General features: G+C 63.0%; 41 protein-coding genes and 5 pseudogenes. 16 read left to right on the top strand and 30 right to left on the bottom strand.

The genetic code is table 11. The features are described 5' to 3' along the window. The 7 genes from G7016_RS22655 to G7016_RS22625 form a co-directional block, all read right to left on the bottom strand. Positions 1 to 584: SDR family NAD(P)-dependent oxidoreductase (locus G7016_RS22655; protein ID WP_181117967.1), on the bottom strand; the 584-nt coding region annotated here is incomplete at its 3' end. 175 nt (positions 585 to 759) lie between these two features. Further along, positions 760 to 1605, bottom strand: a complete 846-nt coding sequence (locus tag G7016_RS22650; protein WP_181117966.1) for a hypothetical protein — start codon at positions 1603 to 1605, stop codon at positions 760 to 762. A gap of 183 nt (positions 1606 to 1788) precedes the next feature. After that, a complete protein-coding gene (locus tag G7016_RS22645; protein WP_181117965.1) occupies positions 1789 to 2727 on the bottom strand; it encodes an alpha/beta hydrolase in 939 nt (312 codons plus the stop codon). A gap of 1 nt (position 2728) precedes the next feature. Beyond that, positions 2729 to 3736, bottom strand: coding sequence for a transketolase family protein (locus G7016_RS22640; RefSeq protein WP_181117964.1), 1008 nt, complete (start codon positions 3734 to 3736; stop codon positions 2729 to 2731). Then, positions 3733 to 4575 carry a transketolase gene (locus G7016_RS22635; RefSeq protein ID WP_181117963.1) on the bottom strand — a complete coding sequence of 281 codons (843 nt, stop codon included), beginning with the start codon at positions 4573 to 4575 and terminating at the stop codon, positions 3733 to 3735. The genes G7016_RS22640 and G7016_RS22635 overlap by 4 nt, the downstream gene beginning before the upstream one ends. A 17-nt stretch (positions 4576 to 4592) precedes the next feature. Continuing rightward, on the bottom strand, positions 4593 to 5900 hold the full coding sequence (locus tag G7016_RS22630; protein ID WP_181117962.1) for an MFS transporter: 1308 nt from the start codon (positions 5898 to 5900) through the stop codon (positions 4593 to 4595). Positions 5901 to 5974: 74 nt separating this feature from the next. Next, a complete protein-coding gene (locus tag G7016_RS22625; protein WP_181117961.1) occupies positions 5975 to 6724 on the bottom strand; it encodes an SDR family NAD(P)-dependent oxidoreductase in 750 nt (249 codons plus the stop codon). 195 nt (positions 6725 to 6919) lie between these two features. On the opposite strand from G7016_RS22625, the gene G7016_RS22620 reads away from it, so the two are divergent. After that, positions 6920 to 7834, top strand: coding sequence for a LysR substrate-binding domain-containing protein (locus G7016_RS22620; protein ID WP_181117960.1), 915 nt, complete (start codon positions 6920 to 6922; stop codon positions 7832 to 7834). 150 nt (positions 7835 to 7984) lie between these two features. Here G7016_RS22620 and G7016_RS22615 read toward each other — a convergent pair whose 3' ends face one another. Continuing rightward, a complete protein-coding gene (locus G7016_RS22615) occupies positions 7985 to 9244 on the bottom strand; it encodes an HAAAP family serine/threonine permease (RefSeq protein WP_181117959.1) in 1260 nt (419 codons plus the stop codon). Between the two features lie 211 nt (positions 9245 to 9455). On the opposite strand from G7016_RS22615, the gene G7016_RS22610 reads away from it, so the two are divergent. Together G7016_RS22610 and G7016_RS22605 are read left to right on the top strand one after the other, a co-directional pair. Beyond that, the gene (locus G7016_RS22610; RefSeq protein WP_181117958.1) at positions 9456 to 10085 is read left to right on the top strand and encodes a LysE family translocator; all 630 of its coding nucleotides are present in this window, start codon (positions 9456 to 9458) and stop codon (positions 10083 to 10085) included. A gap of 105 nt (positions 10086 to 10190) precedes the next feature. Next, entirely contained in the window at positions 10191 to 11573 is a 1383-nt protein-coding gene (locus tag G7016_RS22605; RefSeq protein WP_181117957.1) for an MFS transporter, read from the top strand. Here the strand turns inward: G7016_RS22605 and G7016_RS22600 are convergent. The 10 genes from G7016_RS22600 to G7016_RS22555 all read right to left on the bottom strand — a co-directional run bounded on the left by G7016_RS22600 (position 11543) and on the right by G7016_RS22555 (position 24717). Beyond that, positions 11543 to 12511: a 2-oxoglutarate and iron-dependent oxygenase domain-containing protein gene (locus tag G7016_RS22600; protein ID WP_181117956.1), complete on the bottom strand. Its 969-nt coding sequence runs from the start codon at positions 12509 to 12511 to the stop codon at positions 11543 to 11545. The genes G7016_RS22605 and G7016_RS22600 overlap by 31 nt on opposite strands. A gap of 64 nt (positions 12512 to 12575) precedes the next feature. Next, positions 12576 to 13607, bottom strand: coding sequence for a BMP family ABC transporter substrate-binding protein (locus G7016_RS22595; protein ID WP_219856349.1), 1032 nt, complete (start codon positions 13605 to 13607; stop codon positions 12576 to 12578). Between the two features lie 142 nt (positions 13608 to 13749). Then, positions 13750 to 15108 (bottom strand): 8-oxoguanine deaminase, encoded by a 1359-nt coding sequence (locus G7016_RS22590; RefSeq protein WP_181117954.1) that lies wholly within the window; start codon positions 15106 to 15108, stop codon positions 13750 to 13752. A 112-nt stretch (positions 15109 to 15220) separates the two neighbouring features. After that, the gene (locus G7016_RS22585) at positions 15221 to 16147 is read right to left on the bottom strand and encodes an ABC transporter permease (RefSeq protein WP_181117953.1); all 927 of its coding nucleotides are present in this window, start codon (positions 16145 to 16147) and stop codon (positions 15221 to 15223) included. After that, positions 16147 to 17250 carry an ABC transporter permease gene (locus tag G7016_RS22580; RefSeq protein ID WP_181117952.1) on the bottom strand — a complete coding sequence of 368 codons (1104 nt, stop codon included), beginning with the start codon at positions 17248 to 17250 and terminating at the stop codon, positions 16147 to 16149. The genes G7016_RS22585 and G7016_RS22580 overlap by 1 nt, the downstream gene beginning before the upstream one ends. 11 nt (positions 17251 to 17261) lie before the next feature. Then, positions 17262 to 18830 (bottom strand): ABC transporter ATP-binding protein, encoded by a 1569-nt coding sequence (locus tag G7016_RS22575; protein WP_181117951.1) that lies wholly within the window; start codon positions 18828 to 18830, stop codon positions 17262 to 17264. 233 nt (positions 18831 to 19063) lie between these two features. After that, complete coding sequence (locus tag G7016_RS22570; protein WP_181117950.1) at positions 19064 to 20212, bottom strand: acyl-CoA dehydrogenase family protein; 1149 nt, start codon at positions 20210 to 20212, stop codon at positions 19064 to 19066. Between the two features lie 9 nt (positions 20213 to 20221). Beyond that, the gene (locus G7016_RS22565) at positions 20222 to 21418 is read right to left on the bottom strand and encodes an acyl-CoA dehydrogenase family protein (RefSeq protein WP_181117949.1); all 1197 of its coding nucleotides are present in this window, start codon (positions 21416 to 21418) and stop codon (positions 20222 to 20224) included. A 15-nt stretch (positions 21419 to 21433) separates the two neighbouring features. Next, complete coding sequence (locus G7016_RS22560) at positions 21434 to 22615, bottom strand: acetyl-CoA C-acyltransferase (protein WP_181117948.1); 1182 nt, start codon at positions 22613 to 22615, stop codon at positions 21434 to 21436. Then, positions 22612 to 24717: a 3-hydroxyacyl-CoA dehydrogenase NAD-binding domain-containing protein gene (locus G7016_RS22555; RefSeq protein ID WP_181117947.1), complete on the bottom strand. Its 2106-nt coding sequence runs from the start codon at positions 24715 to 24717 to the stop codon at positions 22612 to 22614. Before G7016_RS22555 ends, G7016_RS22560 begins: the two co-directional genes overlap by 4 nt. Positions 24718 to 24918: 201 nt before the next feature. Between G7016_RS22555 and G7016_RS22550 the strand changes: the two are divergent. Then, positions 24919 to 25848 (top strand): annotated as a pseudogene (locus G7016_RS22550) (AEC family transporter). Positions 25849 to 25852: 4 nt separating this feature from the next. Here G7016_RS22550 and G7016_RS22545 read toward each other — a convergent pair. After that, positions 25853 to 26314: an RES family NAD+ phosphorylase gene (locus G7016_RS22545; RefSeq protein WP_181117946.1), complete on the bottom strand. Its 462-nt coding sequence runs from the start codon at positions 26312 to 26314 to the stop codon at positions 25853 to 25855. Continuing rightward, positions 26311 to 26760, bottom strand: a complete 450-nt coding sequence (gene parS, locus G7016_RS22540) for a type II RES/Xre toxin-antitoxin system antitoxin (protein ID WP_181117945.1) — start codon at positions 26758 to 26760, stop codon at positions 26311 to 26313. The genes G7016_RS22545 and parS overlap by 4 nt, the downstream gene beginning before the upstream one ends. A gap of 50 nt (positions 26761 to 26810) precedes the next feature. Here parS and G7016_RS25700 point away from each other — a divergent pair. Next, positions 26811 to 27854 (top strand): annotated as a pseudogene (locus tag G7016_RS25700) (cache domain-containing protein); the annotation flags it as partial. Beyond that, the gene (locus tag G7016_RS25695) at positions 27840 to 28970 is read left to right on the top strand and encodes a methyl-accepting chemotaxis protein (RefSeq protein ID WP_375139230.1); all 1131 of its coding nucleotides are present in this window, start codon (positions 27840 to 27842) and stop codon (positions 28968 to 28970) included. The pseudogene G7016_RS25700 and the gene G7016_RS25695, both read left to right, overlap by 15 nt. Position 28971: 1 nt before the next feature. Here the strand turns inward: G7016_RS25695 and G7016_RS22530 are convergent, their stop codons facing one another. Continuing rightward, positions 28972 to 30384 carry a YncE family protein gene (locus tag G7016_RS22530; RefSeq protein ID WP_219856346.1) on the bottom strand — a complete coding sequence of 471 codons (1413 nt, stop codon included), beginning with the start codon at positions 30382 to 30384 and terminating at the stop codon, positions 28972 to 28974. Between the two features lie 767 nt (positions 30385 to 31151). Here G7016_RS22530 and G7016_RS22525 point away from each other — a divergent pair. The 7 genes and pseudogenes from G7016_RS22525 to G7016_RS22495 all read left to right on the top strand — a co-directional run bounded on the left by G7016_RS22525 (position 31152) and on the right by G7016_RS22495 (position 41261). Beyond that, positions 31152 to 35240, top strand: coding sequence for a M10 family metallopeptidase C-terminal domain-containing protein (locus G7016_RS22525; protein WP_258195303.1), 4089 nt, complete (start codon positions 31152 to 31154; stop codon positions 35238 to 35240). A gap of 140 nt (positions 35241 to 35380) precedes the next feature. Beyond that, positions 35381 to 37426, top strand: a complete 2046-nt coding sequence (locus G7016_RS22520) for a M10 family metallopeptidase C-terminal domain-containing protein (RefSeq protein ID WP_181117942.1) — start codon at positions 35381 to 35383, stop codon at positions 37424 to 37426. A 317-nt stretch (positions 37427 to 37743) separates the two neighbouring features. After that, positions 37744 to 38430 (top strand): CsgG/HfaB family protein, encoded by a 687-nt coding sequence (locus G7016_RS22515; RefSeq protein WP_181117941.1) that lies wholly within the window; start codon positions 37744 to 37746, stop codon positions 38428 to 38430. Between the two features lie 15 nt (positions 38431 to 38445). Continuing rightward, positions 38446 to 38781 (top strand): annotated as a pseudogene (locus G7016_RS22510) (DUF4810 domain-containing protein); the annotation flags it as partial. A 77-nt stretch (positions 38782 to 38858) separates the two neighbouring features. Next, positions 38859 to 39515: a DUF799 domain-containing protein gene (locus G7016_RS22505; protein ID WP_181117939.1), complete on the top strand. Its 657-nt coding sequence runs from the start codon at positions 38859 to 38861 to the stop codon at positions 39513 to 39515. Between the two features lie 199 nt (positions 39516 to 39714). Further along, on the top strand, positions 39715 to 40074 hold the full coding sequence (locus G7016_RS22500; protein ID WP_181117938.1) for a hypothetical protein: 360 nt from the start codon (positions 39715 to 39717) through the stop codon (positions 40072 to 40074). 323 nt (positions 40075 to 40397) lie between these two features. Beyond that, positions 40398 to 41261, top strand: coding sequence for a CAP domain-containing protein (locus G7016_RS22495; protein ID WP_181117937.1), 864 nt, complete (start codon positions 40398 to 40400; stop codon positions 41259 to 41261). 21 nt (positions 41262 to 41282) lie between these two features. On the opposite strand, the gene G7016_RS22490 is transcribed toward G7016_RS22495, so the two are convergent. After that, complete coding sequence (locus G7016_RS22490) at positions 41283 to 41876, bottom strand: cell wall hydrolase (protein ID WP_181117936.1); 594 nt, start codon at positions 41874 to 41876, stop codon at positions 41283 to 41285. Between the two features lie 174 nt (positions 41877 to 42050). Here G7016_RS22490 and G7016_RS22485 point away from each other — a divergent pair, with 174 nt between their 5' ends. From G7016_RS22485 to G7016_RS22475, 3 genes are all read left to right on the top strand, one after another. Continuing rightward, a complete protein-coding gene (locus G7016_RS22485; RefSeq protein WP_181117968.1) occupies positions 42051 to 43466 on the top strand; it encodes an FAD/NAD(P)-binding protein in 1416 nt (471 codons plus the stop codon). Positions 43467 to 43806: 340 nt separating this feature from the next. Further along, positions 43807 to 44049, top strand: a complete 243-nt coding sequence (locus G7016_RS22480) for a hypothetical protein (RefSeq protein WP_181117935.1) — start codon at positions 43807 to 43809, stop codon at positions 44047 to 44049. 203 nt (positions 44050 to 44252) lie between these two features. Then, entirely contained in the window at positions 44253 to 46910 is a 2658-nt protein-coding gene (locus G7016_RS22475; protein ID WP_181117934.1) for an excinuclease ABC subunit UvrA, read from the top strand. Positions 46911 to 46915: 5 nt separating this feature from the next. On the opposite strand, the gene G7016_RS22470 is transcribed toward G7016_RS22475, so the two are convergent. The 8 genes and pseudogenes from G7016_RS22470 to G7016_RS22440 all read right to left on the bottom strand — a co-directional run bounded on the left by G7016_RS22470 (position 46916) and on the right by G7016_RS22440 (position 55367). Next, positions 46916 to 48727: an ABC transporter ATP-binding protein gene (locus G7016_RS22470; protein WP_181117933.1), complete on the bottom strand. Its 1812-nt coding sequence runs from the start codon at positions 48725 to 48727 to the stop codon at positions 46916 to 46918. Between the two features lie 258 nt (positions 48728 to 48985). Next, positions 48986 to 50128 (bottom strand): annotated as a pseudogene (locus G7016_RS22465) (MFS transporter); the annotation flags it as partial. Positions 50129 to 50143: 15 nt separating this feature from the next. Continuing rightward, positions 50144 to 50326, bottom strand: coding sequence for a hypothetical protein (locus G7016_RS25260; RefSeq protein ID WP_258195302.1), 183 nt, complete (start codon positions 50324 to 50326; stop codon positions 50144 to 50146). 218 nt (positions 50327 to 50544) lie between these two features. Continuing rightward, positions 50545 to 51321 carry a MetQ/NlpA family ABC transporter substrate-binding protein gene (locus G7016_RS22460; RefSeq protein ID WP_181117932.1) on the bottom strand — a complete coding sequence of 259 codons (777 nt, stop codon included), beginning with the start codon at positions 51319 to 51321 and terminating at the stop codon, positions 50545 to 50547. After that, positions 51318 to 52499 carry an N-methyl-L-tryptophan oxidase gene (solA, locus tag G7016_RS22455; protein WP_181117931.1) on the bottom strand — a complete coding sequence of 394 codons (1182 nt, stop codon included), beginning with the start codon at positions 52497 to 52499 and terminating at the stop codon, positions 51318 to 51320. The genes G7016_RS22460 and solA overlap by 4 nt, the downstream gene beginning before the upstream one ends. Before the next feature lie 149 nt (positions 52500 to 52648). Beyond that, complete coding sequence (locus G7016_RS22450) at positions 52649 to 53932, bottom strand: sugar MFS transporter (RefSeq protein ID WP_181117930.1); 1284 nt, start codon at positions 53930 to 53932, stop codon at positions 52649 to 52651. 386 nt (positions 53933 to 54318) lie between these two features. Further along, positions 54319 to 54477 (bottom strand): annotated as a pseudogene (locus G7016_RS22445) (general stress protein); the annotation flags it as partial. Between the two features lie 326 nt (positions 54478 to 54803). After that, entirely contained in the window at positions 54804 to 55367 is a 564-nt protein-coding gene (locus tag G7016_RS22440) for a type 1 glutamine amidotransferase domain-containing protein (RefSeq protein ID WP_181117928.1), read from the bottom strand. Between the last annotated feature and the right edge of the window lie 160 nt (positions 55368 to 55527).

The following is a 55527-nucleotide window of genomic DNA, read 5'->3' as shown; positions in this document are numbered from 1 at the left end:
GGGCGGGCCTGGGGGCGGAAGGGTTTGGACAGGTTTGAAGTGACCGTGCCTGGGTGCAGCGCCACCAAGTGCTTGCCCGGCCAGCGGCGGGCGGTTTCGATGGCGGCGGTCTTGATCAGCATGTTCAGCGCCGCCTTGGATGCCCGATAGCTGTACCAGCCCCCCAGGCGGTTATCCCCGATGCTGCCGACCTTGGCCGAGAGCACGGCGAATACGCCGTCGGCCGTCAGCAAGGGTAAGAACTGCTGCAGCACCAGCGCAGGGCCGAACGTATTGGCCTGGAAGGTGGCCAACAGTTGGTCGAGGTTGATGGCTTCGAGGGATTTTTCCGGCATGAAACCTTCGCCATGGAGGATGCCGCTCGCCAATATGATCAGGTCGAACGGGCCCCGCGGCCCAAGGGCGGCGGCGGCTTCGCTGATGCTCTGCGGCACGGTAAGGTCCATGCCCGGTTGCGTATTTCGGCCGAGGCGGATGACCTCTGCGTAGCGGCTGTCTTCCTCCAGTAACTGGGCAAAGGCGCCCCCAATGGCGCCGCTGGCACCGATAACCAAAGCCTTGAGATGGGTTGCCGAAGTGTTCACGCGCTGCCTCTTCGAAGACAGGCCCCATGCGCCCCGATGGCCGGGCCTACCGAGGCATCTGAACCGCGCCGGCGAGGAAGGTGCCCAGCAGCCAGCTGTTGACTGCCTTATCTGGTCAGAGACCCGGATAGAAAAAAGGCCCCGAGGGGCCTTTTCAGAAGCTTACTATTGCGAGTCAGTAGAAAATACCGAACAGGTCGCCGTGGTCTACGAATTGACGCGAGTCGCGTAGAACTTGCTCCAGAAGGAGGGGTCGCGCGCAGCTTTCTTGGCGTACCAAGGATCGGAGGAGTATGCCTCTTTTAAACGTAGTGATCCCAGCGCTCGCCGTTCTGCTTCCTGCAAGGTGATCACTCCAGCTTCCAAAAACTGTCTCCAATAGCTGTCCGCCTTCAGAATTGCAGAAGGTTTTTGCTTGGAAGTCGTAGTAGGCATGAGCTACCTCCGGCACAACGTATTCTAGGGATGCGATGACAGTGTCAATCATGCACTGGATGTTGTCCAGCGTCCGACCTTTGGCCCATGCCAGAGGAGGAACCCCAAGCCTTTCACAGCCGTCGAGCTGGTCTGGATGGGGCGCTAGGTGATTTGTGCTGCGGTACTTGACTGCAGAACATAGCATATTGTCAAGGCGCCTACGAAGCGCCAGATCGGACAGCCCGTCGGGGTCTCCAACGAAGGTACGCTTGGTGTTATAGGCAAATGTGGCTACGGCTGCATAGATGGCAGATCCACCGAGACCGGGACTGCTCTCGGAGACATCAAGCCAGGTCTCAATGGCATTGACGTACACGTTAAAAAAAATGTCTCTTTGAATGGTTTTGTATGCAAAATCCCAGCGAAGAGTATCAGGCCAGTCATCCAATTCATTCATGCTCTCGAGGGTTGACCCTGGCATGAATCGCTCCATGATTTCCTTGAGGTTGTTCTCACCGGATCTCGGGTTGAAGAATAGATCCTCTTCATTCGATAGTGCCAATAGCCACCTTGCCGCAAACGTACTGTTTTCCCTATCAACCATTTCCAATACGCTTATTCGCCCAAGGTGAATAGTTGGTGGATCTACAAGCGCCCGAACCGCGGGGCCGTTGCGTCAACATCCCATGGATTCTGTGCTGCATCCAGACCGAATATTTTTCGAAATGATAATAAGCAAGCAGCTAATAAGGGGAAGTTTCTGAACAATCGTTGTCGATGCTCAAGCCTACCGAGGCATCTGAACCGCGCCGCCGAGGAACGTCCCCAACGCGGTGCGGGTATCGGCCACGCACTGGTCCGTGACCGGGCCAGGGTACTGATCGAACAGGTGCGGCACCCCTGCGTACAGCCGCGCTTCCACCGACACTCCGGCATGGCTTAGCCGCAACGCAAAATGCATCGCTTCATCCACGAACAAATCCAACGCGCCCACGGCAATGAAGGTCGGCGGCAGGCCGGCCAGGCTTGGCGCCAGGGCAGGGGAAAATTCCCCCAGGCGGTCATCGTCGAGTGTGTAATCCCCCCGCAGGCATTCCCAGCAGAAGTGGTTGGGTTCGGCGCTCCATCCATAGGCACCCGCGTTGGGATTCAGCGGTTGGCCTGATGCTCCGGTGCGGTGATCCAGCATGGGGTAGATCAGCACCAGCCCGGCGAGTTGGCAGCACGGTTGCGATTGATGCCGCAGCGCCAATGCTGCCGCCAACCCGCCGCCTGCGCTATGGCCCATCAGCACCACCGCGTCCGTCCCTACCCCTAAGGTATCGGCATGGGCGACCACCCAGCGCAGCGCGGCCGCGCAGTCGTCCAACGGGGCAGGGAAGGGATGTTCCGGCGCCAGCCGATAGTCCACCGCCGCGATCGCCACGCCCATGGCGAGGGCGAGTTCGTTGAGGTAGTTGTCGGCCATTTCCGGGCAGCCCAGCACGAACCCACCGCCATGCAGGTACACCACCAGCGGCGGGTTGATCACCCCCGGCCGCGGACGGTACAGCCGCAACCGTGGCCCGTCCGGTATCCAGTGCTCTTCTCCCTGAGCATGGGCGCGCGGCGTAAAACCTTGGTGCAGCCGCGCCCGGATCGCCCCCAGCGTGGCGAATTTCCACGGCTCCGGCTGCTCCTCCAAAAACAACCGGTACGCCGGATGCAGCAAGTGCGCCGTGCTCATGTCACAGCCAGGCCTTGATGCGCGCGCACACGGCGGTTGTGGATATCCCGTAGCGGTCGTGCAGGGTGGGCAAGGCGCCGGCATCGAGGAAGGCGTCCGGCAGGGCGATCTGGCGGAAGGTGGGCGTTACGCCGTTGCGCAGCAGCACGCCCGCCACCGCCTCACCCAGGCCACCGATCTCCGAGTGGTTTTCAGCGGTCACCACCAGCCGCCCTGGTTTGCGCGCCTCGGCCAGGATGCTGGCGGTGTCCAGCGGCTTGATCGTGGGCACGTGCTGCACAGCCACGTCGATGCCGTCGGCCCGCAGCTGCTCGGCCGCTTCCAGCGCGCGCATGGTCATCAGCCCAGTGGAGATGATCAACACGTCATTGCCGGTGCGCAGGGTTTTCGCCTTGCCGATCTCTAACTGGTAGCCGTATTCGTCCAGCACCAGCGGCACGTTGCCGCGCAGCAGGCGCATGTACACCGGCCCCTGGTGGGCGGCGATGGCAGGCACGGCCTGCTCGATTTCCAGCGCGTCGCAGGGGTCCAGGATCATCAGGTTGGGCATGGCGCGGAAGATCGCCAGGTCGTCCGTGGCCTGGTGGCTGGGGCCGTAGCCGGTGGTGAGCCCGGGCAGGCCGCAGACGATCTTCACGTTGAGGTTTTCTTCGGCGATGGCCATGCAGATGAAGTCATAGGCGCGCCGCGATGCGAACACCGCGTAGGTGGTGGCGAACGGCACGCAGCCTTCGCGGGCCATGCCGGCGGCGGCGCTCATCAACAACTGCTCGGCCATGCCCATCTGATAGAAACGGCCGGGGTGAGCTTTGGCGAAGATGTGCAGGTCGGTGTATTTGGACAGGTCCGCCGACAACCCGACAATATCGCTGCGTTCGTCCGCCAGTGCGGCGAGGGCGTGGCCGAACGGGGCGGAGCGAGTGGCCTGGCCCTCGGCAGCGATCGAGGCAATCATCGCACTGGTGGTGAGGCGTTTGCCGGTGGAAGCAGGGGCTTTGAAGGTGCTCATACGGTTTTCTCCTGGTCCAGCAGCGCCAGCGCCTGGTCCCATTCATGTTCGTCCACGCGAATGAAGTGTGTCTTTTCCCGGGCTTCCAGGAAGGGCACGCCTTTGCCCATGCGGGTATCGCAGATAATTACTCGGGGCTGAGCACCGTTGTGGGCACGCGCGGCATCGAAGGCGCCGACCAACGCATCCAGGTCATTGCCATCCACCCGTTGGGTGAACCAGCCGAAGGCCTGCCAGCGGTCGACGATGGGCTCGAAGGCGAGGACTTCGCTGGAATGGCCGTCGGCCTGCTGATTGTTCACGTCCACGATCGCAATGAGGTTGTTCAGCCGCCAGTGAGACGCCGACATCACCGCTTCCCAAGTGGAGCCTTCGTTCAGTTCACCGTCGGACAGCAGGTTGTACACGAAGCTGTCCGAACCCTTGCGTTTGAGGCCCAGGCACGCCCCCACCGCGATGCCCAGCCCATGGCCCAGCGAGCCACCGGTGATCTCCATGCCAGGGGTGTAGGCGGCCATGCCTGACATCGGCAGGCGGCTGTCGTCGGCGCCGTAGGTTTCCAGCTCCTCCAGAGGGATGATTTCGGCCTCGATCAGCGCTGCATACAAAGCGATAGCGTAGTGGCCGATGGACAGGTAAAAGCGGTCACGGCCTTCCCACTCAGGGTCATGGGGCTGGTAGCGCATGGCGTGGAAGTACGCCACGGCCAGCAGGTCGGCGGCGCCGAGGGCCTGGCCGACGTACCCCTGGCCTTGCACCTGGCCCATGCGCAGGGCGTGGCGGCGAATGTTGTAGGCGCGGTCACGCAGCGTGGGCGAGAGGTTAGGTAAAGCGCTCATAAGGTGTCTCCAGTGGCTTAACGGTTGACCAGCGAGGCGGGTACGCGCAGCACCAGGCTGGCGCCGAAGCACAGCACGCCGGTGATCAGGTACATGCCGATCGCGCTGGAGCCGGTGCTGGTGGTGATCCAGCCGATCAGGTAGGGCGAGCAGAAGCCGGCCAGGTTGGCGAAGCTGTTCACGGCGGCGATGCCGGCGGCGGCGGACACGCCCCCCAGCAAGGTGGTAGGTAGCATCCAGAACATCGACGAGGCAGACAGCACGCCCGCAGCGGCCAGGCACAGGCTGAGGATCGACAGCACCACACTGCTGCCCATGAGCGCAGCCAGGGTCAGGCCCAGGGCGCCGGCCAGCATGGGCACGATCAGGTGCCAGCGCCGCTCGCGGTGTTTGTCGCCGCTACGCCCAGCCAGCAGCATCGCGGCAATGGCGCACAAGTAGGGCAGGCTGGTGAGCAGGCCGATGTGCAGCGGGTCGGACACCCCGGCATTGCGCACCAGGGTAGGCAGCCAGAAGGTGATCGCGTACTGGCCCATCACCACGCAGAAATAGATCCCGGCGAGCAACCACAGGCGGCGGTCTCGGATGAAGGCGGCGGGGGAGGCGTGGGTAACTTTTTTCTGCTCGTCTTCGGCCAGCTCACGGCTGATCAGGGCTTTTTCGTCGTCATCGAGCCATGTGGCTTGATGCACGCCGTCCTTGAGGTAGCTGAGCACCAATATTCCCACTAGCACCGTAGGCACCGCTTCAAGCGCAAACATCCATTGCCAGCCCGCCCATCCGTGCACGCCGGCAAAGTGGTTCATGATCCAGCCCGACAACGGCCCGCCGATCATCCCCGACAACGGAATGGCCACGAACCACAGCACGGTCATGCGCGCCCGGCGAGCCCGGCGATAGGAAGGGAACCAATAGGTGAGGTACAGCAGCAGGCCGGGTGCGAGCCCCGCTTCGGCGACACCAAGGAAGAACCGCAGCGTATAGAACTGCCAGGCGGTGTCGACGAAGGCGAACAGCGCCGAAATGAGCCCCCAGCTGATCATGATGCGGGCGATCCAGCGGCGCGCACCCACTTTGTGCAGGATGATGTTGCTGGGCACTTCGCAGAAAAAGTAGCCGATGAAGAACATGCCAGCACCCAGGCCGTACACCGTCTCGCTCAGGGCCAGGTCGTTCATCATCTGCAGCTTGGCGAAGCCCACATTTACCCGGTCCAGGTAGGCGCACAGGTAGCACAGCATCAGGAAGGGCATCAGCCGCCAGGCGGTTTTGCGGTACGCGGACGAGCGAACGCTCGTGGCCGCTTCGAGGGTGAGGGTGGTCATGGGTCTGATCTCTTGTTGTTATCGCAGGCCAGGTGAATCACCTGGCGCATCGCTGATACAGAACCGCGGCGACTTCAGTGAATCAACATGCCACCGTTCACGTCCAGGGTAATACCGGTGAGGTAAGCCGAGAGGTCGCTGGCCAGGAACAGCGCCGCGTTGGCCACGTCGTCCGCCGCGCCCAGGCGGCCCAACGGGATGCCTTCGATAATGGCGTGGCGCCGTTCATCCTGCATCAGGCCACCGGTGATGTCGGTGTGGATCAACCCCGGCGCGATCGAGTTGACGCGGATCTGGGCCGGGCCGAACTCCCTCGCCATCGCCTTGGCAAGCCCCAGTACGCCGGCCTTGGCTGCGCTGTAGTGGGGGCCGCCGAAGATGCCCCCGCCGCGCTGGGCAGACACCGAAGACATGCACACGATGCTGCCACCGCCTTGCTCGCGCATGGCGGGGATCACTGCCTGAGACATGAGCAACGTGCCGCGCAGGCTCACGTCCAGCACCTTGTCGTAGTCGCTGCCGCGGATGTCCAGGGTTTTCAGTGGCTGGGTGATGCCGGCGTTGTTGATCAGCACGTCGATGCGCCCGAAGTGCTCCAATGCCTGGGCCACAGCGCCTTGGGCAGCGGCTTCATCGGCCACGTTGGCGCCCAGGCCCAGGTGGCCCTCGCCCAAGGAGGCAGCGGCATCGCGGGCGGCTGCGGCATCCAGGTCGAGAATGGCGACGCGTGCGCCGTGGCGGGCGAAGACGATAGCGGTAGCGCGGCCGATGCCGCGAGCGGAGGCAGCGCCAGTGATGATTGCAACCTTGCCTTGGAGAAGCATGAGAGCACCCTCTGATTGTTTTTGTAGGGTCGATCCGTTCGAATCGATGGGCTCAGCTTCCGCCTGCCGTCCAAGGCCAGCAAGGTAGCCCCGCTCACTCGGCGCTGAAAAAAATTCAGCACTCGCCATGCGTACGCATCAATGCTTGAATGCGGGAGCCACGCGATACGCCGTGTCCACTACAAGAACATGACCATGCCTCTGCCAGACAACAGCTCCCTGACGCTGCCACCGCTGAAAGCCCTTCAAGCCTTCGAGCAGATTGCCCGCTTCGGCAACGTTGCCCGCGCGGCCGAAGTGCTCAACCTCACGCCTTCGGCCGTGAGCCATCAATTGGCGAACCTGGAAGCTTTGATCGGGCGACCGCTGTTCCTGCGTACCGCCCGGGGCGTAACGCTTACGCCGGTAGGTGAGCAGTACTTGCTGGATGTGTCCGGGCTGCTGCACAGCCTGACCGTTGCCACGGAACGGGCCACCAGCGACCAGAGCCTGGATTGCCTGCGCCTGCATTCCTCGCCCAGCTTCGGCCTGCTGTGGCTGATGCCGCGGCTGGAAGCGTTTCGCCTGAGCCACCCGGACATCCAGCTCAACCTGTCGTGTTCGTATGAGTCGCTGCACTTCAGCCGCGACAAGATCGACCTGGACATCCGCCATGGGCTGCCCAATTGGCCCAGCTTCGAAGTGCGCACTGTGCCCCAGGAGCGGATCGCCGTGCTGGCGTCGCCCGGGCTGCTGGAAAAGTGGCCGGTGCGGCGGATGGGCGACCTGCTGAGCGCCCCGCTGATTCTCTCCGAGGCGACTTTGGTGAAATGGCCGCAGATGTTCGCCCAGCACGGCCTGGCCCGGCCTGAGCAACCCTACTCGTTGAGCTTCGACCGCTCCTACATGACGCTCGAAGCCGCCAGCCATGGGCTGGGTTTTGCGTTGGAAAGCACTTTGCTCGCCCAGGCCTACCTTGCGCGCGGCAGCCTGGTGGAGGTGGGCGAGGGGCTAAGCGCGGCCATCACCGCCCACCACCTGGTATTCCCTCGGGCCCACGCCAACTTTCCGAGGGTGCGGCGCTTTCTGGACTGGATGCAGGCCGAGCTGGGGCAGGGGTTTGTGTATTAACCCTATGGGGCAGCTCAACCCGACATTCGCGAGCTAGCGCCCGCTTCCCACGGTGTCCGGCGTGCAATTGTGGGAGCCGCAGGCGGAGCTCGCGAATAAGGTCTTTCGAAAACAGCCCAAGACAGTTGCTTCCCGCAAGGGTTAGAGGCCTCAAACCAGCGAATACACCAGCGCCGAAATGGACACCAGGCCGATCACCACCACAAATACGTTGGACCACTGGCCGGCGTATTGGCGCAGGGCGGGTACACGGCGCACGGCGTACATCGGCATCAGGAACAGGATGGCCGCGATCACCGGGCCGCCGAGGGTTTCAATCATGCCCAAGATGCTTGGGTTCAGGGTTGCCACCGCCCAGCACACCACCGCCATGGCTACCGCCACCATGCGATCCCGGCCCTTGCTGGCGCCGCGCCCACGCTTGGCCAGCAGCCCGTGCAGGCCTTCGCTGGCGCCGATGTAATGGCCGAGGAAGGATTTGGCGATCGCTACCACGGCGATGATGGGCGCGGCGAAGGCGATAGTCGGGTTGCTGAAATGGTTGGCCAGGTACGAGAGGATCGACAGGTTCTGCGCCTTGGCTTCCGCCAGTTGCTCGGGCGACAGCACCAGCACGCAACTGAACACGAAGAACATCACCGTCACTACCATCAACCCGTGCGCGCGGGCCAGCACTCGGCTGCAGCGCGGTTCAGCGGCATCACCCCAGGCCCGTTTGCGGTCCACGGCGAAGGCCGAAATGATCGGCGAGTGGTTGAACGAAAACACCATCACAGGAATGGCCAGCCACAGGGTATGCACCAGGGAGGCGGCAGGCGGGACGTTGCCGGCGGTGGCCGGGATGCCCCCGGTCCAGTGGGGCACAAGGAACAGCCCCAGCAACACCAGCGCGGCAATGAAGGGGTACACCAGCAGGCTCATCACCTTCACGATGACCGCCTCGCCGCAGCGCACCACGATCATCAGCCCAACGATCAGCAAGGCAGCCAGCACCGAGCGAGGGGGTGGCGTGACGTGCAGCTGGTGCTCGAGAAAGCTGCCCACGGTGTTGGTCAGGGCCACGCTGTAGATCAGCAGGATGGGGAAGATCGCGAAGAAATACAGCAGCGTGATCAGCGTTCCGGCTTTCTTGCCGAAGTGCTCTTCCACCACGCCGGTGATGTCGGCGCCATCACGCCCCGACAGCACGAAACGGGTAAGCCCGCGGTGCGCGTAGTACGTCATCGGGAAGGCCAGCAGCGCCAGGATCAGCAGCGGCCAGAACCCGCCGACGCCGGCGTTGATAGGCAGAAACAGCGTACCGGCGCCGATGGCGGTGCCGAACAGGCCGAGCATCCAGGTGGTTTCGTCTCGGCCCCAGCGCGCTAGAGCGACGGGGGTGGCTTGGGTGGCAGTGGCCTGCTGAGTCATTCGGGGTCTCCGTTAGCAAGGCTTCAAGCACGGCCGCAAACCGCTGCGAGAGCAGGGCGGCCCATAAAAAAAGCCGCGATTGTGTAACGTTTGGTTAATCTTGCAAAGCCTGAATGCGCCAGGCGGGCGTCAAGCGCCGTGGTTGCAGGCCTTGTGGGGAGCCTTTGCGAAGGCCTACTCTTGGCAACCCGACCCCTGCAAAGGCACCGACATGGACCTGTCTACCTGGGCGCTGTTCGTGCCCGCCTGCTTCGCCCTGAACCTGGCCCCGGGCCCCAATAACCTGTTGTCGGTACATAACGCGACCCACTATGGCTTTAGCCGTGCCTGCTGGGCGGGCGTCGGCCGGCTGGCAGCATTCGCTGGGATGATCGGGCTGGCCTCGGTGGGCCTGGCGGCAGTGATTCAGGCGTCCGCCACGCTGTTCATGCTGGTGAAAATGGTGGGCGCGGCGTATCTGCTTTACCTCGCCTGGCAACTTTGGAACAGCGGGGCCGGGGTCGAGACCGGAGGCGCCACCGTAGGCACTCCTACCGCCTGGCAAATGGCACGGCAGGAGTTTCTGGTCGCCGCAGGCAACCCAAAAGCCATACTAATTTTTACCGCCTTCCTGCCTCAGTTCGTAAGTGCAGGGCAACCCTTCGCCGCGCAGTTCGTGCAGCTGGGCGCAGCGTTCCTATTCTTGGAATGGGTAGCCATCGCGCTCTATGCCTGTGCTGGGGTGCACCTGCGCCAATTGCTGAAGCGGCCTTCGGCCCAAGCGATATTCAGCCGCTGTTGCGCTTCGCTGCTGGCATTGGCGGGTGCGATGTTGCTGCTGGGCCGTAAAGCCCCAGCCTGACGACTGGCGCCGCGAGGAACTGGCGAAGGCAGCAATTAGTATTACTATATGGTCATTCCGGGCCGTGCCCGGTACGTCGGCACCCACAATAACAAGAGGTGTTCCATGGCCATACCTGCTGCCGCGTCGCCCGCGGTTGATGCCCGTTCCCTGGAAGATGCGCTGTACCGCAAGGTGAACTGGCGCATCGTTCCGCTCTTTATCCTTTGTTTCCTCTTCGCCTACCTGGACCGTGTGAACATCAGCTTCGCCAAGCTGGAAATGCAAAGCGACCTGGGCTTCAGCGACACCGTGTACGGCTTGGGCGCCAGTTTGTTCTTTGTGGGTTACTTCCTGTTCGAGGTGCCGAGCAACGTGCTGCTGCACAAGATCGGCGCAAGGGTGTGGATTGCCCGCATCATGGTCACCTGGGGCATCACCTCGGCCTGCATGATGTTTGTGCAGAGCGAGTTCTGGTTCTACACCTTGCGCTTTCTCATCGGGGTGATGGAGGCGGGCTTCGTACCAGGGGTGCTGTACTACTTCACCCAGTGGTACCCCAGCAGCCGTCGTGGGCGGGTGAATGGTTATTTCAAAAGCTCGATCTGCCTGTGCGGGATCGTCGGCGGGCCGTTGGCAGGGTTGATCCTGGGCCATATGGACGGCGCCATGGGCATGGCAGGCTGGAAGTGGCTGTTCCTGCTAGAGGGCGTGCCCTCGATGTTGCTGGGTGGCGTGGTGTTCTGGCTGCTGAGCGATCGCATTGAGGACGCACCCTGGCTTACTGCGCAAGAAAAACGCCTGCTGGCCCAGCGCATGGCCGAAGACGTGAAACCGGCCGGCAAACCCTCCATGGCCAGCCTGCTGCGCTTGCCCACTACCTATGTGATGAGCGCGATCTACCTTTGCCTGGTCATGGCCCTTACCGGGTTGCTGTTCTGGATGCCCCAGCTGATCCGTAGCGCTGGCGTAACCGACACCTTGCATATCGGCTGGCTGACCATGGTGCCGTACCTGGTGGCGGTGGTGGTGAACCTGCTGATGGGCTACAGCTCGGACCGCAGCGGCGAGCGGCGCTGGCACATGGCGACCTGCGCCTTGCTGTGCGCCGGTGGCTACCTGTTGTGCGCAATCACCGCGGGGCAACTGTTACCGCTGATGGTGGGGTTGAGCCTGATCATGGCGGGCATCATTGCCTGGATGCCCATTTTCTGGACGATACCGCCTCGCTTCCTCAGCGGTGTGGCCGCAGCGGCGGGTATCGCCCTGATCAATTCCCTGGGCCAGCTGGGTGGGATCATCGCGCCGTTCATGATCGGCCGTGTGCGTGACCTCACCGGCGCGGCAACCCCGGCGCTATACCTGCTCAGTGTTATCAGCCTGGTGGCCGTGGCGTTGATTCTGTGGGGCGTGCCCAAGGTTTACTACAGCGCCGAGCCCCAGCCTGAGGCGGAACCCGACACTGCAGCCTCGCTGCCTCAAGGCGTGGTTTCGATCTCGCGGCGGTAAGCGTAGGTGTCAGCGAAGCGCGACAGCAGGAACTCGGCGCAGGTCGTGGTCGGGTACCGTGGCGGGTTGCTTGCGCTCTGGCAGCCGGGCAGGCACTCGATGCGGGTGTCGGGGTGCGGCTCGGCGAAGAACGGCATGGCGTAGCGGTCCACCCCCAGCGGGCTTATCACCCGGTGGGGCGTGGACAGGTACAGCGCGTTGCTCCAGCGCGCCATCATGTCGCCCAGGTTCACCACGAACGTGCCTTCGATCGGAGGCGCGTCGATCCATTCACCATTCACATTGCGCACCTGCAGGCCGCCGGCATTGTCCTGATAAAGCAGGGTGATGCAGCCGTAGTCGGTATGCGCGCCGGCCCCTTGCTGCTCAGCCGAGGTGGCGGTATGGCGCGGTGGATAGTGGATCATCCGGAACACGCTCACCGGCTGGGTGAAGCGCTGGTCGAAGAAGTCCTCGGGCACCCCCAGTGCTGGCGTCATCGCCCGCAGCAGCGTTTGCGCCAGCGCCTGCATATCGAGGTAATGCGCCTCCATCAACGCTTCCCAGCCTGGCAAAGCAGGGTGGCGGTTTGGCCCGCGCAAGGGTTTCTCGGCCAGCACCTCGGGATGGTCGGCCGGCAGGTGCAGGCCCATGTCGAAGGTTTCCTTCAAGTCGCTGGGCAAGGCAGGGTCCAGCTGCTCGGTCGCGATGGCGCCGTAGCCGCGGTGGTGGCGGGTCTGGGTGATGTCGATGCGCAGTTTGTCTTCCAGTGGCAGAGCGAAGAAGGTCTTCGCGGCCTGGGTCAGCGCTTCGATACGGGCGGTACTGATGGGGTGGCCTTTGATGTAGAAGAAACCCCACTCGCGGCAGGCGCGGTCGATGGCGGCCGATACCTGGGCAATAGCGTGCGGATCATTCTCGTACAGCGGGGCGATGTCGATGATCGGAAGGGTGTTCATGCGGGTTGTCCTGAAAGCACCAATGGGCGGCCGCCCTGGTTGCGGGCGGCCGCGCGGGGCAGCGTTATTTCGGCAGTTGCGCGGTCAGGCCTTCAACGTAGTAGTTCATCGAGGCGAGGTCAGCAATGCTGGCGCTGCTGCCCGCCGGGATTTTCTCTGCCCCGGCCTGGTCCTTGATCGGCCCGGTGAACGGCTTGAATTCACCACTCTTGATGCTGGCAATCAGCTGCTCGGCCTCGGCTTTCACTTCGGCGGGCACCACGTCGCTGATCGGCAGCTCCACGGTGCCGTCGGCCAGGCCACCCCAGAAGTCCTGGGATTTCCAGGTGCCGTCGATCACCGCCTGAGTCGTCTGAATATAGTGCGGCGCCCAGTTGTTGACGATAGAGGTAAGCACGGCCTTGGGCCCGAAGTGCGCCATGTCCGAGGCATAACCCACCGCGTACACGCCACGGCGTTCGGCGGTCTGGATAGGGGCGGGGCTGTCGGTGTGCTGGAAGATCACGTCCGCGCCCTGGTCGATCAGCGCGTTGGCCGCGTCGGATTCCTTGCCCGGATCGAACCAGGAGTTCACCCACACCACTTTCAGTTCGGTACCAGGGTTGTACTTGTTCAGGGCCAGCTGAATGGCATTGATGTCGCGGATCACCTCGGGGATCGGGAACGAGGCCACGTAGCCGATCTTCTTGGTTTTGGTCATCTTCGCCGCCAGGAAGCCGCCCACGTAGCGGCCCTCGTAGGTGCGGGCCAGGTACGTGCCCAGGTTCTTGTCCTGCTTGTAGCCGGTGGCGTGCTCGAAGATCACCTTGGGGAATTGCTTGGCCACTTTCACGGTAGGGTTCATGTAGCCGAACGAGGTGGTGAACACCAGGTCGTACTTGTCCTTGGCCATGTCACGGATTACCCGCTCGGCGTCGGCCCCCTCGGCCACGTTTTCCACGAAATTGGTGGTGATCTTGTCGCCCATCTGCGCTTGCAGCGCCTTGCGCCCCTGTTCGTGCTGGTAGGTCCAGCCATGGTCCCCGATGGGGCCCACGTACACAAAGCCCACCTTCAACGGCGCCGCGCTGGCGGCCAGGGTCAGCGTGGCGGCCATGGCAGCGGCCACGGCGGTGAACAACTTCTTCAAAGGGCGTTTTTGCACAGTTACAAGCTCCGTCTCGGGTGGTGTTGTTATCAGGTGTCAGCTGCGAGGGAGAATGCAAAAAGCTGACCAAGGGGACAGGTGAGGCTGCGTATCACGCGCCATTGACCAATGCGTGTGCGGCCTGGCGGTGGTCGGCCATCAGGCCTGACACGTCCAGGCCTTCGATCTGGCCCTCGATAACCCGCCACTGGCCGCCCACCATTACCCGGTCGGCACGGTCGGCGCCGCACAGCAGCAGCGCGGCGACCGGGTCATGGCTGCCGGAAAAGCGCAGGTCATCCAGCTTGAACAAAGCAAGGTCCGCCTGCTTGCCCGGCGCCAGTTCGCCGATGTCCGTGCGCCCCAACAGTGCCGCCGAACCTTTCGTGGCCCAACCGAGTGCGAGCTCGGGGGTGATGCGTTCGGCCCCATAGCGCAAGCGTTGCAAGTACAACGCCTGCCGGGCTTCGAGCATCAGGTTGGAACCGTCGTTGGAGGCCGAGCCGTCTACGCCCAGGCCGATGGTGGCGCCAGCGGCCAGCAGCTCCAGCGTTGGGCAAATGCCCGAAGCCAGGCGCATGTTGGAGGTCGGGCAATGGCAAATGCCAACGCCCGCGCCGCCCAGGCGAGCAATTTCCTCGGGGTTGAAATGGATGCCGTGCGCCAGCCAGGTGCGTGGGCCCAGCCAGCCCACGCTGTCGAGGTAATCCACGGTGCGCAGGCCGAACCGCTGTATGCAGAAGGCTTCTTCGTCCAAGGTTTCGGCCAAGTGCGTATGCAGGCGCACATCGAGGTGATGAGCCATGTCTGCGCTGGCGCGCATGATTTCGGGGGTCACCGAAAAGGGTGAACAAGGTGCCAGAGCGATCTGCACCTGGGCACCGTCCCCACGTTCATGGTAGCGCTCGATCAGCCGCCGGCTGTCCGCCAAAATCGCCTCGCCCTGCTGCACCGTCTGCTGCGGCGGCAGCCCGCCGTCCGCCTGGCCAAGGCTCATGGAGCCGCGGGTGAGCATGGCGCGCATTCCAAGCTCGCGCACCGCCTCTACCTGCACGTCGATCGCTTCTTCAAGGCCATTGGGGAACAGGTAGTGGTGGTCGGCCGCAGTGGTGCAGCCCGACAGCAACAGCTCGGCCAGCGCTACTTTGCTCGCCAGTGCCAGCTGCGCCGGGGTCAGCCGCGCCCATACGGGGTAAAGGGTTTGCAGCCAAGGGAACAATGGCTGGTTCACCACCGGCCCCCACGCGCGGGTAAGGGTTTGATAGAAGTGGTGGTGGGTGTTGATCAACCCTGGCAGCAGCACGTGCTCGCGGGCGTCGAATACTTGCTCACAGGGCAGGGCAGGGTGTTCGCCTGCGGCGAGCAGCTGTTCGATCACGCCGTTGGCGATCACCAGGCCACCTTCGGCGCTCAGGTTGTTGCCGGTAAACACGGCGAGGGGGTTTTTCAACCAGGTACGGATAGCAGGCATGTGGCCGGCTCCTCTGAAGTGAATGTGAGGGAAGCCAGCTCAGTGTTGCCCTGTCTGCTGATCCAGGGGCGCCTGCCGGTGAGGCCAGGCGCAGGGGGCGTACTCTACGGGTTCAGTGCCCGGGTTGCCAAGGCTGCCCTAGCGAAACCGGCGCATACAGGCGTGTGCGCAGGCCATCGCGGGACAGCAACACCAGCACCACGATGGTCGCCACATACGGCAGCATCGCCAGCAGGTTGGAGGGGATGTTCAGCCCCACACCCTGCGCCACCAGATGAAGGATGCTGGCGAGGCCGAACAGGTAGGCGCCCAACAACAGGCGGCCCACTCGCCAGCTGGCGAACACCACCAGGGCCAGGGCGATCCAGCCGCGGCCGGCGCTCATGTTCTCCGCCCACATGGGGGTATAGGCCAGCGACAGGTAGCTGCCAGCCAGCCCGGCCATGGCGCCGCCGAACAGCACTGCGAGGGTGCGCACGCGCAGCACCGGCAGGCCCATGGCGCTGGCGGCGTCGGGGTTCTCGCCCACAGCCTGGATGATCAGCCCAAGGCGGCTTTTGAGCAGCACCCAAGCCACCAGCGCGAACAGCGCGAAGGACAGGTACACCAGCAGGTCCTGGCCGAACAGCATGCGGCCCACCACGGGCAGCTCACTGAGCCAAGGCAGGGCGATGGGCTCGAAACCACTGAGCGGCTTGCCCACCCAGGCCGCGCCAACGAAGGTGGACAGCCCCACGCCGAAGATGGTCAGCGCCAGCCCGGTGGCCACCTGGTTCGCGTTGAACGCCAACGCCACCAAGGCAAACAGCGAAGATAGCAACACCCCCGCCAGCATCGCCATCAGCACCCCAAGCCACAGGTTGCCGGTGCTGTAGGCCGCAATGAACCCCACCACGGCGCCGAACAGCATCATCCCTTCCTGGCCCAGGTTGAGTACTCCGGTTTTCTCGCACACCAATTCGCCCAGCGCCACCAGCAACAGCGGCGTGCCAGTGCGCACCATGGCGTAAAACACATTGCTCAGCAGGTCGATGTCCATCAGGCGGCTCCAGCGGTAACGACAGCCGCGCGGCGGCGGGCCCAGCGCAGGTTCAGGCGGGGGCGATACAGGATCAGTACGTCGCTGGCCAGCAGGAAGAACAGCATCATCCCCTGGAACAGTTGAGTGATCGCCTGCGGCAGGTTGAGGCTCATTTGTGCGCTCTCACCGCCCAGGTACAGCAACGCCATCAGCGCGCTGGCAAACACGATGCCCACAGGGTGCAGGCGCCCCAGGAAGGCGACAGTAATGGCGGCGTAGCCATACCCGGGGCTTACTTGTGGGACCAATTGGCCAATGGGCCCGGTCACTTCGCACACCCCCGCCAGGCCCGCAAGGCCGCCGCTGAGCAGCAGCACCAGCCACACCAGGCGTTTTTCCCGAAAGCCCACCGAGGCAGCGGCACGCCCGTCAAGGCCCAGCACCTTGATCTGAAAGCCCAGGAAGCTGCGTTGCAGCAACACCCATACGGCCACCAATGCGAGCAGGGCGAAGTATGCGCCGGTGTGGGCGCGGCCGTCTTCGAACAGCACCGGCAAGCGGGTGGCGTCGGAGAACATGGCCGATTCCGGGAAGTTGAACCCGGCCGGGTCCTTCAGCGGGCCGTGCACGCCATACAGCAACAGGTTGAGCGCCACATAGTTGAGCATGATGCTGGTGAGGATCTCGTTGGCGTTGAACCGTGTGCGCAACCAGGCGGTGAGGCCGGCCCAGAGGGCGCCCCCGAGCATGCCTGTGGCCAGCACCAGTACCAGTGCCCAGCGGCTTTGTACGTCGAGGATGTGCACCGCCACTGCGCTGCCGGCCAAGGCGCCGATCAGCAACTGGCCCTCGGCGCCGATGTTCCAGATCCGGGCCTGGTACGCGACCGCCAGGCCCAAGGCGCACAGCAGGATGGGCGTGGCCTTGACCAGCAGTTCGGACACTCCGTACAGGTCACTGACCGGGTCGATCAACAACGTATGCAGGGTGATCAAAGGGTCTTGCCCGAGGGCCATGAACAGCAGCGAGCCGCTGGCCAGGGTAAGTACCGCCGCCAGCACGGGCGACAGCCACAGCATGGCGCGGGACTGTTGGCCGCGGGGTTCGAGGGAAAGCAACATGACAGGCTCCGTTATGCGGGCATTGCCGGTGAAAGGGGAGAATCGTTCGCGGGTGCCATGGCTTCGAAACGGCCGGCCATCCAGCCGCCCAGTTCTACTTGGGTCGTCTCTGTGGTGGGCTTCAACGCACTGAGGCGCCCGGCACTGAGCGCGCCGAGGCGGTCGCAGATCTGGAACAGCTCGTCCAGGTCTTCGGAAATCACCAGGATCGCCGCGCCGGCATCGCGCAAGGCGATCAAGGCACGGTGAATGGTTGCCGCCGCGCCCACATCCACGCCCCACGTAGGGTGCGCCGCCACCAGCAGGCGAGGCTGTTGAAGGATTTCCCGGCCGAGGATGAATTTCTGCAGGTTGCCGCCCGACAGGCTTCGCGCTGCCGCGTGGGTTCCGGCGCTTTTAACCCCGAAGCGCTCGATGATGGTTTCGGCCAGTTGCACAACCTTGCCGCGCTGGATCAGCCCTTTGCTTACCAGCCCTTGGCCGAAGGCGGTGAGCAGGGCGTTGTCTGCCAGGCTCATGTCCGGCACCGCGCCATGGCCCAGGCGCTCGGCAGGTACAAAGCCTAATCCCAGGGCCCTACGGGCATCCGGGCGCAGGCTGCCCACAGGCTTGCCGGCAAACTGCACGCATGCGCTATCGGCCGTGGCAAGGGTGCGTTCGCCGCTGAGCAAGGCCAGCAGTTCGTCCTGGCCATTGCCGGCCACGCCGGCGATGCCGACGATTTCCCCGCGGCGTACGGCAAGGTCCACTGCTTTCAGTGAGCAGCCAAACGGATCGGGGTTGTGCCACGAGAGTTGCTGCACGTTGAGAAAATCGACGCCGCCCGTGGCCTTCGCGTATTCGGTCTCCAGCCCTTCGGCATCGCCGACCATCATCCGCGCCAGCGCCAGGTCGCTGCTCTCGTTGGGCACGCACTGGCCTGACACCCGGCCAGCCCGCAACACCGTGGCGCTGTGGCACAGGGCGCGGACTTCGCCCAGCTTATGGCTGATGAACAGGATGCTGCAGCCTTCGGCCGCCAGGCGCCGAAGGGTCACGAACAGGTCCTCCGCTTCTTGCGGGGTAAGCACAGAAGTGGGCTCATCGAGAATCAGCAGGCGGATGTCTTGCATCAGGCAACGAATGATCTCGACCCGCTGGCGTTCGCCGATGGAGAGGCTGTGCACCAGCCGCTCCGGGGCCAGGCTCATGCCGTAGCGCGCTGACACTTCACGGATGCGCGGCTCCAGTTGCTTTGGCGTTTGCCCGGGCCCCATGGCCAGGGCAATGTTCTGGGCCACGGTGAGGGTTTCGAACAGTGAGAAGTGTTGGAACACCATGCCGATGCCCAATGAGCGCGCCTGGGCGGGGTTACGCATGCGCACTCGCTCGCCTTCCCAGAGGATTTCGCCGCTGTCCGGCTGGGTGACCCCATAGATGATCTTCATCAGGGTACTTTTGCCCGCGCCGTTCTCGCCCAGCAAGGCGTGAATTTCCCCGGCGTCGATCCGCAGGTCGATGGCGTCGTTGGCAAGGCAGCCCGGGTAGCGCTTGGTGATCTGGCGCAGATGCAGGCGCGGGCTTGCGGTGGTAGAAGGCATGGCAGGCTCGTTCAGGGTGGCTGGCCCTGATAAAGCAATTAGCTGGCCAACAGGTCAGGTTTTGCTTGCATTGCCCATGCATGGCTAGCTAGCTCGGCGGGCGTCGGTGGGTGCGGCACGAACGGGCTCCGAAGTGGTGCGGGGTAAGCGTGGCCCGAACCGGATTGAGGCGTAGAGGGTTAGTCCATTCCCAGGCTATCGCCGGCCATCCGGCGGTAGCTTGGGAATAAATGTCATGCCACAGCCATGTCCATCATCGCCGCATACGCCTTGAGGTGGTGATCATCGTCGCCGAACTGGTGGCTGAGCATCACCAGCCGCTTGGCGTGGTGGGCAAGCACATACTCCCAGGTCATGCCGATGCCGCCATGGGACTGGATCGCCTGCTCGGCGATGAAGCGGCCGGCGCGGCTGCAGATGAACTTGGCGTTGGCGAGGGTACGGGAGCGTTCAAGGTTGTCGGGCTCGTCGGCCACGCAGGCGGCCAGAATGGCCATGGAGGTAGCCTGCTGTAGCTCGGTGTGCATGTCCACCATGCGGTGTTGCAGTACCTGGAACTTGCCAATGGGCGCGCCAAACTGTTTGCGGGTTTTGAGGTAGTCCAGGGTCAGCGCGCAGGCCGCCTGCATGCTGCCCAACGCCTCGGCGCATTGCGCAGCGATGGCGCGGCCCTGTTGATAGCGCAGTGCATTGAACGCCTGGCCCACTTCCCCCAGTACAGCGCTGGCCGGCACCACGGCGCCGTCAAGGAACAGCTCGCAGGCGCGCGGGCCGTCCACCGTGGGGTATTCGCGTCGGCGTACGCCGGCTGTATCGGGCGCCAGCACGAACAGGCTGATGCCGGTTTCATCTCCAGCCTCGCCGTGGGTGCGGGCACTGACGAGGATGGCATCGGCGCTATGGCCGGCGATCACCGCCACCTTGCGCCCGCTCAGCCGATACCCTTCGGGCACGGCCTCGGCGCGGGTTTTCACGTGGTTCAGGCAATAGTGGCTGTGGGGCTCTTCGAGCGCCACGGCCAGCTGTGCCTCGGCGCTCGCCACCGGCCCCAACCAGCGAGCCTGTTGCTCCGCCGTTCCCAACTGAGCGAGCAGCCCGCCGGCGAACACCACTGAATGCAGGTAGGGCTCCAGGCACAGGCCGCGGCCAAGTTCGGTCATGATCAGCATGAGGTCGACACTGCTGCCGCCCATGCCACCCGCGTGTTCGTCAAAGGGTACTGCGGTGAGGCCAAGCTCGCCCAACTGCGCCCAGAAGTCACGCGAATAACCCAGTGCAGTGGCGGCATGGGCCTGGCGGGCTTCGAAGGTGTATTGATCGCGCACCAGTCGCGCGGCGGTGTCTTGCAGCATCTGCTGCTCTTGGCTGAGGTTGAAGTCCATGGCGCGCCCCTAGAGTTCTAGAATCATTTTGGTGACGATGTTTTTCTGGATCTCGTTGGACCCGCCGAAGATCGACAGCTTGCGCAGGTTGAAATACTCGCTGGCCAGCGGTGCGCTGTCCTCGATATAAAGCGGCGGTTCGCTGTCATTCAGCTCCATCTCTTCCTCTACCAGTGGCAGGGCATAGGGGCCGATGGCTTTGCGCAACAAGTGGGAAATCGCCTGGCGGATCTCGGTGCCCTTTACCTTGAGGATCGAGCTTTCGCTACCCGGCACGCCGCCATTGTTGGCCGCTGCGCAGATGCGCAAGGTGCTGATCTCGATGGCCCGCAGTTGCATCTCCACGTCCGCGACCTGGGCACGGAACAGCGGGTCGTCGAGCAAGGGCTTGCCGCCGCTCTGCGCCTGGGTCGCCACTTTTTTGAGCTGGCGCAGGGCAGCCTTGGACGTACCAATGCCGGCCAGCCCGGTGCGTTCATGGGTGAGCAGGTACTTGGCGCAGGTCCAGCCCTGGTTTTCTTCACCTACCAGGTTGGCCGCCGGCACCCGTACATTGTCGAAGAACACTTCGTTGACTTCGTGCTCGCCGTCCAGAGTGATGATCGGCCGTACGGTGATGCCCGGCGTGGCCATGTCGATCAGCAGGAAAGAGATGCCACGCTGCGGCTGTGCCTGGGCATCGGTGCGCACCAGGCAGAAAATCCAGTTGGCGTACTGGCCAAGGGTGGTCCAGGTTTTCTGGCCATTGACGATGTAATGCTCGCCCTCACGCACCGCGCGGGTTTTCAGGTTGGCGAGGTCCGAGCCGGCGCCGGGCTCCGAGTAGCCCTGGCACCACCAGTGCTCGCCCGAGAGTATGCGCGGCAGGTAGAAGTCCCGCTGCGCCTGGGTGCCAAAGCGGATGATCACCGGGGCCACCATGTTCACCCCGAACGGGACTATCCGAGGCGCGCCAGCCGCCGCGCAGGCTTCGTCGAAAATGTGCTTCTGGATCGGGTCCCAGCCTGTACCGCCCAGTTCGGCCGGCCAACTGTTGGCCAGCCAGCCCTTGGCCGCGAGGATGGCGTGCCAGGCTTGCATGTCTGCCTTGGCCAGGCGTTTGCCCAGCAATACCTTGCGGGCAATAGGCGCTGGCAATTGCTTAGCCAGAAACGCCTCTACCTCCTGGCGAAACTGCTGTTGTTGCTCGGTGTAATGAATGTCCATGTCTACCCCGTGTGGTCAGGCAATTTCGAACAGGCCCGCGGCACCCATGCCGCCGGCGATGCACATGGTGACGACGACATAGCGCGCGCCGCGTCGCCGCCCTTCGAGCAGGGCATGGCCGACCATGCGGGCGCCGGTCATGCCATAGGGATGGCCGATGGCAATGGAGCCGCCATTTACGTTCAGCTTCGAAGGGTCAATGCCGAGGCGGTCGCGGCAATAGATCACCTGGGAGGCGAACGCCTCGTTCAGCTCCCACAGGTCAATGTCGTTCACGGTCAGGCCGTGGCGCTTGAGCAGTTTGGGCACGGCATACACCGGGCCGATGCCCATTTCGTCCGGCTCGCAGCCGGCCACCGCAAAGCCGCGCACGATGCCCAGCGGGGCAAGGTTCTGTTGTGCGGCAACGCGGCTGTCCATTACCAGGCAAGCGCTGGCGCCGTCCGACAGTTGACTGGCGTTGCCGGCAGTGACGAACTGATCGGGACCGCGCACCGGTGCCAGCGCCGCCAATGCCTCGAGGGTGGTGGATGCACGGCTGCATTCATCCTGGGTCAGGGTCACCGCTTCTTCTCGTGTTTTTCCACTGGCCTTGTCGGTCACTTGGCGCACGCTGGCCAGCGGCACGATCTCGGCATCGAAGCACCCGGCCTGCTGAGCAGCGGCCGTGCGCTGCTGGCTGAGCAGGGCGTATTCGTCCTGGGCCTGGCGGCTGATGCCGTATCGCTGGGCGACGATGTCCGCGGTGTCGATCATGGGCAGCCAGAGGTCGGGTTTCAACTGATACAAGCCGGCCTCCTGTATCCCGTTCGCATTCAGCGTGGGCTGTACCAGGCTGATCGATTCCACCCCGCCCGCGATCATGGCGGCTACCCCCTCGGCCCGAATGTAATGAGCAGCCTGGGCGATCGCTTGCAGGCCCGAGCCGCAAAAGCGGTTCACAGTGGCGCCGCCCACGCTCAACGGCAACCCGGCGCGCACGGCCGCCAATCGGGCGATGTTCTTGCCGGTGGCGCCCTCGGGCAGGCCGCAACCGAGCACGCAGTCTTCGACCAGGGACGGGTCCAGGTCTACGCGGGCCAGCGCATGGCTGACCACATGGCCAGCCAGTACGGCGCCGTGAGTATTATTGAACGCGCCACGGAACGCCTTGCCGATGGCGGTGCGAGCGGTTGAAACGATAACGGCGTCGTTCATGCGCTGGCCCCCTTGCCGGTAAAAGTGCCGCCTTCGTGGGCCAGCCGCTGCAGCAATGGCGCAGGCTCCCACCAGGCGCCAAGCTCGCGATGGAAGGCTTCGATGCGCTCCAGCGCGGTGCCCAGGCCCAACGTGTCGGCGTAGAACATCGGGCCGCCGCGAAATGCCGGGAAGCCATAGCCGTTGAGGTAGATCAGGTCGATGTCGCTGGCGCGCAGGGCGATGCCTTCGTCCAGCAGCTTCGCGCCCTCGTTCACCAAGGCCAGGAGGGTTCGGTCCAGGATGTATTCATCGCTCAAGGCGCGCCGCTCCACGCCTTGCTGGCGGGAAGCGGCCTGGAGCAGTGCGGGCAGCTCAGGGTTAGGCAGGGGCGTGCGGGCGCCGGCTTCGTAGCGGTAGAAGCCACAGCCGGTTTTTTGCCCCAGCATGCCTTTTTCGAACAGCAGGTCCAGCAGGCAAGGCAACGGGTAGTTCGGGGGCAGTTGCTGTCGCTGGCGGTTGCGGATCGCCATGCCGATGTCCAGCCCCGATAGGTCACGCATGGCAAACGGCCCCATGGCCATGCCAAAGCTACGCAGCGCTGCGTCAACCTGTTCGGGCGTGGCACCTTCCTCGAGCAGGAACTCCGCCTCACGCCCGTACTGGAACAGCATGCGATTGCCCACGAAGCCATCGCACACACCCACTACGGCGCTTACCTTTTTCAGCCGCTTGCCCAACGCAAGCCCGGTGGCCAACGCTTCGGGTGACGTGCGAGCACCACGTACCACCTCAAGCAGGCGCATCACGTTGGCGGGGCTGAAGAAATGCAGGCCGATCACGTCCTCTGGCCGGCGCGTGGCAGTGGCGATTTCGTTCAGGTCCAGGGAGGACGTATTGGAGGCGAGGAGGGCGCCGGGCTTGCACACCGCGTCCAGTGTTTCGAACACTCGATGCTTCACCGCCATGTCCTCGAACACCGCCTCAACCACGACGTCGACATCGGCCAAGGCGGCGTAATCGGTAACGCCTTCGATCAAGCTAAGGCGCTGCTCCATATCAGTGACGCTCAAACTGCCGCGCTTCACGCTGGCGGCGTAGGTGTCGCATGCACGCTGCACGGCGCGGGCAAGGGCTGTTTCATTCACTTCCAGCAGCTTCACCGGCAGCCCCGCGTTGGCGAAGCACAGCGCAATCCCGACGCCCATGGTGCCGCCGCCCACCACGGCAACGTGCTCAACGGAGCGGGGGCGTGTGTCCGCGGTAACGCCCGGCACCTTGCTCGCTTCACGCTCCGCGAAGAAGGCGTGCACCAACCCGGCCCGTTGCGGGGACTGCAGGCATTCCATGAACAGCTCACGCTCGCGTTTCAACCCCTCGGCCAGCGGCAGCTGAACCGAGGCTTGCACCGCCATCACGCAGCGCAACGGGGAATAAAGGCCCGGATAGCGTTTCTCTACGCTGACCTTCTGTTCCGAGAAGAATGCTTCCGGGTCATTGCCCTCCAGGGCTGCGGTGCGTTCACCGGTGCGGCGCACCCCGCCTCCCTGGCTGAGCAGTTTGCGGGCATAGCCTGTACCCGCCTGCACCGCATCACCCTCATAAAGGGTATCGACCAGCCCGGCGGCCAAGGCTGCTTCACCACTGATAGGGGCGCCGCTGACGATCATGTCCAGCGCCTTGGGCACACCGACCACACGGGGTAGCCGCTGGGTACCACCGGCACCCGGCAGCAGCCCCAGCTTCACTTCGGGCAGGCCCAGCGATGTATCGGCGGTGGCGATGCGGTAGTGCGCGCCCAATGCCAGCTCCAACCCGCCACCGAGGGCGCTGCCATGCAGCACCGCGATCACCGGCTTGCTGAAGGCCTCTACAGCAGCGATCACGTCGGGTAGGGCGGGGACCATGGGCGGCGCACTGAATTCCTTGATGTCGGCGCCGGCGCAGAACAGTCGGCCCGTGCCCAGCAACAGCAGCGCATCAAGGCCTGAGGCTTGCGCGGCTTGCTCAAGCGCTGCCATCAGGCCAGCACGGAGCGGCTGGCTGAGAGCGTTGACCGGGGGGTTGTCGAGGGTGATCCACCCCAGGTTGCCTGACTGCTGGAATCGCACTTGCGCCGCCATGCCGCACCTCCTGTTGTTTTTTTGCAACCCTAGACCGCTGCGCAAAACAATCACACCGCTATTCACTGGGTTTATGAGGTACCTAATCGAGGAAGGCATACCGCACGGCTACATAGGTGGCGCAGAACCCGTGCCCTTGAGCGGTTTACAAACCGGCAGGGCCTGCCCTAGGCTCGGCTGTCCCTGGATATGGCTACCTGAATGAACACCGTACTTGTTGTAATCGCCCCCATCTTTTCTTTAATCCTGCTCGGCTATGCCTCCGGGCGCACCCGCCGCCTGGGCGAGCATGCGGCGTCGGAACTGAACAAACTGGTGGTGTGGCTGTGCCTGCCGGCGCTGCTGTTCAAGGTGACCGCGACGGCGGTGTGGGCGCAGATCTGGCAGCCGGGCTTTATCCTTAGTTTCGGGCTGGGCTGCATGGCGGTGTTTTTCGGCACGCTGGCCTGGAAAGTCGCCCGGGGCAAGCGCCTGGTGGAGGGCAGCATTGATGGCCTCAGCGCGGCGTATGCCAACACCGGGTATATCGGCATACCGTTGTGCCTGATGGTCCTGGGCCCTTCGGGGCTGGAGCCGGCCCTTATCTCATCGCTGATCGTGGTATGCGTGCTCTTTGCGGTGGCCGTCACGCTGGTGGAAGTGGGCTTGCAAGCGGAGCCGAACCTAGCGCGGGCGGGCTTGGCCGTCACGACGGCGCTGTTGAAAAACCCGCTGGTGGTCACACCCGTGGCAGGCGCGTTCTGGGCCAGTACTGGCCTGGGGCTGGCAGCGCCGGTCACCCAGCTGCTGGACATGCTGGCAGCGGCGACCACGCCCTGCGCGCTCATCTCACTGGGGTTGTTCCTCGCCCGCCCGGGCAAGCCGGCCAGCCAGAGTGCCTGGCCACTGGTGCTGCTCAACCTGGTGGGCCAGCCACTGATCACCGGCTGACTGGCCTTCAAGGTGTTCGTGCTGCCCCCGCTGTGGGCCCACTCGGCGCTGCTGCTGAGCGCGCTGCCTACCGGCACGGGGCCGTTCATGATCGCCGAATACCATAAGCGTGAAGCCGGCACTATCTCCCGGGTGATTCTGCTGTCCACGCTGGGGTCCGTGGTCACGTTGTCGGCGTGTATCGTGTGGATTGGGGGTTGAGGCTCTATAGCAACCGAGTGTCCAGATCGAAATCCAGCAGCCGTGCTCCTGACGCAGCCTTGGCAAACGCAGGATGGTCAATATCAAGCAGGTAATTCCATTCGCGCGGCACAATAACACTGGGTAGCCCAAGGGCAAGACTCTGGCCGGAGGCTAGCCAGGTATCGCCATGGCTTGCAGTTTCCAATGGAGCGGGTTCGGCTCGCCAGTTATTGGGCAGTTCAGTTATATCGGCGTAGAGCACCAGGTCGTCATCGACCTCCATCTCGAACATCGCATAGTGATGGGCCAGTTCAGCGTCGCTCAAATGTGCAAGAACCTCCAGAAGAGCCAGCGATTCGCTACCCGCGCCGTATACGCACGCTAAACCTTTGCTGTTCCACCGACCGCCATAACGTTTGGCTGCCTCTCCATCGAATGCATGTGCGCTCCATTTTTTCTTCACCAGGCGATAAATCCGGGTCACGCGATTACCCCATGCTCCAAGCGCCCAATGAGGTCCAGCACAGCAGTTGTTTCCGCCGAGGTTCGCGCCATCTCGATCGGGCGTCGCCCACCCAGGCCCCGCACTGGCTCGGATAGCCAATGCCGAGTGGCTACTTCGTCACCCTCGAACAATTCGAAAGCCGCACTCAATATTTGAGCCAGCCGGTACAAGCGATCACTTTCCTCAGTGTTGAAGCGCTTGCTTTTCAATCGGCGTTGCAACGTGGCGGGAGGGATCAATGCATACGAGGCCAAAGCATTCTTGGCAACGCCGATGGCAACAGATAGATGATCCAATACTGAAACGGAGAAGCCTTCATGCAAGGCCCGATAGAGCGGTTCTCCCCGCTCCGGAATGCCAAGGCTGTACCACAAGCCCGGCCGAATGGGTGGGACAGGGTGATAGATGCGCGATGAGATGTCCATAATGGTTCCTGATATCGCTCTAATCATTTGATAGGTTTAGTTTGCTCCAAATGATAGATTTTGCCAAGCACTTCGGTGGTTTGGATAGCGTGTCGCCTACCACCCATACCCGCCCGTCGCCCCGCCACGCCAACTCCCGCCGCGCACCCTCAACCTTTGCCAACCGCAGCCGTAACACCGTCCAGACACCCCTTGTTCTGGAGCCCCCTATGGCCCTTTTACCTACGCGTATCGCCGGGCGCATGACCTTCGGCATTCTGGCACTGCTGGCGCTCACCGCGTTGGCGATCTACGCGGTGATGGCCATCGGCGGCAAGCCGAGGCTGATTGCAGCTGGCACCGAGGCGGCGGAGCAGTCCGCGAGCGCCATCACCCGGCAGCTGGCGTTGCAGCTCAACCGTATCGAAGGGACCACTGCCGCAGTGGCGCACCTGGCCCAGAGCCTTCCCCACGATGAAGCCTTGGTGAAGGCCAACCTGCCGGGCGTGATCGACAGCCAGGGTGACCGTGCCATCGCCGGTGGCGGCCTGTGGCCAGAGCCTAATGCCTTTACCCCGGGTATAGAGCGGCGCAGTTTCTTCTGGGCGCGCAATGCCAGCAACGGCCTGGACTATTCCGAGGAGTACAACGGCGCGCAGGCGGCCCCGTACCATGCCGAAGCCTGGTACACCGGCGCACGCACGGCGCCCGGTGGCCGCTGTGTATGGTCCGACGCGTATCAGGACCCGATCAGCGGCGTGGCCATGACCACTTGCAGCGTGCCGTACCAGGCCAATGGTGCGTTTGCCGGCGTTGCCACCGTGGACTTGAAGCTGGACGGCCTGGCTGACTTTCTCAAGGCCAAGGGCAACGTGACGGGTGGTTACGCCTTCGCGGTGGACCAAAGCGGCAACGTGCTGTTCTTCCCCGAGGCCAAGGGTGATAAAGGCAGCCTGCCGACGATGGCCAACCTGGCCAAGGCCATGCCTTGGCTGCAACCGGTAGCGGCCAGCCTCGGCAACAAGAATACCGCCCCTGCAACCTTGTACCTGGACGAAGACGGCCGCTTGGGCGGGCCGGCCTACGTCACCTTGGAAACCATGGAAAGCACGGGCTGGCGCATCGGCCTGGTCACACCGCAGGCGCGGGTAGTGGGCCTGGCCAATGAGCTCACCCAACAAATGATGCTGTTCCTGCTGCCACTGCTGGCCGTGTTGCTGGGCCTGGCCTGGTTCGCCGGCAAGCGGCTGCTGTCGCAGCTGGAAGAAACCACCGCGCAGATCGCTCGCCTCGGCGAAGGCGGGCAGGGTGCCACCGAGCTGGACATCCGCCGGGCCGACGAAATCGGCGCGCTGCGCGCGGCGGTGAACCGCTACGCGGGCTCCCTGCGCGACATGCTCAAGCGGATCGCCGACGAATCGGTATCGCTGGAGGCCCAGGCCAACGCGCTCGCCCACTTGTCCAGCGGGCTGGCCGAGCGGGCCGAAGCGCAGCGCGAAGACAACACCCTGCTGGCTGCGGCGGTGACTGAAATGTCCGCCAGTGCCAGCGAAGTGGCGCGCAATACCAGTGACTGCTCGGAAACTGCCCGCCGTTCGCTACTGGACGCCCAGGACGGGCAGACACAGGTACACCGCAACAGCCAGTCGATCGAGGCGCTGGCCGGCGACATCAATGGTGCGGCGGGGGCGATCACCCGGCTTGGCACCGACATCGAGCGTGTGGGGAGCGTGCTGGACGTGATCAAGTCCATCTCGGAGCAAACCAACCTGCTGGCGCTCAATGCCGCTATCGAAGCCGCGCGTGCCGGGGAGCAGGGCCGAGGGTTCGCCGTGGTGGCGGACGAAGTGCGCACCCTGGCAGGCCGTACGCAAACGTCGGCCAACGAGATCCAGGAGATGATCACCCAGCTGCGCCAGGCTTCGACGGTGGCGGTGACCACCATGCAGAACGGTGCCGAGCGCACCCGTGAAGCGGTGCACCAGGCCAGTGGCGTGTCGGGTACCTTGGGCACCACGGTGAACAGCTTCGACGACATCGTGCAGCGGGCCCAGCAGATTGCCGTGGCGGCGCAGCAGCAAAGCCATGTGACCCATGAGATCAACGAACTGGCCGTGCGGATTCACACGGCCAGTGAGGAGGGCGCCCGCGATGCCAGTGCCCTGCGCGAGCTGGGGCAAGGCATGCAGGCGATCTCGAGCCGGCTGGGCGGGCTCAGCCGAGGGAAGTAGCTTATTTCACCGGGCTGAAGCGGGTGATGCGATCGCCTTCGGCGTCGTCCTGGCCCTTGGCCTTGTTCACGGCGTAAACGTTGCCTTTCCCGTCCACGGTCACGTGGTTGGGGAAGGTGCCGTCGGGCAGGTTGGCGACCAGCTTGCCGTCCGGGTCTACCACGGAAAGGGTACCGGACACGCGGTTGGTCACGTACGCCAGGCGCTTGACCGGGTCGAACGCCACGTTCAGCGGGCCGGCGCCGGTGCTCACCCGGTGCAGCGTCTTGCCGCTGGCCAAGTCGACGATGGCCAGGTTGTCGCTGCCCTGAGCGGCCACGAACAGGCGGTTGGTTTTGGCGTCATACGCCACGCCCATGGCCATCTTGATCCCTTCTACCGGGATCACTTTCTCTACCGTGCCGGTCTTGGCATCCACTACCGCGGCTTCTTCGGTGCTCAGGCTCACGGCGTACAGCTTGTGGGCCGCTGCGTCCAGGTGCAGGCTGGCCACGGAGAACTGGCTGCCCCATTTCAGCGACTTGACCTGGATCGGGGTAGGTTCGGCCAGGGTTTTGGTGTCGAACATGGCAATCACCGGCGTGCCGGTCGCCGAGGCGAAGGCGCGGCCCAGCGTTGGGTCGATCACCACGTCACGGGCGTGGGCCACGGTGCCCGGGGCGAACTGCTTGACCAGGCTAAGATCGGCCTGCCGGTACACGGCTACGGCATTCTGGCGGGTGTTGGTGACCCACACGTTGCCGTTCTGGTCGTCCACGCCCACGCCATACACGGCGAACACGCTGCCGTCGTCGCTGCCGGGAGCAACTGCGGGGGTAACCCGGGCTTCCACGGCGAGCGTTTCGCCGTTGAGCCTGAGCAGCTCCGAGGCCTTCACCGGCGGGCGGCCCACGGCGGATGTCACGAACACCGCGCCGGTTTTGGCGCTGACAGCAGACTGATACAGCCCGGGTGCCAGTTTGGCGCTGACCTGCTTGTAGGCCTCGGTATTGGATACCGGTACCACCGGCGACACTTTCAGCGGGAACACGGCCGCAGCCGAGGGGTTGCTGACCGCCACCAGGATAGGCTGCAAGCCCACCGCCGCATCGGCCGGCACCTTCAGGCTGGCGCTGAACGTGCCTTTTTCGTCCGCCACGTAGGCGTCCGTGTTCAGCACGGTGTTGCCACGCATGAGGGTAATCCGCTGCCCCGGCTTGAAGTCGCGCCCCTGCAGCTGCACTTCGCTGCCTGCGGTAATGGCGGTGCCACGGGGGCCCTGTGCGTTGATCTCACCTTTATAGGTGGCGTCTGGCGCATCGAACACAGTAGCGGCCTGGGCGGTTTGCACGCCCAAGGCCATCAGGCCAAGTAGCGAAACCATGGTGCAGAGCTGGCGGCCGGTCGGCGCCAGGCGGGCGTTGCCTGTTCCCATCTGGGACTCCTTGTTGAATAGACAGCAGGCGCGCGCAACCCAGTGGTTGCGAAGCGGTGGCGAAGGTTAACAAGAACCATTCGCAAAATGATACAAGAAAGTGCCATCAGGCGATGCCTTTCCCTATCTGCTCCTGGCCCTTGACGGCCTGCTTCCCAATGGGTCGCCAAAGCACCGCTCTATGCTTATGCAAAACGGCATAGCACCTCGCTCACGTAGGTCGGCATGCAAGCCGTGACCTTTCGTTGACGTCCGTTCATCCCGTGCCGAAGTTATCCCGCACTTGCTCCCGCAGCTAATTGAGCGCAGTCATTAGCTATCTCCGAGACTTGCGACTATGGTACCCGGGAAAGGCAGTAATGAACTCACACATAACTAACTAATATGCCACCATCCCCTTGGTCAGTTGCTGATCGAAATCTGCAATCAATTATTGCAGCAATATGAACGCTAAAAAACCGCGTAAACCATTGATGTACAAAGGTTTTCCGCATTTACATCCGGTGTCGGAGTAGTACTGCGTACTCGATGAAAGCGGGTTTAAAGTTCCTGGGGCATAAGGTATCTGGAAGAGAGGTTGATTATCTAGAGAGTCATTCTCGATGAGTGGCGTCGTAAGTTCCAAGAATATTGACGCCATTAAAAGTTAACCACGGCTTTGTTCAATTTTTTAATGCCAGAAAAGGCATCAGCGAGAGACGAATACCTGCGTGAGCAACCCGCACGTAACCATTTTTCGATGCCAGCCCATCATGGAGATCAACCCCTTGATTTATAACGTGAAAGATTATTCAGCGAAAGGAAATGGCACTGCAGACGACACCCAGGCCATTCAACGCGCTATCGAGGCGGCGTACAAGGCAGGCGGTGGTGATGTGTATGTTCCCGCCGGTACCTATAAGGTTTCTGCAGGCGACGAGCCCGGCGATGGCTGTTTGATGTTGCGCAATAACGTCCACCTGTACGGTGCTGGAATGGGCAAGACAGTCATCAAGGTTGCGGATGGTTCCGATACCAAGATCACTGGCGTGATCCGCTCCGAGTACGGGGAGCAGAATCACGATTTCGGGATCAAGGACCTGACCATCGACGGTAACCGCGCCAACACAACCGGCAAGATTGACGGCTGGTTCAACGGTTACATTCCTGGCAAAGCCGGGCACGACTCCAATGTCACAATCGACAGCGTCGAAGTCAAAAACTGCTCGGGCTATGGTTTCGACCCCCATGAACAGACCTGGAACATGGTCCTCAAGAACAGCGTGGCGCACGGAAACGGCCTGGACGGCTTCGTTGCCGATTACCTGGTGAATAGCTCGTTCGTGAACAACACCAGCTACGGCAATGACCGCCACGGCTTCAATGTGGTGACCAGCACCAACGATTTCACCATGCGCGACAACAACGCCTACAACAACGGCAGCACCGGCATCGTGCTACAGCGCGGTGACGAAGACCTCGCCGCACCGAACGACATCGTTATCAGTGGCGGGAGCGTTTACGGTAACAAGGCCGAAGGGGTGCTGCTCAAGCTGGTTCATGATGTGACCGTCAGCGGGGTGGATATCCACGACAATGCCCGCTCCGGAGTCCGCCTGTACGGCAGCTCGGACGTGGAGCTGCTGAACAATTCCATTCAAAAGAACTCCCTGGCGGTGACCTCCCCGGAAGTCGTGATTCAGTCGTATGACGATAGCCGTGGGGCGTCCGGTGACTACTTCAATGGCAGCAATAACCTGATCCAGGGAAACACCATCGTCGGCAGCGACCGGTCCACCTATGGTGTGGCCGAAGTGGATGAGAAAGGCACCGATCACAATACCCTGATCAATAACACCATCAGCCACGTCTCCCGCGGTGACACGGCGCTCTACGGCGACGGCAGCACCGTCAGCGGGAGCCAGGGCTCGCTGATCGGCACCAGCGGCAACGACAACCTGATGGGTACCGGTGCCGGCGAAACCCTGATGGGCTATGCCGGGAAGGATACGGTCAATGGCGCCGGCGGCAACGACGTGCTGGTGGGCGGGGCGGGCGTGGACAAGCTTATCGGGGGCACGGGCAGCGATACCTTCCGCTTCACCGCCGCCACTGACAGCTATCGCACGGCCAGTTTGACGGCCAAGGATACGGTGACCGACTTCAGCGCCAGCGGCGACAAGATTGACGTGGCGGCCTTGGGGTTCACCGGGCTGGGCAATGGGCACGGCAACACCTTGAACGTTTCTTACAACGCAACCAGCAACCTTACCTACCTCAAGGATTTTGATGCCGACGCCAACGGTGTGCGCTTTGAGCTGGGCCTGACCGGCAACTACCTCAGCAGCCTCAAGGCGTCCAATTTCGTGTTTGCCAAAACATCCACTGCCAAGCTCGATGCCCTGAACCTGGATGCCGCAGTGGCAGTCACTGCCCTGGCAGCGGCCGCCGTGGCCAACCCGCTCAATGGCACGGCGGGCGATGACGTCCTGATAGGCGACGGCCCGGCTAATACCATCAACGGCCTGGCAGGCAAGGACCGCATCGAAGGGATGGGAGGCAACGACCGCCTGACCGGCGGCGCGGGCGTCGATACGCTGACCGGTGGTACAGGCACCGACACCTTCGTCTATACCGCGCGCAGCGACAGCTACCGTACCACCAGCGGCACGGTAGCCAGCGACCTCATCAAGGACTTCAGCACCGACCGCATCGACCTCTCTGCCTTGGGTATCACCGGCCTGGGTGATGGTTACGGCACCACCGTCAAGGTGAGCACCAGCAGTGATGGCAGCAAGACCTACATCAAGTCTTTCGTGGCGGATGCGGCTGGGGAACGCCTGGAGATCTCGTTACAGGGCAACCAGTTGAGCAACCTGAGCGCCAGCAAGTTCATCTTCGCCGGTACCTCAGGCACCAACCTCACCGGTACCAGCGGCAACGACAACCTGGTGGGCACCGCCAGCGGCGAGTCGCTGCTAGGCCTGGCTGGCAACGACACCCTCAAGGCGGGGGATGGCAATGACACGCTCGACGGCGGCGCGGGCAAGGACTCGCTCTATGGGCAGGGCGGCGCCGATACCTTCCGCTTCAGCAAAATGCTCGACAGCTACCGCGACTATGACTCCGGCGGCGTGACCGCCACCGACACTATCTTCGATTTCGTCCGCGGCCAGGACAAGATCGACGTCAGCGCGCTGGGCTTTTTTGCCCTTGGCAGCGGCAGCGGGCATACCCTGTACACAACGTACAGCGCCTCCTCCAACAAGACCTACATCAAGACCAACGATGCTGATAGCGATGGCAATCGTTTCGAAGTCGCCCTCAGTGGCAACCTTGCGCTGACGTCCAGCGACTTCGTATTCGCCCCGCACACCACGGCGGGCATCGAATTTCTGCCCACCCTGGGCCAGTCCAACGCACGCCTGATGCGGGTGACTGAAGACGACAGCCAGTCGGGTATCACGGAACTGGTCAAGGACCTGAGCCGCTACACGCCTCTGGATGTGCGCAGCCAGTTCAATGATTCCAACGGCAACCCCGTGGACATCGCCATTGGCGGCACCACCGTCACCGGGCTTTCTACAGATACGGCCGCGGAGAAGGCCCTGAGCTGGTGGTTCACCGACACCAACAAGCCGGGGCCTGTGCTTACCCGGGCAGTCGACCTGCTCAAGAGCCAGATCGCGACCCTGAGCAAGACCGACCCGGTAAACCTGGACATCATCTGGGGGCAAGGCGAGGAGGGCGCCCAGGCGATCGCCAGGGCCAGCGACAAGACGGCGGCCGAAGCCCTGTACAAGGCCTCGACCTTGAAGGTGTTCGACTACCTGCATGCACAGCTGGGGGACTTTACGGTTTACCTGATGGAAACCGGCCACTATGCCGAGGACGGCGCCCGCTACCGTGGCTATTCCGAAAGCAAGATCGCCGGCATTGTCGACGGCACCGTGCATGTTCGGCACGCCCAGGAGGCCATGGCCGCCGAGCGCGCGGACGTACAACTCGCCGTCGACTACACCGACCTGCCCCTGCGCCAGGAAGTGGACCCGGTGACGTACCCGGATGACGTGTGGCACCTGCACGAAGAGTCGGCGGAAATCGTCGGCCAGCGCCTGGCCGATTACATCGCCAACGACCTGGGCTACAAGGGCAACCCCAGCGACAACAACGACCCTGGCGCCATCACCGCCTCGAGCTCGAACCAGAATGGGCGGATACAGGGCACCGACGTGGCCGACACCCTGGTGGCGACCGGCTCGGAAAGCCAGGTGCTCAACGGTGACGTGGGCGCCGACACCCTGATTGGCAAAGGCACGGGCAGCACCCTGTATATCGTCGACAACGTTGGCGACACCGTGACCGAAACCGACGCCAACACAGCGCATGTCGATACCGTGCAAAGCTCGGTGAGCTGGACGTTGGGCAACAACGTCGAAGAGCTCGACCTTGCCGGTAACAAGGCCCTGGCCGGAACCGGCAATGCCCTGGATAACGTGCTGACGGGCAACGCGGGGAACAACGTACTCGATGGCAAGGGCGGCAGTGACACCCTGGTCGGCGGCGGCGGTGCCGATGTGTACCGGTTCAGTGCATGGCACGACATGGGCGTGGGCGCCGCGGGCGATCAGATCGAGGGGTTCAGTGAGGCCGAGGGCGACAAGATCGATCTCACCGGCCTGGATGCCAATCCGCTCACAGCGGCCATGGACGGCTTCAAGTTCATCGGCAGCGCGGCGTTCAGTGCCGACGCCACCGGTGAGCTGCGGTTCGCCGATGGCGTGCTGCAGGGCAGCCAGGATGCCAACGGCACGCCGGACTTCGAGGTGCGGATGGTAGGTGTCGATGAGCTCCGCTCGGTGGACCTGGTGGGGTAGGGGAATGGGCGCCCGCTTGAAGGTTGCGGCCTTCAGGCGACGGCGCCAATTGATTCGGACGAAGCGCCCTCGGTGAAGGCGTATTTCCAACTACCGTTTGAGGCACACCCGACCTCTTTCGTTGGGATTCGGAGATTGTCATGATTTCTGCCTCTTCCACTACCCTGCCAGCTACTACCCTGCGCACCGGCAAGACCGTTGTCGATGTCTCAGGCCTCAATGACTCCAGCCACAGTGTCGCTATTACCAGCGCCGGCAAAGTGCAGATGGTAGGGCTGACGTCCGACGGCGACCGCTCGGATTACGCGGTGGTAAGCCTGACGCCCGACGGCCAACGCAACTTCAGCTACGACCACGACGGCATTGAGCGACTTCCCGCTGTGGTGCCTGTCAGTGACAGCGGTGACCTTACGACGCAACCTTCTGGCCAGAACCTGACCAGCCAGATCTTGAATGACAACGGCACCTACAACCTGAGCATCCTGGCGCTTGGCGCCACTGCGAATGATCGGCCATCCGAGTTGTTGTCGGTGGCTATCCCCGCGCAAGGCGACGCGCCTGCCTACTCCAGCGTGCAAGCGCTCGCGGACGGCATGTTGTTAGCGAGCGCCCGCAGCGACACCACCCTCACCCTGGTGCGGTTCAACGACCAAGGGGCCCTCGACCAGGCCTTCGGCCGGGGCGGCATCGCCACCTTCGCCCTGCCAGACGGGATGCCTGTCATCACCGAAACGTCGCTGGCCCTCCAATCCAATGGTGATGTGTTGCTCGCCGGTTACCGCTACCCCGGCGGAACCGCCGATTTCAGCCTCACGCGGTATCACTCGGACGGCACACTCGACACCCGCTTCGGTACCGATGGCACGGTGACCGTGGACGTGGCCGACGGCAACGATTACGCCCGGGTGGTGACGCAGCAAGCGGACGGCAAACTGCTGATCGCTGGCACCAGTGACAAGGGTGATAACGAAGTGGGCGATGGCAACTTCAACTTCAGCGTGGTTCGGCTGAATGCGGACGGCAGCCTGGACACCAGCTTTGGCGATGGCGGCAAGGCCATGTTCGACTTTGAAGGTGGTCGCGATGGCGCGCAAACCATCACCGTGCTGGATGACGGCAAACTCCTGCTGACCGGCGCTGCGTACAACGCCGACGGCAACGCGGACTTCGCCGCCTTGCGGCTTAACGCAGACGGCACGCTGGATACCAGCTTCGGCGACCCGGTTGGGCATTTGCGCCATATCAACGGCCAGGACAGCAACGACCTCATAGTAGGCACCGCTGCGGATGAAGCCATTTCCGGGGATGCGGGGAACGACTTGCTCGATGGCGGTGGCGGCCGTGACCAGCTCAGCGGCGGCGCGGGCAGCGACGTCTTCCGCTTCTCTTCAAGGGAGGACAGCTACCGTACCGACAGCGAAAGCTTCAGCGACCACATCACCGATTTCAATCCGGTACGGGACGTGCTTGACCTTGCAGCGCTGGGCTATACCGGGCTGGGCGACGGCTACGGCAATACACTGGCCTTGCGAGTAGATGCCGAAGCCAACCGTACCTACCTTACGAGTATGGAGCCCAACGCGGACGGCCACCGCTTCGAACTCGTGCTCAACGGTGACCTGAGCGGGCAGCTGGACGAATACCACCTCTTGTTTGCGCCCTATGTGTTCGAAGGCGCAGATGACTCGAGTTCCTACATTGCTGGCAGTGTGACCACCGAATTACTAGGCAAGGGGGGCGATGACCGGCTGTACGGTGGGCTGGGTAATGACATCCTCGATGGCGGCGCCGGCCGCGATATCCTCTTTGGCTCTGAGGGGGCCGATACTTACAGGTTCACCTCACTGAGCGACAGCTACCGTGACGAAGGGCAGAACTTCAGCGACCGTATCGCCGACTTTGACGTATTCAACGACCGCATCGACGTGTCCGCGCTCGGCTTCACCACTCTGGGGGACGGCCATGACGGCACACTGGCTTTGATGGTGAATGATGATGGAACCACGACTTACCTCAAAAGCTTCGACGCAAATGCACAAGGCGAGCGCTTCGAGGTCAGCCTCAGGGGCGACCTGAGCCAGACGCTGAGCACCGATGCGATCATATTTGCCCAGCCGGACAGTGATTTGGCGGAACTGGCGCTTCTAGGTGTGGCGGGCGGGCATCAGGAGGCTGCGGTCGTATAGGCGTTCATCGCTGGTTTCCAGTCAGTCGCCACGTTCCTGGATGTGCTGCTTTGGGTCGGTTGCGGCAGTGTAAGCCATAATCGATCCGAAGCCGGGGCCAGGAACGGGGGCGTGCACCTGCGTACCGGCGCTTTTCCCGTACTCCCTGTACGCGAGGGCAATTTCCTTAAAGTACATCGGCCAGTGACACTGGCTCTGCGCTCAATAAATTTCGACTCCCTACTAGTGGCTATTGGCTTCCATCCCTATAATCCCACCGCTTGCGCGCCTTGCGGCGAGAGCGCAATGGACGCCACTACCCCTACAAGGAGCTGTTTGTGAACCCCAATTTTCCCAAGGTTGCCCTGCCTGTACTGGCAACGCTTGCCCTGGCCGCACTGTCTGGCTGCGCCGCTACCGAAACGTCCCGGGCGTTGCCGGTGGCACAAGTGGAGAGTGTTGCCCGGCCCTACAGCGGCGCGCGCTCGCCCATCGCAGTGGGGAAGTTCGACAACCGCTCCAGCTACATGCGTGGGATCTTCTCTGACGGCGTCGACCGCCTCGGCAGTCAGGCAAAGACCATTCTGGTTACCCATCTCCAGCAGACCGGCCGCTTCAATGTGCTGGACCGCGACAATCTGGGCGAAATCCAGCAGGAAGCGGGCTTCAAGGGCCAGGTCCAGCGCCTGAAGGGCGCTGACTATGTGGTGACGGGCGACGTTACCGAGTTCGGTCGCAAGGAGGTAGGCGATCAGCAGCTGTTCGGGATACTTGGCCGGGCCAAGAGCCAAGTGGCCTATGCCAAGGTTGCTCTGAACATCGTTGATAGCGCTACTTCCGAAGTGGTGTATTCCACCCAAGGCGCCGGGGAATACGCACTCTCCAACCGCGAGATCATTGGCTTTGGCGGTACCGCCAGTTATGACTCGACCCTGAACGGCAAGGTATTGGACCTGGCTGTGCGCGAGGCAGTGAACAAGCTCGCAAGCGCCGTGGACAGTGGCGCCTGGAAACCCCAACACTGATCAAGGGATTGATGCATGAACATCGTATTGAAATGCGCGGCCACCGCTCTGGTGTGCGGCTGGCTTGCTGGGTGCGCCGGCCCACGGACCTTGTATCAGTGGGAAGGCTACCAGGCAGAGGTGCGCGGCTACTTCAAGGGTGATTCCAAGGAAGCCCAATTGCAGGCGCTGGAGGCTGGGCTGGAGCGGATCAAGGCCAAGAACGGCGCGGTGCCGCCCGGCTATCACGCACAGATGGGCTTGCTGTGTGCTGATCTTGGCCAACCGGGGCGCACGGTGCAGGAGTTTCAGGCGGAGAAAGCACTGTTTCCCGAATCGGGCGCATACATGGACTTTCTGCTGAAAAATGCGGGCAGTAAAACGGCCTCGTCTGCCACTGCCCCAGGCGCCGATGTTGCCAAGGCTGCCGCTCAGGAAGGGGCACCGCTATGAACCCATGGATCAAAAGCCTGACAGTGCTTGCGCTGGCTCTCCTTGCCGGCGGCTGCGTACCCTCGAAGACGGTCGATTACCAAGCCTACAAGCAGGCCCGGCCTCGGTCGATCGTGGTATTGCCACCGCTGAATGAGTCCCCGGACGTCAAGGCCACCTACAGTATGTTGGCGCAAGTCACCGTACCACTGGCAGAGGCGGGGTATTACGTTGTACCTGTAGCGCTTATGGATGAGACCTTCCGCCAGAACGGCGTAGCCACAGCGGGTGATGCCCACCAACTGCCACCTGCCAAATTGCAGGAAATCTACGGCGCCGATGCAGGACTTTACATCACCGTAAGCGACTACGGCACCAAATACATGGTGCTCGCCAGCGCTACTATCGTTACTGCTCATGCTCGCTTGGTGGACCTGAAGACTGGCACCACCCTCTGGACCGGGACCGCCAGTGCCTCCAGTCAGGAAAATCAGAACAACGGCGGCGGCTTGATCGGAATGCTGATCGTGGCGGCTGTCAATCAGATCATTGCCAGTTCTATGGATGACGCCGGTTACCCTATTGCCGGCATGACTAGCGGCCGCCTGCTGTCCGCCGGGCAACCCGCCGGCTTGCTCTACGGCCCACGTTCGCCGCGCTACGGCAGCGATTAAGGCTGAGGTATCGGCAAGTGGCGCTTCGCCAGGCGCGCCACGCCTTTCCGCACCTCGGGTCACAGCTCTGTGCGCCCTCACGTCAAGGCAACGGCATTAGCCTGAAATGCAAGAACTGCTGCGTAAAGCAGTACCATCGGCGGAGTGCCACCCCAGAAGGGTTGGTGGCAACGCATATTAACGAGCAGGGAGTTCAGCAGTGGAAGCAAAACACAACGGACTGGTGTACTACGAAAAAATCGGTGGGTTGCTCTGGCTACCCGCCATCTGGACCATAACTATTCCTTTGTTCGCTGGTTATTTGATGACGCTTTCTCCTGTCCATGGCGGTCTGATGATGGCCTTCGGAATCGTAAACGCCTGGCTGTTCTGGAAGCGCTCGTCGCTGTATCGGGGCTACTTCGTTATTCAGGCAATCGCCTTCTTGTTCCTGTTTGGCGCAGGTAGTTCCATCACATTTATCATCATGCTTTACCTCCTGTTTGGCCGCAGGCCTCGTGGGACTTTTACTCAGCCACTTACCAGGCAGCCTGAAGCGCGGGAAGCGCTGGGGCAATAGAGTAAGTATCGCCGTCGAGTCAAAACGCTACCAGATAGCCGCTTCTACTTCAGCGCCCGGGGTGCTCAAACGACCTCCGTGTTCAGTTCAACAACGACGGCAGCCTGATGGGCAGGTTTGGCGACAAGGGCGTGCTGGTCGTCGATGGCGAGAACGACCCTGACTACAACTCAGCGATTGCCACGGCAACCCCCACGCACAACTGAACTCCAACCGAAGCGGCAGGTCAAACCGCCCACTTTGCGCCGGGCCTTGCATCAACAGGGCAGGGGCCAAGTCTGTTCCGGCCAAGGTCGGTGTTTTCACTTCGTTTCGATGTGCCCATGCGCTTGATCAATCGTATCGCCTCGCTGTGCCTGTTCCCGCTTTCATCGCTGTGCCTTGCCACTGTTGCCATGCCTGCTCAGGCAGCAGGCGAGCAGCAGCTGCTCTCGGCCATCAATGCCTTGCGCGCCCATCCGGGGCGCTGCGGTGGTGCGTCGGTTTCCGCGCTACCGCCGCTTGCGCTCAAGGCGGGGCTCGCGGTGCCGCCTGGCTACGGCGGCGGTTTGCGTGAAGGCTTGAAGCAGGCCGGCTACCAGGCAGCCGCCGTGCGCGCCATTCGCCTGGACGGCCCGGTCGATGCCGGGGTTGCCTTTCAAATGCTCCAGGGAAGTTATTGCGCGGCCCTGATCGACAGCCAGTACACCGATATCGGCCTCAGCCACGCCGGGGATGAATGGCGGGTGCTGCTGGCGCGGCCGCTGCTCGATGCTCGCCTGGGCGACACGCGCGGCGCCGCGCAAGCGCTGCTGGCGCAGGTGAACGCAGCAAGAGCGCGCCCGCGGTTGTGCGGCCGTCAACGCTTTGGTGCTGCACGGCCGTTGGCCTGGAGCCCTGCATTGGGCGCAGCAGCGCTAGCGCATAGCCAGGCCATGGCGCGAGGTGATTATTTCAGCCACACCGATCCAGACGGCGATACCCCCTATGACCGCGCGCGCGAGGCGGGTTATCGCGGCCGGCAGGTGGGGGAAAACATCGCCGCCGGGCAGGGCTCGCCCAATGCCGCCATGGCCGGATGGCTCGCCAGCCCAGGGCATTGCGCCAACCTCATGAACCCCTTGTTCACGCAAGTTGGCGCCGGCTACAACGCCGACCCCAACAGCCAGAACGGTATCTACTGGACCATGCTGTTCGGGGCCCCCTAGCCATTACTTCGTGCGCTCGGCTCAGCTGCGTGGGGCATAGAAGACGAACTTGTCCGTTTCGGCCGTGCGCCGGTAGCGCTTGGTCCAGTCGGTGGTTATCCGATGGTCATGGAAGTACAGCGCACCGCCGGTGGTGTCACGCAGTTGCTGGTTCAGTGCCTTGCCGGCGATGGCTTTCGCCAGCTGGTAGCGGTCTTCCTCCTGCACCTGATCGGCGCGGCCATCGCACCACCAAGAGAACTGGCAATTCTTCTTCTCAGACCCTTGCTTGACCACGCCGCACACGGTGTTGGCATAGCCCTCGCGGCCCAGCCGGTTCATCACCACGCTGGCCACCGCCTCCATGTTGGTTTCGCTGCCGCCTTTGGCTTCCCAATACACCGTGCGCGCCAGGCAGGTAATGGCATCGTCCACCGACTCACGCCCGGCAGGGTCCACAGCTTGCACCTCGGTTTTGCTTAACGTTGCCTGAGGCGGCGGCGGAGCGTCGCTTGCGGCTTTTTCCTCCAGTACCTGCGCCTTGTCTTCGGCGCGGGCGCTCACCGTCTCGGCATGGGCCGGGAGGGCATTACACAGCAACACAGCAAGGCATATAAAGGAAGCGAGGCAGCGCATGGTCGAACCTCTGGGCAAACGGGGAGGGGCCGGGCGCGGCAGGGCCGATGACTATTATTGTTGCTCTGCCGGCCAGGGCTGGGTCGAAGAATGGACAAGCGAAGCGGCGAAACATTCCGCCACGGCCCGGGGTACCATGCCGGATCAACCATCGACAGCGAAGGAAGCGGTGCAATGATCGAGCCCGGGGAGGCAGTGGAGCGCGGCAAGCGTGCCGATGTAGTGATTGTTGGCGGTGGCCTGAGCGGCGCGCTGTTGGCGATGCAGCTGCTGCGCCAGCCAGGCGCGCGACATATCGTGATATTCGAACCGCGTGCCGAGTTGGCCCGCGGCGAAGCCTACAGTGCTGTGGAACTGGGCCATACGCTCAATGCCAATGCCGCACGGATGAGCGTGGACCCTGACGCCCCCGACGACCTTACCCACTGGCTGGCAGACCATGTTGCTACTGGCGGCTGGCCGGAATCGGCCGGGCAGGGCGTGCCGGTGGCCGAACTGTTCCCGCCACGCGGATTGTTTGGCCGGTATGCACGGCAGCGGCTGGCCGAAGCGCAAGCCGCCGCGCCCGGTTCGCGCTTGACCCATGTGCGTGGCGAAGCAACGGACCTAATCGTCGAACCCGGCTTGGCGCGCGTCATGGGGGAGGGCGGCGAGTGTTGGGAGGCGCCGTTGGCGGTGTTGGCCACGGGTGTCTTCGCCGCAGCCCGCACCCGGTGCACTCAAGATGGCGCTACGGCCATAACCGGGTTGGACCCGTGGGACGTCACTGCCCTGCGGCAGATACCCACCGACGGCACCGTCGCGATCGTGGGGGCCGGGTTGACCATGATCGACGCGTTGGTGTCCTTGCACCAGGCCGGCCATCAAGGGCCTGTGCGGGTGTTCTCGCGCCATGGGCTGTTACCGCAACCGCGTCGGCAACCGCCTGCCTGGCCAGACTTCCTCAGCGAACAACCCGCGGTGCGCACGCCCCGGCAGCTATCGGTGGCGCTGCGTGAGCAATGCCGCCTGGCCATGGCTGAAGGCGTGGATTGGCAAGCGCCACTCGATACCGTCCGCCAGCACGTGGCCCGCCTGTGGAGCCAGGCCAACGACTTCCAGCGCAGGCAGTTCGTGCGCCACCTGCGCCCCTGGTGGGAAACCCACCACCATCGCTCGCCACCGCTGGGTGCGGCGTTGCTGGCTGACTGGCAGCGAACGGGAAGGCTAGAGATCACTGCGGCTTCGCTGCTAGGCGTAACACCTGCGGCCGAAGGAGTGGCGCTGACCCTGCGCCAGCGCGGGGAAGCGGCTGCAAGCGTTGTGCACGCGGTGGCGTTGATCAATTCCAGCGGTATCGAATACGACTGGCGGCGGGTAGACAAACCGTTGCCGCGGCAACTGCTGGCCCGCGGCCTCATTCGGCCCGGCCCGCTGGCTCTGGGGGTTGATGCTGACGCACAAGGGGCGGTGCGCAATGCGTCGGGAATCGCTTCAACGGTGCTGTATGCCATGGGCCCGCCGCTGCGTGGCCTGTGGTGGGAAAGTACAGCGGTAAATGATGTTGCGGCCCAGGCGAAGGCACTGGCCGCCCACTTGACCCGACCATGAGTGAGCGCTTGTGGCCGCTGCGCTTTGTATCGTTTTAAGGAGTGTTTTCGTCGTTTTGTAACAGCGCCAAAACACCGTCTTTAGGCAAAGTGCCACTGCCGACCGTTTGGCGACGTAAATCCGCTAAAAGCGCCGGAAAGAGAACCTTTATCAGTTGGTGGCACTTTGGAAAAGTTCAGCTAAACCAGACACTTATAATCACAAACCGGAACGGGTAGGCAATTCGCCACATTCCCGACGATCGGTATGTTTGCCCCCATTGTTTTCCCTCGAAGCGCTGTGCATCATCTGGCCACCTTTCCAAAGATGTCCGTCTGGCCTCGCAAGGGAGTGTTGGCAAATGATGAGTGTGTTCGTAGTTGTAATGAGTATGTGCACCGCGTCTGAAGGGTGCCTGGAAGAACGTCGGCCCACCGCTTATTCCTCACGGGCCGAATGCCTTGAAACCGTAGCGACGATGCCTATGAACAAGGGCGTCAAGTACCGCTGCGCGGCCACGCCCCAGTTCATGGTGAGCGAAGAACGCAGGGCCGCCAAATCGCACCTTGTCACGACTGCGACCGAGGCGCCCATCAAGCCCTGACGCGAACAGGTCACCGGGCTGGCAGACGATTTTGGTGCCCTTGGGCGGCACCAGGCACTGCCGGCATAGCCCACCCCTCTCCTTGTTTTCCCCTTCGCTCCTATCTGATGGTTCAGCGGGCCACCCCAGGCTTCCCTCCCATGCGCTGAACGATCAAGGCCTTGCGTGGATCGAACGCACGTTCGCATTTGCAAGGAACCGTCATGACTTCAACGCCTGATCAGCCCCGCGGTGTGCCGGGGAGTGGCTTCGTGCGGGTGCGCGGCGCCCGCGAGCACAACCTCAAGAATGTCGACGTGGACGTGCCACGGGATGCACTGGTGGTGTTCAGCGGTGTCTCGGGATCGGGCAAGTCGTCTTTGGCATTCGCCACCATCTATGCGGAAGCGCAGCGGCGTTATTTCGAATCCGTGGCACCGTATGCGCGGCGCCTGATCGATCAGGCCGGGGTACCAGACGTCGACAGCATCGACGGGCTGCCCCCGGCGGTTGCGTTGCAGCAGCAGCGTGGGTCGCCCAGCGCGCGGTCGTCCGTGGGTAGCGTCACCACACTGTCCAGCCTGATCCGCATGTTGTATTCCCGCGCCGGCAGCTACCCTGCCGGGCAACCCATGCTGTACGCCGAGGACTTTTCCACCAATACGCCCCAAGGCGCCTGTGCGCACTGCCACGGCGTGGGCCGGGTGTTCGACGTGAGCGAGGCCTCGCTGGTGCCAGACCCTTCGCTGACCATCCGCGAGCGGGCTGTGGCCGCATGGCCCACCGCGTGGCAAGGGCAGAACCTGCGCGACATCCTGGTAACGCTGGGCTATGACGTCGACGTCCCCTGGCGAGACCTTCCCCAGGCGCAGCGGGACTGGATTCTGTTCACCGACGAAACTCCCACCGTGCCGGTATACGCCGGCCTTACCCCGGCACAAACCCGCGAGGCACTCCAGCGCAAGCTGGAGCCCAGCTATCAAGGTACCTTCACCGGGGCGCGGCGTTATGTGTTGCACACGTTCAGCCACAGCCAGAGCGCCATGATGCGCAAGCGGGTAGGGCAGTTCATGCGCGCCAGCCCCTGCCCGGTTTGCCACGGCAAGCGGCTCAAGCCCGAGGCGCTGAGTGTGCGGTTTGCCGGGCTGGATATCGCCGAGCTGTCACGTCTGCCCTTGCAGGCATTGGCCGCCCTGTTGGCCCCTGTGGCGAGCGCTGCCTACCTGAGCGAGGGCGAAGCCGGCGGCGATGTGCTCAGCCACGCCCAGGTTCGGGAGGCACGTGACCGGCGCGTGGCCAGCGGTGGCAGTGCCCATGCCAGCGGCAAGGAAGTGCGACACACGCCCAACCTGTCGATCGAAAAACGTTTGGCGGCCCAGCGCATTGCCCAGGAATTGCTGGAACGCCTGGGTACATTGCTGGAGCTTGGCCTGGGCTACCTGGACCTGGAACGCAGCACGCCCACGCTTTCTCCAGGGGAGCTGCAACGGCTGCGGCTGGCGACGCAGCTCAATTCCCAGCTGTTCGGTGTGATCTATGTGCTGGACGAGCCTTCCGCCGGCTTGCACCCGGCCGACAGCCAGGCGTTGCTGGATGCACTGGAGCGCCTCAAACAGGCGGGCAACTCGGTGTTCGTGGTGGAACACGACCTGGATACCCTGCGCCGCGCCGACTGGCTGGTAGACGTGGGCCCGGACGCCGGGGAGCGGGGCGGCGAAGTGTTGTACAGCGGGCCTCCCGCTGGGTTGGAAGGCGTGGCGGCCTCACGCACGGCGGCTTACCTGTTCGCCGACCAACAGCCCCAGCGCCGGCCGCCGCGCCCGCCGCAGGGTTGGCTGCGCCTTGAAGGTATTACCCGCAACAACCTCCGCCAGCTGGACGCCGCGTTTCCGTTGGGTTGCCTGGTGGCCGTCACCGGGGTTTCCGGGTCGGGCAAGTCGAGCCTGGTAAGCCAGGCGTTGCTGGAGCTGGTGAGCGAGCAACTGGGGCAGCCCGCAGCAGCGGCTATGGATGAAGAACAGGCGCTCGATGCCGAACCGGCCATGCCCAGCGAGGGCAGGGGAGTGGAAGGCGTGGAGCAGCTGCGGCGGCTGGTGCCGGTGGACCAGAAACCCATCGGGCGCACGCCACGCTCGAATCTGGCGACCTACACCGGCCTGTTCGACGCCGTGCGCAAGCTGTTTGCCGCGACCCCTGCAGCGCAAGCTCAGGGTTTTGACGCGGGGCAGTTTTCCTTCAACGTTGCCAAAGGCCGTTGCGAAACCTGTGAAGGTGAGGGCTTCGTCAGCGTCGAGCTGCTCTTCATGCCCAGCGTCTATGCCCCGTGCCCGGTGTGCCATGGCGACCGCTACAACCCGCAAACCCTGGCCATCGAATGGCAGGGGCTGAATATCGCACAGGTGCTCAAACTGACTGTGGAAGATGCGCTGGGCACCTTTGCGGATGAACCGGCGGTGCGACGCTCATTGGAAGTGCTGCGCGATATCGGCCTGGGCTACCTGCGCCTTGGCCAGCCCGCCACCGAGTTGTCGGGCGGGGAGGCTCAGCGCATCAAGCTGGCGACCGAGTTGCAACGCAGCGCACGTGGCGCCTCGCTGTATGTGCTGGACGAGCCCACTACGGGTTTGCATCCTCAGGACGTTGACCGGTTGCTGCTGCAACTGCACCGGCTGGTGGACGCCGGCCACACGGTGATCGTGGTGGAGCATGACATGCGAGTGGTGGCCGACAGCGACTGGGTGATCGACATCGGGCCGGGCGCTGGCGAGGCAGGCGGTAAACTGGTCGCCTGTGGAGTGCCCGCCGATGTCGCTCGCAGCCAGGAGAGCCGAACCGCGCCGTTTTTGGCCCGCGCGTTGGGGCTGGAAACGGGCAGCGCCTGAGCGACCTATCGGTAGCCCTGCGCCTGAAGGTCGAACAGCCGGGCGTAGCGGCCACCTTGGGCCACCAGGCTGGCGTGGTCGCCCTGCTCCAGAATGCGCCCCTGGTCCAGCACCAGGATGTGCCCGGCATTGCGAACGCTGGAGAACCGGTGGGAAATCAACACGCTCATGCGGCCTTGGGCATACGCGCGAAAGCGGTCGAACACAGCCGCTTCGGCGGCAGCATCCAGCGCTGCGGTCGGCTCATCCAAAATCAGAATGTCGGCGTTGCGGCGCATGTAGGCCCGCGACAGGGCAATCTTCTGCCACTGCCCACCGGACAGTTCCTGTCCACCCAAAAACCATTTGCCCAGTTGGGTCTGGTAGCCCTGCGACAGGCGCTCGATAAAGGGCGCAGCCATGCCCGCGTCCGCTGCTTCGTGCCAACGCTGCTCGTCGGTGAATGCCTCCACATCGCCAACGCCCAGGTTTTCCCCCACCTTCATCTGGTAGCGCAGGTAGTCCTGGAAAATCACCCCGATGCGGCCATGCAGTACATCGCGATCCCAGGCCTGAAGGTCGCTGCCGTCCAGCAGAATCCGCCCGGTGCTTGGTGCGTAAAGCCGGGTGAGCAATTTGATCAGCGTAGTCTTGCCCGAACCGTTCTCGCCTACCAGCGCCACGCTCTGGCCTGGCGCCAGGTGCAGGCCAATGTCGCTGAGCGCGGGCTGGGTGGCGCCGGGGTAGGTGAAGCCGACGCCTTCGAACCTCAGCCCATCGCCGGGCCGGGCGCCTTGGGTAAGCGCGCCGGTATTGGCTGGCACCGGCTGGCCCAGGTAGTCGTACAGGTTGGTGAGGTAAAGCCCGTCCTCGTACAAGCCGCCTATGGCGCTCAGGCTGGAACTGATGGCCGCCTGGCCTTGCTTGAACAGCACCAGGTACATGGTCATCTGCCCGAGGGTGATCAGCCCGTCGATGGTATCGAGCACCACCCAGGCATACGCCAGGTAAAAGCCCAGCGTGCCCAGCAGCCCAAGCCCGAACCCCCAGCCATCGCGGCGCAGGGTGAGCCGCCGGTCCTCGGCGTACAGGCGCGCGAAGGTATCCCGGTAGCGTTGCAGCAGCAGCGGGGCAATGCCGAACAGGCGCACTTCCTTGATATGGGCTTCCTGCGACAGTAGCGCCTCGATGTAATTCTGCTGCCGCGCTTCGGGTGCGCGCCGGGTGAACAGGCGGAAGGCATCGCCGGAGAAGTGGGTTTCCGAGAAAAACACGGGAAGGGCGGCCACCACCAGGATTGCCAGTGCCCAGGGCGAAAACTGCACCAGCAACACGGCAAAGCTGGTGAGCGACACAAGGTTCTGGATCAGCCCCAGGGATTTGGTCACCAGCCCTAGTGGCCGGGTGGACGCGTCGCGGCGCACGCGCACCAGCTTGTCGTAGAACTCCGAGTCTTCGAACTGCAGCAGCGCCAGCGTCTGGGCTTTTTCCAGGATCAGCAGGTTGACCTTCTGCCCCAGCTGCACCCTCAGCAATGACTGTTGCACCGACAGCGCCCGTTGCGCGGCGGCAAGTCCCGCCAGTACCCCGGCCTCGGCCAGCACAAAACGCAGCACCGGCCATAGCGCTGCGTGGCCTTGGCGCGCGTGAAGGTCCATGGCGTGCAGCACGGCATCGACGATTTGTTGGCCGATCCACGCGGCGAGGGCGGGCAATACGCCGGCGAACAGGGTAGCGATCACCAACCCGATGAACAGGCCCCGGGAGGTGCTCCATACCAGCGCAACGGCGCGGCGCGCCTGGTCAAGGAAGGTGATAAAGCGGTGCAACGCAGACATCGGGCGGGCTCCGGCCAGGTCAGAAGTGCGAGTTAGACCACGCAGGCATAGCCCGGGGCACACCTTGGACCGCTGCGCTGTATGGAAGGTCGCGGCCTGGGCTTGTCCGCGACAGGGCCACCGCCAAGCCTGGGGCCCTCCCGGGCCGGTCGCTGCCAAGGCACGCTGCTACAGGCGGGTTTCGTTCCTGCTGTGCGGGCAAAAAAAAGCTGCGCCGACCAGCGACGCAGCAAGGGTGGTTCGATGAAAGCCAACAGGTCAGTTGACGGCGATACGGTCCAGCGTGACCGGCTTGAGCCGTGGCGTGAGCAGGTGGATGACCACGATCGCGATCAGGTAGGCGCTGCCCGCCACGATGAAGATCGGCTGGTAGGACTTGAACACTTCAAGAATGTACCCGTTGTAGGTGGTCATGAGCATGCCGCCCATGGCGCCGGCCATGCCGCCGATACCGATCACCGATGCGACGGCTTCCTTGGGGAACATGTCAGAGGGCAGGGTCATCAGGTTCGCCGACCAGGCCTGGTGCGCGGCAGCGGCGATGCCGATGATAGCCACCACCAGCCACAGGCTGGAGACGAACTGCGCGGTGACGATCGGGGTAACCGCCAGGGCGCAGAGCAGCATGGTGGTCTTGCGGGAAGCGTTGGCGGTGCGGCCGTTTTTCATCTGGCGCGAAGAACCCCAGCCGCCCAGTATCGAACCCAGGTCTGCCAGAATGTAGATCGCGATCAGGGGCGGCCCGAAGCTCTTGAGGTTCAGCCCGTAGGTTTTGCCGAGGAAGTCTGGCAGCCAGAAGAGATACAGCCACCAGATGGGGTCAGTGAGGAATTTGCCGCCCGCGTAGGCCCAGGTTTCGCGGAAGGTGAGCAACTTGAACCAGGAGATTTTCACCGGTGCCGCTGGCTTGGCCGACACAGGGGTGCTGTCGGACTGGATGTATGCCAGTTCCTCACGGCTCACTTTGCTGTGTTCGTGGGGGCGACGGTACATCAGCAGCCACGCCACCAGCCACAGGGAGCTCACGATGCCGATGGAAATGAACGCGGTGCGCCAGCCCCAGGCCAGGGTGATGGCCGGTACCAGCAGGGGGGTGATGATCGGGCCCATGGCGGTACCGGCGTTGAAGATACCGGTGGCCTGGGCACGTTCCTTTTGCGGGAACCACTCCGATACGGCCTTCAGGCTTGCCGGGAAGCTGCCGGACTCACCGAAGCCCAACGTAAAGCGTGCGATGGCGAACTGGGTGACGGTAGTGATCAGCCCGTGGCCGATACTTGCAAAGGTCCATACGGTAAAGGCGAGCGCATACCCGACCCGTACTCCTACCTTGTCAATCAAACGGCCGAAGGTAATAAAGCCGATTGCATAGGCACACTGGAACCAGAACACGATATTGGCGTAATCGGTTTCAGATCACTTAAGTTCCGCCGCAAGGGTGGGCTTGAGGATGCCGATCATTTGTCGGTCGATATAGTTGATGCCGATCGCGATAAACAACAGCGCGCAAATCACCCATCGGTACTTGCTGATGCGCGATTGCTCTTGAACGATGTGCCTTGCGCCGGGCTGAACGCGCGGAGGGACTTGTACTGTCATATGTAGTGGCTCCTTTGTTCTTTTTATTCACCGTACTACCGGTTTCTCATCTCTGTAACATTCAGAAACGAAATTTGTACGACATCCTATGACGGCGTTTTTAGGCTGTCAATCGCTCGAATCGGTTATTCAGCGGGCACAAAAAAGGGCGGAACGGGCAAGTGATGCGCCCGTTTTCCGCCCCCGGAAGAGGTGGTGCCATCAGCGGATCAATGCCTTCAGAACGCCGGCACTACATCTCCGTGGTAGCGGTCGAGGATGAACTGCTTGACCTGCGGCGAGTTCAGCAGCGCCCCAAGCTTCTGCACGGCAGGGTCGTTCGCCTTGTCCCGGCGCACGTACAGGTAATTGGCGTAAGGCGACTCGGAGCTTTCGATGAACAGCGCATCCTTATGGGGCTCAAGCTTGGCTTCCAAGGCGTAGTTGGCATTGATCAAGGCCATGTCCACCTGGTTCAACACCCTGGGCAGCATGGCCGCCTCCAGCTCCTTGAACTTCAGGTGCTTGGGGTTGCTGGTGATATCCCCGGCCGTGGCCATGATGTTGCTAGGGTCTTTGAGCGTGATCAGGCCCTGTTTGGCGATCAGCAACAGCGCGCGCCCGGAATTGGTCGGGTCATTGGGGATGGCAACCGTGGCACCGTCTTGCAGTTCAGCGATGGACTTGATCTTTTTCGAATACGCACCGAAAGGCTCGATGTGCACCGCTACCACCGGGACCTGATCGCTGTCGGGGCGATCTTTCTTGTAGGCGTCGTAGTAGGGCTTGCTCTGGAAGTAATTGGCATCCAGCCGCCCTTCGTCCACCTGGCGATCAGGCTGGATGTAGTCGCTGAACACCTTCACATCCAGCGTCACGCCTTGCTTGGCCAACTCGGGCTTGAGGAATTCGAGGATCTCGGCATGGGGGATCGGCACCACCGCGATCTTCAGGGTTTCGGCACTGGCGGTGCCCATGGCGGCCAGCAAGGCCAGCGAAAGCGCGAGGCGTTTCATGATCGTTCAACTCCGAAGCGTTTGAGAGAAAAGGAAGAAAGGTCCAGCTCGGTCGAGCCTTGCGTACACCATTGTGCGAAGGCCTCGCCCAGTGCCGCCGAATGCTTGAAACCGTGGCCGGAACACGCGGAAACCACCAGGGTGTGCTGCAACGAAGGGTGTGCGTCGATGATGAAATGCCGGTCGGGCGTTACTGTGTAGGCGCATACGGCCGACTTGACCACTTTGCTGGTGACGCCTGTGATGCGCCCTTGAACGTGCCGTTCGAACATGGCCTGCCCGTCCGCGGCCGTCACCGTGCGGTCAAGGGTGTCGGGCGTGGAGGGGGTGTGGTACTGGGCGGTGGCGACTTTCAGGCTGCCCTCGCCAGGCAGGGCCGGGAAGCCATAGTTGATGTGATCGTCGCCACGGCCGTGGGTCAGAATAAAGGTAGGCGAAGCACCGACCAGCTCTGCCTGCGGCTCAGTTTCGAACCAGAACAGTTGCTGGCGGTACACCGTGAGTAGCGAATCCACCGGATCACCTGCCAGCGCACCGGCCCAATTGCCCGCAGCCATCACTACCTTGTCAGCCCGCAGTGTTCGCTGGTCAGTGGTTACGGTCACACCCTGGCCATCGGAGCGGATGCCGGTAACGGTCTCGCCCTTGTACAGCGTGGCGCCGTGCTGTTCGGCCAGCCTCAGTTGCACTTCAATGCAGCGTTCGGGCCGCAGAAAGCCGCCCTCAGGTTCGAAGTAGCCGATGGCATCGTCACGCACCTGTGCGAATTGCGGGAAACGCTGGCGGATTTGCGCGGCGTCCAGCACCTCGTGCTCGATCCCGTACGCTTTCGCAAGGCTGAGGGTGCGCAGGGTGAAGTCGGTTTTATCGCCGGGGTCGAAGCCCGGGCTGGAGGTGAGTACCAGTACGCCAGACTGCTCGAACAGTGCCTCCCCCGTCAGCGCTTCCAATTCACGCCAGATTTCATGCGCCCTGCGAACGATGGGCACGTACTGCGGGCCTTCGCCCACTGACAACCGCGTGATGCGGGTGTCGCCATGGCTTGAACCAAACGTGTGAGGAGGGTGATGGCGATCGATGCCAGCGGCTTTTATGCCGCGCTTGGCCAACTGGTAGATCGTGGCCGCGCCCATGGCGCCCAGCCCGATGACCAACGCTTCGTAGTGGTCCACCCACATCTCCGGCTCGAAAAAATGAGCGCTAGTTGAGGGGCAAAACCTTAGGAAGACAAAGAACCGTTGGGCATAACCTTATGCCAGTGATGCGTAGATTGGGGAAGGGCGCTACGCCAGCGAGGTTTTCGCGGCGCAGCGCAGGGCACAGGGTATTACGCCGCAGCGGGGCGGCGGGCGTACCAGCCGTAGGCGGCGATGACCGCGTAGCACACCGCCGGAACGGCCAGCGAAAAGCCGAGGGTGGTCAGGTCAGCGGCAAAGCCGGTCAGCGGCGGCACGATCGCACCACCCACGATGGCGCAGCAGATCAGGCCCGAACCTTCGGCGGCCCGTTTGCCCAGGCCTTCACAGGCCAACGCGAAAATGGTGGGGAACATCACCGAGTTGAACAGGCCGATGGCCAGGATCGACCAGCCGGCCACGGCACCGTGGGTAGTGGCGGCGCTGGCGATCAAGGCGATTACCATCAGGGCTGCGCAGGCCAGTACTTTCCCGGGCGCAAAACTGCGCAGCAGGGCAGCACCGATGAAGCGGCCCACCATGGCGCCACCCCAGTAATAAGCCACGTGCTTACCTGCCAGCTCTGCGTCGAAGCCGAAGGTGCTGTCCTGCATCAGGAAGTTGGTGAGCAGACTGCCGATGGCCACTTCCGCGCCAACGTAGCAGAACAGGCAGGCGGCGCCGAAGGCGAAGCGGGGCTGCTTGAGCAGGCTTAGCGCCGACAGTGGGTTCGCGCCCTCGCTGGCGCCCGAGACTGGCAATTGCTTGCGTTGCTGCCACACCAGCATGGCCACGGCCACCAGCGCCAGGGCAATGCCTGCGTAGGTATTGCTGATTACCTTGGCTTCCTGGGCCAGGTAGGCCGCCAGCGCGGAGCCGGACAGGGTGGCGGGGTCTACCTGGCTGAGCGAGCCCAGGATCAGCATGGCGCCCAGGTACGGCGCAATGGTTGTGCCCAGTGAGTTGAACGCCTGCGCAAAGGTTACGCGGCTGTGGGCGGTTTGCTTGTCACCGAGCAGGCAGATCAGCGGGTTTGCCACCACCTGCACGACCGTTACGCCGATGGCGAGCACGAACAGCGCAACGAGGAAGGCGCCGAACAGGCCCACAAGGGCCGCCGGGATGAACATCACGCACCCTACGGCCATGGTAATCAGGCCGATAGAGGCGGCCCGCATGTAGCCGATCCGGGCGATCAACAACCCCGCCGGAATGGAGGCAAGTGCATAGGCCAGGAAGAACGAGGACTGCACCAGCATCGCCTCGGCATAGCTGAGGCTGAACAGGCTTTTGAGCTTGGGGATCAGGATGTCATTCAGGCTGGTGATACCACCAAAAATGAAGAACAGGGCGAAAACGAACAAGCTTAACCGCTGGACGTTGGCTGTGCCTGGGGTGGTGTGTTCCGGTGTTACTGCAACGGTGTTATCCGTCATGGCCGCGGTCCTGTTTATTGTCGGGCTGTGGGTCAGTTTTTTTCGATTCGACGCGGTTGGGCCGTGCACCTGGCGTTCACAAGGCCAGCTGCCGGAGCGTCTTGAGATGAACTGAAACCAGCGAAGCGGGAAAGTTCAGGCTTCCCGGCTCGGGACAGGCTTTGGAACGAGGGTTTGCGCCACAAAGGGACAGGTGGTCAGGTCTGTACCTACAGGCGGCGGCGAGCGGCGGCGCAGCCCGGGTCGAATCCGCGGCGGCGTTATATCAGTGAAGGTAGGGAGGGTCAAATGAAGCGAAGCGGCGAGTGGTGAAAACAGGAGGGATTCTGAAAGGGCAGGGCCGGGTAGGAAGGGCAACGCTCGTCGCCCTTCCCGGCTGTCATGAATCAGCTTTTACGGTTGCCGCCGCCGCTGCTCTGGCCACCTTTGCGGCCGGCTTCGGATGCTTTCTCGCGGTCATTGGAGAAGCTGCCGCTGGAGGATTGTCCGCCCTTTCTGCCCGCTTCGGAGGCTTTCTCCCGATCGTTTGCAAAGTTGCCTGGATTGCTATTTCCGGTCTTGGCCATGATGCACTCCTAGTCTCAAGTTTGGATGCCCCACAAGCGGGGCATTATCTATGACCAAGTAATCGGTAGGTTTTGTTCCTCGTGTTTATCCACTCCCGATAAGCGGTCTGCAAACTGATTATTTATTTAATAATGGATGTTTATTTCAATTATGTTGGCTTGCTTTAGTTTGGTGCTCCAAGTAACCATTTGGTGTAAAGTCATCGCCAAGTGTTATAAAAGGCCGCTTCGCTAGTTGCCCGTTTACTTTTCTGGCAGCAAAAAAAATGCCCGCACAACGGCGGGCATCGGTCACTTGGGCGTATTCAGGCTGCTTGTAGCGCCTCGATGATCGTCGTGTTGAACGCGTCCAGGTCCTTTGGCGTACGCGAGGTGATCAAGGTCCAGCCATTGGCGCCGCATTTGAACACTTCAACGTCCTTCCAGCCTGCGGCCTTGGCATTGAGCAGGTCTGTGCGAACGCTGGCGTAGGAGGTAAGGGTTTTGCCTTCCACCACGCCTGCGTCAATCAATACCCAAGGCCCATGGCAAATAGCGGCCACGGTTTTACCGGCGCTGGCAAACGCCTTCACCAAGCGCTGTGCATCGGCGTCCTGGCGCAGGGTATCGGCGTTTACGGTCCCGCCAGGAATCACCAGCGCGTCAAAATCAGCGGCGTCGAGCCCGGCCAGTTTGGCGGTCGACTCCACCGTGCGGTCTTTCTCGGTGTCTTGAACGAAGGTCTGGGTGGTGCCGCCTTCTACCGAAGCGTGTGTCACGGTGGCGCCTTCGTCGCCCAGTGCCTTCAGCGGCGCCAGCAGTTCGTCACGCTCGATGCCGGTGTTGGAGGTGATGACCAGGATACGTTTGCCAGTGAGACGGTCGCTCATGGGGGGGGCTCCTTCAGGTGGGTTCAGAGGGATGGCCCGTTGCCGGGCGTCTTGTTTTGGGAAAGCGCAGGTGCGGGCAAAGTTCAGCAAATTTGCCTGCCTGGTGGTTGCCGATCGCCTATGCTCTGATTTGCCAAAACCCCCGGCCCCCGCCCCACGC

The organism is Pseudomonas japonica (genome assembly GCF_013522925.1).
GTDB lineage: Bacteria > Pseudomonadota > Gammaproteobacteria > Pseudomonadales > Pseudomonadaceae > Aquipseudomonas > Aquipseudomonas japonica_A.
Note: the sequence above shows the minus strand (reverse complement) of the source record. Positions and strands in the feature narration are given on the sequence as shown.

Coding starts and splice junctions, on each gene's coding strand:
- G7016_RS22630 (WP_181117962.1), bottom strand. CDS start 5,900: ATGACCACCCTCACCCTCGAAGCGGCCACGAGCGTTCGCTCGTCCGCG.
- G7016_RS22605 (WP_181117957.1), top strand. CDS start 10,191: ATGGCCATACCTGCTGCCGCGTCGCCCGCGGTTGATGCCCGTTCCCTG.
- G7016_RS25260 (WP_258195302.1), bottom strand. CDS start 50,326: ATGACAGTACAAGTCCCTCCGCGCGTTCAGCCCGGCGCAAGGCACATC.
- G7016_RS22440 (WP_181117928.1), bottom strand. CDS start 55,367: ATGAGCGACCGTCTCACTGGCAAACGTATCCTGGTCATCACCTCCAAC.
- G7016_RS22560 (WP_181117948.1), bottom strand. CDS start 22,615: ATGAACGACGCCGTTATCGTTTCAACCGCTCGCACCGCCATCGGCAAG.
- G7016_RS22590 (WP_181117954.1), bottom strand. CDS start 15,108: ATGCCTGCTATCCGTACCTGGTTGAAAAACCCCCTCGCCGTGTTTACC.
- G7016_RS22505 (WP_181117939.1), top strand. CDS start 38,859: ATGAACCCATGGATCAAAAGCCTGACAGTGCTTGCGCTGGCTCTCCTT.
- G7016_RS22620 (WP_181117960.1), top strand. CDS start 6,920: ATGCCTCTGCCAGACAACAGCTCCCTGACGCTGCCACCGCTGAAAGCC.
- G7016_RS22585 (WP_181117953.1), bottom strand. CDS start 16,147: ATGGACATCGACCTGCTGAGCAATGTGTTTTACGCCATGGTGCGCACT.
- G7016_RS22600 (WP_181117956.1), bottom strand. CDS start 12,511: ATGAACACCCTTCCGATCATCGACATCGCCCCGCTGTACGAGAATGAT.
- G7016_RS22460 (WP_181117932.1), bottom strand. CDS start 51,321: ATGAAACGCCTCGCGCTTTCGCTGGCCTTGCTGGCCGCCATGGGCACC.
- G7016_RS22485 (WP_181117968.1), top strand. CDS start 42,051: ATGATCGAGCCCGGGGAGGCAGTGGAGCGCGGCAAGCGTGCCGATGTA.
- G7016_RS22520 (WP_181117942.1), top strand. CDS start 35,381: ATGATTTCTGCCTCTTCCACTACCCTGCCAGCTACTACCCTGCGCACC.
- G7016_RS22530 (WP_219856346.1), bottom strand. CDS start 30,384: ATGGGAACAGGCAACGCCCGCCTGGCGCCGACCGGCCGCCAGCTCTGC.
- G7016_RS22575 (WP_181117951.1), bottom strand. CDS start 18,830: ATGCCTTCTACCACCGCAAGCCCGCGCCTGCATCTGCGCCAGATCACC.
- G7016_RS22625 (WP_181117961.1), bottom strand. CDS start 6,724: ATGCTTCTCCAAGGCAAGGTTGCAATCATCACTGGCGCTGCCTCCGCT.
- G7016_RS22580 (WP_181117952.1), bottom strand. CDS start 17,250: ATGTTGCTTTCCCTCGAACCCCGCGGCCAACAGTCCCGCGCCATGCTG.
- solA (WP_181117931.1), bottom strand. CDS start 52,499: ATGTGGGTGGACCACTACGAAGCGTTGGTCATCGGGCTGGGCGCCATG.
- G7016_RS22635 (WP_181117963.1), bottom strand. CDS start 4,575: ATGAGCGCTTTACCTAACCTCTCGCCCACGCTGCGTGACCGCGCCTAC.
- parS (WP_181117945.1), bottom strand. CDS start 26,760: ATGGACATCTCATCGCGCATCTATCACCCTGTCCCACCCATTCGGCCG.
- G7016_RS22565 (WP_181117949.1), bottom strand. CDS start 21,418: ATGGACATTCATTACACCGAGCAACAACAGCAGTTTCGCCAGGAGGTA.
- G7016_RS22595 (WP_219856349.1), bottom strand. CDS start 13,607: ATGGCCGCCACGCTGACCCTGGCCGCCAGCGCGGCGCCGTTGAAGGTG.
- G7016_RS22615 (WP_181117959.1), bottom strand. CDS start 9,244: ATGACTCAGCAGGCCACTGCCACCCAAGCCACCCCCGTCGCTCTAGCG.
- G7016_RS22555 (WP_181117947.1), bottom strand. CDS start 24,717: ATGGCGGCGCAAGTGCGATTCCAGCAGTCAGGCAACCTGGGGTGGATC.
- G7016_RS22450 (WP_181117930.1), bottom strand. CDS start 53,932: ATGACGGATAACACCGTTGCAGTAACACCGGAACACACCACCCCAGGC.
- G7016_RS22495 (WP_181117937.1), top strand. CDS start 40,398: ATGCGCTTGATCAATCGTATCGCCTCGCTGTGCCTGTTCCCGCTTTCA.
- G7016_RS22645 (WP_181117965.1), bottom strand. CDS start 2,727: ATGAGCACGGCGCACTTGCTGCATCCGGCGTACCGGTTGTTTTTGGAG.
- G7016_RS22640 (WP_181117964.1), bottom strand. CDS start 3,736: ATGAGCACCTTCAAAGCCCCTGCTTCCACCGGCAAACGCCTCACCACC.
- G7016_RS22480 (WP_181117935.1), top strand. CDS start 43,807: ATGATGAGTGTGTTCGTAGTTGTAATGAGTATGTGCACCGCGTCTGAA.
- G7016_RS22570 (WP_181117950.1), bottom strand. CDS start 20,212: ATGGACTTCAACCTCAGCCAAGAGCAGCAGATGCTGCAAGACACCGCC.
- G7016_RS22490 (WP_181117936.1), bottom strand. CDS start 41,876: ATGCGCTGCCTCGCTTCCTTTATATGCCTTGCTGTGTTGCTGTGTAAT.
- G7016_RS22650 (WP_181117966.1), bottom strand. CDS start 1,605: ATGGTTGATAGGGAAAACAGTACGTTTGCGGCAAGGTGGCTATTGGCA.
- G7016_RS22475 (WP_181117934.1), top strand. CDS start 44,253: ATGACTTCAACGCCTGATCAGCCCCGCGGTGTGCCGGGGAGTGGCTTC.
- G7016_RS25695 (WP_375139230.1), top strand. CDS start 27,840: ATGGAAAGCACGGGCTGGCGCATCGGCCTGGTCACACCGCAGGCGCGG.
- G7016_RS22470 (WP_181117933.1), bottom strand. CDS start 48,727: ATGTCTGCGTTGCACCGCTTTATCACCTTCCTTGACCAGGCGCGCCGC.
- G7016_RS22610 (WP_181117958.1), top strand. CDS start 9,456: ATGGACCTGTCTACCTGGGCGCTGTTCGTGCCCGCCTGCTTCGCCCTG.